The organism is Prosthecobacter fluviatilis, assembly GCF_042655725.1.
In the GTDB taxonomy this organism is placed as follows: Bacteria; Verrucomicrobiota; Verrucomicrobiia; order Verrucomicrobiales; family Verrucomicrobiaceae; genus Prosthecobacter; species Prosthecobacter fluviatilis.
Map to the genome: position 1 here is coordinate 1 of NZ_JBHSMQ010000008.1, position 56,590 is coordinate 56,590.

A 56,590-nucleotide genomic window follows, 5' to 3' on the forward strand; every position below is an offset into this window, starting at 1 on the left:
CGAACCCAGGGCCAAGAAACGACGCCCCAAAACCCATCAGCTGCTGACGCAGCCGCGCCGCGAGTTTCAGGAAATCCCCCACCGCGACAAGTATCGAAAGGCGGCTTAATCAAGTGCCATTCATGCCTGGCATCTTTTTCGAGAAGTGGATGCGCACTCAATATCAGGCATCCTTTAGTGAGCTTTCAGACTTCCTCAGCCTCCGGGAGGGAAGAATGCACGACAGATCCGGCGCAACCACCCAAAACTCCCGCAATCACTCTTCAATGCCTTTTGGTGCTTGAAATCGCGCATGGCCTCCGAGGCCATTTCTTGGATCAGCGGCCGCTGGGGACCACCCATCCCACCGGTCTCAAAGAGTTCAGTCGAGACGAGGTAGTCCTGGATGAAATCTGGCCCGATGATTGGCAAAAGGGCTGCGGCGGCAGAAGCGACCGCAAAGTCATTCACACCTTTCATTGCCTGAACGAGCGAAGCCATGTCGTCTCGTTTGAAATGGCCGGCTGCCGCCAGAGCCAATCCCATTTGAAGATCACTGCTGCTCAGCTTCAAACCTTCCGCGATTCTTTGGCGCAGCGCATCGGCGATTGAGGTCAGGACGGAGGCCTTGATAGGGCGGTTCTTGGCTGCGGTCAGAAACGCCTCGATCCGGAAAGCCGCCACTCCATGGTCTCCGTACTCCAATGAGAGATATTGATCCAGCAATTCGGAAGAGAAGACCGTCGTCTCGGCTGCTTCGTCGAAGCTCAGTCCGACTCTGCGGTTCGAAGCCTTGATTTGCTCTCGTAGTTCGTCGGCGTCCATGTGCCGGGGACTCTAACACACCAATGAACCGGACCCGACACCTATATATTTTACATTACATTGATTGTTGGTAGTTAATAATTGAGTCTCTGGAGGGCTTCCGAACTGGCTCCCAGCCAGGCAAAAGCCCTGTGGTGGGCGCTCCCTGCTCCGCTCCTACCCCACCAGCTTCAGCGTCCGTTTCTCCTGGGCGCTCCGGAACGCGGTATCGACGATCTGCTGGCCGATGCGGGAGATGTCGAGGCGGAGCGGGCCGATCAAGGGGGCGCCGGTTTCCAGGTGGTGGATGACGTTTTCGATGGGGTTGCGGTTCGGCGACTGGACGGGATCGACCGGGATTTCGTAGCCCTCGGGCCGGGCGCGGGTCTGCACGCGGACGGTGGGTTCGTAGTCGTAGCAAGAAATCGTGCCGTCGGTGCCTTTGAGGACGAAGCCGCACTTGGGCTGGGGCTGGTGGGTCCAGGGATCGGTAAAGGTGCCCCAGCGGGTTTCGCTTTTGCTGAGGCCGAGGCTGTAACGGATGATGGCCACGGCGTGCTCGTCCACCTCCAGGCCCTCGGGCTGGTTCCAGGCGCAGGTGACTTCCAGTGGGACCTGCCCGCCCAGGTGCCAGGTGCCGAGCGTGGTGCCGTAGCCCATGTAGTCGAGCAGCGAGCCCCCTCCCTGCGCCTGGCTGTAAAACCAGCTCGCGGCTTTTTCGGCGGCGCTGGGCTCTTTTTCGATCTTGTCGGCGCCGTGGTACAGCGGGCCGCGATTGCCGCCGTGGTGGTGGAATTCGCGCACTTCACCGATGAGGCCTTCCTGAATGAGCCGGTGCGCGGTCTGCTGCCCTGCATCCCACACCAGCGGCCAGTTCACGGCGAGCAGCTTGCCGTGCGGCTGCATGGCGGCGATCATGGCATCGGCCTCGGCCAGCGATCCGGCAAAGGGTTTCTCCATGATGATGTGGGTGCCGTAGGGCGCGATCTTGGCAACCCAGTCGCCATGGCAGGAGGCGGCGGGACACAGCACGACGATGTCCGGCTTGGTCTGCTCCATGCAGGCGCGGTGGTCGGTGAAGACCTGCGCGGGCGTGAGGCTGAAATTGCGCGTGGCATCGACGAGGCGCTCGGGCTTTTCATCGCAGATGCCCACGATCTCGGCGTTCGGATGCTCGGAGGTCTGGCGCAGGAGGTCGCCCATGTGGAAGTGATCGAAATTGATGCCGGCGATGCGCCATTTTTTGCTCATAGGAGGGGTCGGGAAAAGGAACGGGCCATCGAAGCCGAGAGGGGCGCCGATGACAAGCCCGAGAGTACGGCCGGCGGCGTGGGATTCATGCAGCGGGCCGGGCGGTGCATGGCGGCGTCAGGGTCGGAGTTTAACACCGCAGAGATTGGAAAAACGCAGAGAAAACATTCAAAACCAATGATTTTTATCTCAAAAGAGAGTCTTCTTTAAACGCGACTGAAGAGGAATATTCGCGAATAGCCGCGAATCAGAATCCGCCCGGTGCCATGGGTGGTCATTCGTGGATATTCGCGTTGGGATTGAGGCGGTTGCAGCACAGATTTATCCCTTTTCACCGGGGGCTTTTCCGGCTTTGATGCCTGCCCATGGCCGCCAATGAAATCCGCGACACCCCCGGGCGAATGCTGCTCGGCTGGGCGGTGCTGCTGGCGTCGCTGGTGGTGCTGAGCTGGCGCATCCACCTGCACCCGGCGGCTTATGAGTGGACGGAGTACCCGACCGCACTGGGAGACACGAAGTACTACACCCGCCCGCTGGGCAAGGACGACCGCTACGAGCCCAATCTGCGCTACGCCGGTCAGGAAGAGGGGCTGTACCGCCGCAGCGAGGAGGCCGTGGAACGGGATGATGCGACGATGATGAAACTGGGTCTGGATGCGACGGGCCAGCACTTCATCTACCAGCCCGAGGGGGCTGCGGACAAGGGTCCCCTGCCCGTCTATCTGAAGTCCGGCGAAAACCGTTACATGGAGTTTGGAGCGCGGAAGTTTTACCCGCCGTTTGTGCCGAAGGCGGGGCCGCAGTGAGGGAGCGAGCTCAAAGGAAGGTCCGTGGTTGGCACGGCTAGACCAGCAGCTCAATAAAGCTGTGCGGCAGGGCAAAGCAGATCAGCCACGCATAGATGGCGTCAAACCATACTACGGAGAGTCCGGCACCGACATAGATGATGAGCACAACGGGAAAGCCCACGAGCTTAAGATGCCAAGGGGTGCGATCTTCTTTCATGGCCGCCCAGAGGCTGGAGGCGTCCCCGGTGCTGGGAAAGGCATGCATTCCCACGGAGACACCCAGCCACCCGAGCAGAAAATCCACCGGCTCCAAGCTGGCCCCGGCGGCCAGTGCCAGCGCCACAGGCAGGCAGATGAGACAGCCGATGACCGAGTTGATGAGAAACGGCGCGACGGCGATGAAGAAATGCCGCCATCCCGAGGAGGGTTTGTCATGTACCACAAACCCAGCCGGGGTGCCCGTCTGGAAGTAGCACACGTTCAGCACCGGTGTGTTGGTCAGGCGGCACATGAGCTGATGCGCCGCCTCGTGCACGATGACACCAGGAAAGGTGAGCAGCGAGATGATGAATCCGGGAATGATGATCATAGGAGCTGGGCGGCACGGAGCTACTCTGGCCGGTAAGGAATTTTGGGTTTGCCATCCGGCGTCATGCGCCGCTCATGCTCCTGCGCCAGACGGTCGAGATCGTCCACCACGACAGTGGCACGGTGATGCAGGTACTCGGGGATGTATTTGCCGGTGAGGCTGCTTACGGCCTCGGCGGCTTCCTGGTAGTGATGGCTGCCCATGGCGGACTCCGCATAGAGGACCGTGGTTTCAGCGTCTTGGTGGGTCTTGAAAAGCCTGCCATAACTCTGAAAGGCATCCTCCCAGCGCTGCAGTGCCACCATTTTCTCCGCCCGCACAGTGTCGTAGGCGTCGGTGAAACGCTCCTGTGAGACTGCCAGCGACACCACGACCATCAGCGTCACAAAGGCGGCGGCCAGCTTGACCCACATCGGGAATGGAAACCGCACCAGCGCCAGGCGGCAGGACTCGCAGACGGGCAGCTGCGTCAGGGTGCTGAGATGAGCGGAGCCACACTGGGCACAGGAGGTCGGCCGAGGCTTTGCTGATGCATCATCAGACACGACCGCCATCTGATACGGTGCCGGAGGAGATTGGGGTCTGACTCTGGGAGCGGCAGGGGGAATGATCGGTGGCGGCAGCGGCTTTTCGCTCATGGTTTAAATCAATGGATTAGATCTTTTCAGGAGGCAGCTAAAACCACAAGCAATTTCCGCTACGAGAAAAAACCCATGAACACGGCACAAGAACGGCTCGTGAATTGCGCTTGGCACCCCCGGATTTCTCCCTTTACTCCTTGGCCCCGAACTTACTTCCCAAGACACAAACACATGCCCATCGCACGCGCTCTGCTCTCTGTTTCCGACAAAACCGGCCTTCTCGACTTCGCCAAAGGACTGGCGGCGCTCGGGGTGGAGCTGCTCTCCACCGGCGGCACCTCGAAGCATCTGAAGGACGGCGGCCTCACGGTCACGGATGTGTCTGACCACACCGGCTTTCCCGAAATGTTTGACGGCCGCGTGAAGACCCTGCACCCCAAGGTCCACGGCGGCCTGCTGCAGCGCCGCGACAACGAGGAGGACAAGAAGAACGCCCAGAAGCACGACATCCCCTGCATCGACCTCGTCGTGGTCAATCTCTACCCCTTTGAGCAGACCATCGCCAAGAAGGACGTGACACTGGAGGAGGCCATCGAAAACATCGACATCGGCGGCCCGTCCATGCTGCGCTCCGCCGCCAAAAACCACCGCTGGGTCACGGTGATCACCGACCCCGCCGACTACGCCGTGGTGCTGGCTGAAATGAAGGAGCACGACGGAGACACCACCCTGGGCACCCGCGAGCGCCTGGCCTGCAAGGTCTTCCAGCGCACGGGCGCGTATGACACCGCCATCGCCGCCTACCTGAACAAGGAGCAGACCACGCAGAAGACCTTCAACCTCAGCCTGCCCCTCTACTCGGAGCTGCGCTACGGTGACAACCCGCACCAGAAGACCTCGCTCTACGGCAACTTTGGCGACTACTTTGTGAAGCTGCACGGCAAGGACCTCAGCTACACCAACGTGCTCGACATCCAGGCCGCCGCCGAGATCGCCCTGGAGTTCCGCCGCCCCACCGTGGCCATCCTCAAGCACACCAACCCCTGCGGCGTGGGCTGCGCGGATGAAGATCTGCGCGAGGCCTGGCAGAAGGCCTTTGAAACCGACAAGCAGGCACCCTTTGGTGGCGTGATCGTGGTGAACCGCAGCATGACGCTCGGTCTGGCCCGCATCATCTCGGAGATCTTCACCGATGTCATCATCGCCCCGGACTTCGATGCCGACGCCCGCGCGCTGCTGCAGAAGAAAAAGAACCTGCGCCTCATCCAGATGCTGCCCGGCGTGGCCGAGGCTCTGGCAGAGCCCATCATCCGCTCCGCCCCTGGCGGCGTGATGGTGATGGACAGCGACTCCCGCGCCTTGGGTCTGGACGACCTGGAAACGAAGGTGAAAACCGTGCGCCCACCGACCCGCGACGAGCTGGAGGCCATGCGCTTCGGCTGGCGTGTGGTGAAGCACGTGAAGTCCAACGCCATCGTCTTCGCCTCCCACGACCGCACACTCGCCATCGGCGCGGGCCAGATGAGCCGTGTGGACTCCTGCCGCATCGCGGTGTGGAAGGCAGGCGAGGCCGGCCTGAGCCTCAAAGGCAGCATCGTCGCCTCAGACGCCATGTTCCCCTTCCCTGACGGCCTGATCGCTGCTGCGGATGCCGGTGCCACCGCCGCTATCCAGCCCGGCGGCTCCGTCAAGGACGCCGAGGTCATCGCCGCTGCGGACGAGCGCAAAATGGCCATGTGCTTCACCGGTGTGCGCCACTTCCTGCACTAAGAGCTGCGCGTGAAATGAGGTGTTAGAGCCCTCAGGCTCTGCATGTTAACGGCTGTTGATCGTTAGGATTTCCTGACAATCAGCAGCCTTTTCTTTTGTGACGGGTCTCCTGAAAGCGTCGGCCGCAGCTTTCCCCATTCGGATGAGGAAAGAGACGCGCACCGGGGGGGGAGACCGCCATTTTCTTCCCCATTTGCCTCTTGAGTCCACGCCACTCCCGCTCAATGCCTAGCGCATGCTTCTAGGCTACTACATGCACGACCTCGGCCCGTTTGTGTTTCACACGCCCATACGCTGGTATGGCCTTGCGTATGTGCTGGGCTTTTACCTGACCTATCGCGTGATGCACTACCTCGGCAGGCGCGGGCTTTCTGAGATCAAGCCGGAGGCGGTGGCCGATTTCATCACCCTGGTGGCGGTCTTCGGGCTCGTCCTGGGTGGCCGGCTGGGCTTCATGCTGCTGTATAATTTCGACGAGTTCATCCATGCCCCGTGGACGCTCTTCATGCTCTGGCAGGGCGGCATGGCCAGCCACGGAGGCATCGCGGGCGTCACCCTCTTCTGCGGCTGGTATGCCTGGAAGCACAAGATCTCGTGGGCGGGCATCGGCGACTCCATCGTCTGCGGTGCGCCGCTGGGGGTGTTTTTGGGACGCATCGCCAATTTCATCAATGGCGAGCTCTTTGGCCGCGTGACCACGCACAAATGGGCGATGAAGTTTCCCACGGAGCTGCTGCATGAGGATTTCGTCAAGCAGGGCGGAGATCCGGCCTTGAGGGACGAGGTCTGGCAGAACGGCCTGCAGCACAGCCCGGACATCATCGCCTACTTCAAGCAGCACAGCGACCGCCTCCCCCCCCTGGAGGACATCCTGCACCCGCGCCATCCCTCCCAGCTCTATGAGGCGCTGGGCGAAGGCCTGCTGCTCAGCGCCATCCTGATCTTCCTGCGTCTGCGCTTTCCACGGCTGCGCCAGGGCATCATTGCCGGGCTGTTCTTCATCCTGTATGCCATCGCCCGCATCGCGCTGGAGTATGTGCGGCAGCCGGACAGCGGCTCCGACATGATCATGGGGCTGACCAAGGGGCAGTTTTACTCCACCTTCATGTTCATCGTCGGCGGGCTGTTCATCGGCTACGGCCTGATCTGGGGCAAAAGCCCGCCCGGGCGTGCCGAGGCCAAGGCCTGATTTTTTCGCGGGTTCTGCATACAAAAGCCGGGCCTTGAGGCGTTAGGCAGGGTGTATATTGTGTGATATACCCCCCTGCCCCCGCATGGAAGCCTCTTTTGACTGGAAACAAACCTTTGACCAACTGGCCCCGCAGCTGGTGATGTACGCACGTCAGCTCGTGGACGCCAAGGCCGACGCTGAAGACGTCGTCCAGCAGGCGTTTGTGCGCTGGTGGCGGCGGTTTCCAGAGGGAGATGCCGCCCACATTCCGCTGCTTTACGCAGCCGTGCGCACCATCGCGCTGGACCAGCGCCGCTCCGACCACCGCAGGGTCAACCGTGAAGCCAAGTCAGACCTCGCCGTGGCCGGTGAAAACGCCCCCGTCTTTGACCCCCGCCCCGAGCAGAAGGAGACGGCGGCCATCGTCGAAAAAGCCCTGCAGTCCCTGCCCGAAGACCAGCGCGAAGTCGTCACGCTCAAGCTCTGGGGCGATCTCACCTTCAATGAAATCGCCGCGCTGACCGGCGGCTCGATCAACACCATCGCAGGCCGTTACCGCTACGCGCTGCAGGCGCTGCACAAGAAGCTCGGCCACCTGCGTGCCGACCTCCTCGGCGAATCCGCATCTCCCGCCATCAACATCCTACCCTTCCCATCAACCAGAGAGGCTATGTCATGAACAACGACCCAAACGACACCCAACTCGAAAACCTGCTGCGCGGCCTTGCCCCGGCACCCGCCTCCCGCTCCCTGGCGCAGCGGGTCGATGAAGAACTGAAACTGGACATGAGCTGGCTCAGCACCAGCCGCCGCAAACCGCAGGCCCTGCCACGCTGGATCATGTCTGCCGGCTGGGCCGCCATGGGGGCCGCGGCCGCCATCGCCGTGATGAGCCACCTGCCCCAGCAGCCGGGCGCCCAGGCGCTGGCCGCTGTCACTCCCACCAAGCCCGTCGTGCTCACCGGCACCACCATCCGTGAATGGGATGACTCCGCAGCCGGTGCCTCACGCGCTGACCATGACCGTGCGTCCGAGAAACACGCCCTCGTCGTCTCCCGCGAGCTCGGCACGTGGGTCGATCCCCGCTACGGCACGCAGCTGACCATGGAGATCCCCAGCCAGCGGCAGCTCCTGCCCGTCTCCTACAAATAGGAGGCTTAGGGCCCGGGAGTCTTTCAAACCTTGCCTGAAAACGAAAGCGGCGCCGGCTGATGAAGCCAGCGCCGTTTTTGTTTGAGCAGGGATGTCTCGACGAATTACTTCGCAGCCAGAGCTTCCTTGATCGCCGTCATGACCTCCGGGGAGTCCGGCTGCACCTTGGGCTCGAAGCGCTTGAGGATCTTGCCATCCTTGCCGACGAGGAATTTGCCGAAGTTCCATTTCACATCGCCTGGGAAAGGAGAGGCCGGTCCGCTGAGCACCTGGTAGAGCTCGCACTTGTTGGGACCCTTAACGGCCACCTTGTCAAACATCGGGAAGGTCACCTTGTACTTGAGCGAGCAGAACTGCTTGATGTCCTCATTGGTGCCGGGCTCCTGCCCGCCGAAGTCATTGCAGGGGAAACCAAGCACGGCCAGGCCGTCCTTCTTGAACTCCTGGTTCAGGGCCTCGAGCTGCTTATACTGCGGTGTGTTGCCGCACTTGGATGCGACGTTGACGATCAGCATCACCTTGCCCTGGTAGGTTTTCAGGGAGGTGTCTTTGCCGTCGATGTCCTTCAGCGGCACATCATAGACGGATTTCGGGGCGTCAGCAGCACAGAGTGCGGCAGCGAAAAGAAGGGAGGAGGCAAGCGTGAGCAGTTTCATGGGACGACAACCAACGCGCCAACCCGCGCACCTCTTTGCAACAATCGCTTCCCACCGACCGGCTGCCGCGCCCTTACCTGCCCAGCACGAGCGTGGCGAGCGGGGGGAGATCGACGACGATGCTCCACGGCTGCCCCTGCCAGGGCACCTGCTGCGCCTGGAAGCCTGCGCCAGCGCTGACGCCGGAGCCGGCATAGGCGGGGGCGTCGCTGTTGAGGAGCTCGCGGTAGCTGCCCGCTTCGGAGACGCCCACGCGGTAGTCTTTGCGGCACACGGGGGTGGCATTCACCAGGACGGTCACCCTGTCGCCATCGGCTGCTGAGCGCACAAAGGCAAAAATGCTGTTGTCCGCATCATTGGCATCCAGCCAGTGGAAGCCGCCGGGCTCGTGGTCTTTTTCATGCAGCGCAGGACGGCTGGTGTAGAGGTGGTTGAGGTCCTTGACGAGCTGCTGCAGACCGCTGTGCTCCTCGCCAAGGAAGAGGTGCCAGTCCAGGCTGCCGTCATGCCGCCACTCGTTCCACTGGCCAAATTCGCCGCCCATGAAGAGCAGCTTTTTGCCGGGGTGCGCCCACATCCAGGAGAAGAACATGCGCAGATTGGCAAACTTCTGCCAGCGGTCTCCGGGCATCTTGTTGATCAGGGAGCCCTTGCCATGCACCACCTCATCGTGGCTGAGCACGAGGATGAAGTTTTCATCAAAGGCGTAGATCATGGCAAAGGTGGCCTCGCCATGGTGGTACTTCCGGTGCACGGGATCCTCGGCCATGTAGCGCAGGCTGTCGTTCATCCAGCCCATGTTCCACTTGAAGCCAAAGCCGAGGCCGCCGCCGCTGACGGGCTTGGAGACTCCGGGCCATGCGGTGCTCTCCTCGGCGATGATGGTGGTGCCAGGATGCTTGGCATAGCACACGCTGTTCAGCTCGCGCATGAAGGCGATGGCCTCCAGGTTTTCACGCCCGCCCAGGTGGTTGGGGATCCACTCACCCGCATTGCGTGAGTAGTCCAGGTAAAGCATCGATGCCACGGCATCCACGCGCAGTCCATCGATGTGGAACTGCTCCAGCCAGTAGAGGGCGTTTGAGATGAGGAAGTTTTTCACCTCGTGGCGGCCGTAATTGAAGATCAGCGTGCCCCAGTCCTGATGCTCGCCGAGGCGCGGATCTGCATGCTCATACAAGGCGGTGCCGTCAAACCTGGCCAGGCCGTGCGAGTCCTTGGGGAAGTGCCCCGGCACCCAGTCGAGAATGACCCCAATGCCGGCCTGATGGCAGCGGTCCACGAATTCACGGAACTCATCCGGATTCCCAAAGCGGCTGGTCGGCGCGAAGTAGCCGGTGACCTGGTAGCCCCAGGAGCCGTCAAACGGATGCTCCGCGATGCCCATGATCTCCAGGTGCGTGAAGCCGAGGTTTTTGACATAGGGGATAAGATCGTCCGCCAGCTCCTTGTAGGACAGCCAGCGGTTCCCCTGCTCCGCCTTGCGCTTCCATGAGCCGAGATGCACCTCATAGGCGCTCATGGGTGAGTGATACAGATCGCGCTTCGCCCGCACCTGCATCCACTCGCTGTCAGACCAGCGGTAGCGGTCCATGTCAAAGACCAGGCTGGAGGTCTGGGTGCCATGCTGGGCAAAGACAGCAAAGGGATCGCTCTTGAGGCACATGTGGCCGTGGGTATCCACCACCTCAAACTTGTAGTGCGTGAGCTCGGTGACGCCCGGGATGAAAATTTCCCAGATGCCGGCCTCGATGCGCTTGCGCATGACGTGCATGCGGCCATCCCAGCGGTTCCAGTCGCCAACCACGGAAACGCGCTGCGCATTCGGCGCCCACACGGCAAACTGGCAGCCGGCGACCCCGTGCAGTGTTTTCAGGCTTGCGCCAAGCACATCCCACAGGCGCTGGTGCGTCCCCTCACGGAAATAGTACATGTCCTGGTCTCCGAGCAGAAGGCCGAAGGAATAGGGATCGCTCAGGCGCGTGGTCTCACCCTCAGAGGAGGTGATCTCCAGTTCGTAGAGTCCCCGTGGCGTCATGGCTTCAAAGTAGCCGTCCTTGTGCACTTTTTCCGCCACCACACGCTCCGTCCCGACGATGACAGCCACCTCCCTGGCGTAAGGCTGCATGGTGCGCACCACCTGCCGGCCCTCCCCTGCTTCATGCGCGCCGAGAAAGGCGAACACATTTGGATGTCTGGCAGCCAGCACGGCTTCGATCTCGGCTTTGGGGGAGTATTGGCTCATCAATGCCACTCATGGAGCCTTTCGCCCAGAAAGCAACGGCTCTAGCATCTCCTTCACAATTCGTGTCCAGGCGAGCCTCACCATCATGCTGCGCCGTGCCTGCCGCGCCTGCATAGCGGCGTTTGACTTGATCTTGCGTGCCAGGGTTTTGGGAGAGGTGGTAAGCTTAAAGAAAGCAGCAGCCACCGCCACTTCACGATGAGCCGGAATGGAGGAGCAAAACACGGGCACGCCATGCAGCGCACCTTCGATCAAAGGAAGACCATAGCCCTCCTGAGTACTCGGCAAAAACAGCAGATCTGCCATTTGGTACAAACTCCGCACGTCATTGTCTGTCAGCGGGGCTTTTTCACCCATGAAGCACACCCGTTTGATCACACCGAGGTCTTTGGCCAGCTTCTTCAGCTCACGGAAATACTTTGCACCGTCGGACTGGTGCGGATCCGGAGCTGCGGTGACGATGTACAAAGCCCCGGGCAGCTCCGCCAGCACCTGCAGGCCCAGCTCGATGTTCTTCCGCCGCACAAAGCGTGTGGGCTGCAGCAGCACGAGCGACTCGTGCTCCAGATTCAGTTCACGCACGCGATCAGTGAGCCCCAGAACAGCCGCCGAATCACAGCCGTTGGGGATGACATGAACGGGCTCCTGTGTCACCGTCGCATAATCCTGACGCCTGAACTCGGAAACGGCCACATGGATGGCCTGCGGGACTTCGGCCCACCAGCGGACATCATGCACCCAGTTGATCCAGCGGATGTCGGGGCGTGAACGTGTCAGCGCGATGAGCTGCTTCGTCCACGCGAGATCAAAGGGCATGGTGAAGACATTGTGGACGATGACGGCGTCCCACGGGGCCATGTGCCATTCCGCCCGCGTCAGGATTTCCACCTCATGGCCTAGCTGGCGTAAAGCGGCAGCTTGTTCGCCAATGACGCGTTCCACTCCACCGATGACAGGAGGTTTTGAGTAGTGAAGAATGGCGATCAGCATGAAGAGGAAGCAGGCGGACGAGCCATGGATATTATAGCCCGCTTAATAGACGAGCATTATTTCAGCTTTGATGGGTTTGGTTGTGACAAACCCAGTCAAAGCACTCCATCAACTCTTGCGAAATAAAACAAAACCTCACACTAAGGCGTTTCTAAGCAAGAGTCTCGGACCAAAGAAGCCGCCGCGCTTAATATCGCTGATGCGAACCATTGGCTCGCAATGTGTCATGCATCTCCGAATCGGGTTAAGACGGCTCTGCTTGGGCTCCATAATTCGCCCTGATCATAAGATGAAAATCCCACCAAACACAATGGCATACCTAAAATATTACATGCATAACACTTGACGAATTTCAGCATTAAAGCCTATAAATCCACCGCTATGAAAATGACTAACCGCGCTTTTTGGATTGTGCTTTTCACTGTCTGGGGAAATTTCATGCTGGCAAACGCCAAGGACGAGGTTCGCCTCTCCTACCCCTCCAAGGTCGAGTCCTCGAAGGGCAAGGAACGCGAGAAACTTTTCACCCCGTGGATGTCCTACGACGCCCTGCGGGACCAGGTCGATGAGCGACGCGGCAAAGGGGAGCAGATCATTTACTTTGAGTACAACGGAGCCGCCTCACAGGCGCGCGCCATCTTTCTGACCAAGTTCAAGCTGAACGGCCCCTACTCCCGCTGGTACATGGTTACCGAGCAGGCCATGGAGGACAAGCTCAACAGCGAGGTCAAAAACGGCCTGCAGCCCGCATTCGTTGTCCGCAACACCAGCGGCGGCTTCACCATGCTGTTTGTCTCGCCCCCCGACCTGGAAGCCGTGCGTGCCCAGCTCAAGGAACTGGGCATCGGCGAGCCGAGGCTGAAAAAGTAAATCAGCCCCGGCTGACGCAAGAAGTTGTGGCTCACACCACGATGTTCACCAGCTTGCCGGGCACGACGATGATCTTCTTCGGCGGCTTGCCTTCCATGAACTCCTGCACGCGGGCGCTGGCCAGGGCGATCTTTTCGATCTCCTCCTTGGTGGCCTGAACGAGCACGCGGGCTTTGTCGCGCAGTTTGCCATTCACCTGGAAGACGATCTCCACCTCGTCCTCAATGAGGGCGGCGGGATCGTACTTCGGCCATTCGGCATCGCTGAGCAGGCCGTCCACGGCCAAAGCCGGGAACTTGCTGGCGATGCGCGCATTCAGCTCCTCCGCCAGATGCGGCGCGAAGGGGCTCAGCACCTTGAGGAAGGTCACGATGGCAGCGGCAGGTTTCACTTCTGCGCCGGTGAAGGCATTGGTGCACACCATCATCTGGCTGATGGCGGTGTTGAAGCTGAGCTTCTCGATGTCCTCGCCGCACTTCTTGATGGTCTCATGCAGCGCTTTGGTGAGTTGCTTGTTGGCTGGCACATCCTGCAGCGCGGCAGACATGCTCCACACGCCCTCGTCATCCACTTCCATGACCAGACGCCACACGCGGGCCAGGAAGCGGTACACGCCCTCCACGCCCTTCATGCTCCAGGGCTTCACCTGCTCCAGAGGGCCCATGAACATCTCATACAGGCGCAGCGCATCGGCGCCGTAATCGCGTACAACGTCATCGGGATTCACCACGTTGCCGCGGGACTTGGACATCTTCTGCCCGTCTTCGCCCAGAATGAGTCCCTGGTTCACCAGACGCTGGAAGGGTTCCGGCGTGCTGACATAGCCCAGATCAAACAGCACCTTGTGCCAGAAGCGCGCATACAGCAGGTGCAGCACGGCGTGCTCGGTGCCACCCACATAGAGATCCACGCCGCCGGGCTTGCCGCCGCCCATCCAGTACTTCTCGGCGGCTTCGCCGACAAAGCGCTCGCTGTTTTTGGCATCGCAGTAGCGCAGGTAGTACCAGCAGGAGCCCGCCCACTGCGGCATGGTGTTCAGCTCGCGCGTGGCGGTGGCGGAGTACTGCACCCATTCCTTGGCTTTGGAGAGAGGCGGCTCGGGTGTGCCAGTGGGCTTGAAGTCTTCCAGATCCGGCGGCATCAGCGGGAGTTCGCTTTCTGGAATGCTGCGGTGGTTGCCATCTTCCCAAACGATCGGGAAGGGCTCGCCCCAGTAACGCTGGCGGCTGAAAAGCCAGTCGCGCAGCTTGAAGTTCACCGTGCCTTTGCCCAGGCCCTTTTCTTCCAGCCAGGCGGCTATTTTCTTTTTCGCTTCGGGGGTGGTCAGGCCATCGAGAAAGCCGCTGTTCACGGCAGTTCCATGCTCAGTGAAGCCCTGCCAGTCCTTGCCTTCCGGCGGCTGCACCACCTGCTTGATCGGCAGTTCAAACTTCTGCGCGAACTCAAAGTCGCGCTCGTCATGCGCGGGCACGGCCATGATGGCTCCGGTGCCGTAGCCCATGAGCACGTAGTCGGCGATCCAGATGGGGATCTGCTCGCCATTGACGGGATTGATGGCATACGCGCCAGTGAAGACGCCGCTCTTTTCCTTGGCCAGTTCCGTGCGCTCCAGGTCGCTCTTGCGGCTGGCCTTCTCACGGTACTGCTCGACAGCCGTCCCCTGCTCTTCTGAGACCAGTTGATCCACCAGACGATGCTCCGGTGCCAGCACCATGTAGGTGGCTCCAAACAGGGTGTCCGGGCGGGTGGTGAAAACGGTGATCGTCTCTTCGCTGCCCGCCACTTTGAATTTCACTTCGGCTCCTTCGCTGCGGCCGATCCAGTTTCGCTGCAGCAGCTTGATGCTCTCCGGCCAGTCCAGGCCGTCCAGTTCATCGATCAGGCGCTGGGCATACGCGGTGATGCGCAGCATCCACTGGCGCATGGGGCGGCGCTCCACGGGGAAGCCGCCGACCTCGCTCTTGCCGTCCACCACTTCTTCATTGGCCAGCACCGTGCCCAGCTCCGGGCACCAGTTCACGGGGGCGGAGGACACATAAGCCAGACGACGGGAGTCAATCTCCTCGCGGCTCAGCCCCTTGGCTTCCAGTTCGGAAATCGGACGCGCTTTGCCGTCATCACCCACATAGGAATTGTACAGCTTCAGGAAGATCCACTGTGTCCACTTGAAGTAGCCGGGGTCGGTGGTGTTCACCTCGCGGTCCCAGTCATAGGCAAAGCCCAGGCTCTTGAGCTGCTTGGTGAAGTTGGCCACGTTCTTCTCGGTGGTCACACGCGGGTGCGTGCCGGTCTTGATGGCATACTGCTCGGCGGGCAGGCCAAAAGCGTCCCAGCCCATGGGGTGCAGCACGTTGTAGCCGGACATCTTCTTGAAACGGCCGATGATGTCCGTGGCGGTGTAGCCCTCCGGGTGCCCCACATGCAGGCCCGCGCCGCTGGGATACGGGAACATGTCGAGCACGAAGTACTTCGGCTTCGAGGCGTCGAAATCGGCATCGCCGGGGTTCGGCGTGCGGAAGGCCTTCTTGGCCTCCCACACGTCCTGCCACTTCGGTTCAAACTCGGAAAATGGAAACGCTTTGCGCTGTTCGCTGCTCATAGGGGGCGCGAAAGAAGGCGAGGAGCGGTGAGCGGTCAAATAAAGTACTTATGAGCTTTAGCTCATTCTGGGAACGCTCCCCCCCCGAGTCCCGAGTGAGCTGAAGCTCACGAGTACTGTCTTCCCTCTTACTTAAAAAGCTTCGATCCCGCCTTCAGATGCTCCGCATGCTCCTGCAGGCGCAGTTCCACGCGTTCGCGGATGGTGCGCTCGCCGATGCCGTCGTGCTTGGTGGCGACGAGGGCTTTGAGGAGGTCGATCAGCGACTTCAAATCGTCCATCATCACATACTCCGGCGCGATCTGGCGGGAGTCGTTCAGGTTGTGGTAGTTGCCCAGCGGGATGGAGATGCCCGCGCTGCGGACGCCTGCCGCCTGGGTGGCAGTGGCTTCGCAGGCACCGGCATCCAGCAGGCAGCGCTGCACGCGGATGCCCTGCTCCTTGGCGGTGGTCATCAGCACGGCCACGGCCTCGCTGTCAAAAATGGAAACACGGTCTCCCACACGCAGGATCGGGCCGCCGCCCATCACCGCGCCGTTGACAGGGCGGCTGGTTTCCAGGGAAAGGAAGACGCTGTCTTCGCCAAAGGGCCAGTTCTGGGCGAGATGCCAGGCTCCGAGCCAGCCCACCTCCTCCGCACGGGTGAATGCCGCATGCACCGTGGTCTGGATGTTCAGGCGCGCCAGTTCGAGAAAGGTCATCACGATGGCCGCACAGCCGATGATGTCATCACAGGCGGTGGCTTCAATGCGGGTGTTGGTGATGTTCACCGGAAAGTTCCATGTGGCGATCTGGCCTTTGACCTTGCGCAGGCCGCGCTTCACGCCGGCCTCGACTTCGAGCTTGCCCACACCGCCGAGGAAATCCCACTCGTCACGCTTCTTGCTGCCCGGGGGCTTGATGAAGGCAGGATGATCCATGTGCGCACCGAGCACCCAGGTGGGCTTGCTCTTGGATTTGCCGTTTTTGTAGGTGGCCAGCAGGTTGCCAAACTTGTCGTGCTTCAGCTTCACATTCGGGCAGTCTTTGAGCAGGGCTTCGATTTCCGCACGCACATGGTATTCGTGAAACGGAGCCGTCGGCTGCTTGAGGAGTCGCTTGAGAATGTTGTTGAGGCTGTTGGATGGCATGAGCCATCGTAACGCGAAAATACGCAAACACCAAATGCCACGTGACGATGCTTTGATATTTATTCAAATCCGCCGCCATCACCCACCCTGGCCGTGTAGCTGCAGCCGCGACAGAGCAGCTATTCAGGTTGAACGCGGCGATGCACCGTCGTAACACGGAGGGCCTCCTTTTAAATTCATGGTGAAGAAACTTCGATATTCCCTTGAGATCAAGCTGCTGGACCTCGCCGTCTGGCTGCTGCCCCAGGTGCCGCGCCACGTGCTCATGGTGCTCTCCCGCGTGCTCGGCACGCTGGCCTTCTGGCTGGACCAGCGAGGGCGTGCCACAGCGCTGGACAATCTGCGCTGCGCCTTTGGCGCTCAGTACACCCCGGTCGAGAGGTGGCGCATCGCCTGTGGCTCCTACCAGATCTTTGCACGCACGTTTGTGGACCTGTTCTGGTCCCCGCAGCTCACAGCAGGCAACTGGCAGAAGCATTTCGACATCATCACCGACACGGCCTCCGAATTAAAGGCGCGCAAGACCGGCGGCGTCTGGGTCACGCCGCACTACGGCAACTTTGAGCTCGTCAGCCAGGTCTGGGGCTTTCGCGGATTCCCCTTCACCGTCGTGGCACAGGACTTTAAAAATCCGGCCATCACGCACCTGTTTAAAAGACTGCGCGAGCAGTCCGGCCACACCTTCATCTCGCAGGAAAATGCCATGATCAAGCTGATCAAGGCTCTCAAGCGCCAGGGCCACGCGGGGCTGCTCACGGACCTGAGCATCCCTCCCGGCAGGGCCGCCGCGGCGATCCAGTGCTACGGCATGTGGACTTCGGTGCCCACACTGCACGTGGAACTCGCCAAACGGCTCGGCCTTCCCATCATCACCGGCGTGTGCCGCCCGCTGCCAGACGGCCGCTACGAGGCACGCCTCTGTGAAGCCCTTGAGCCAAAGCCCGAAGATGACACCCGGGAGCTGACGCAGCGCATCTGGAACCGCTTTGAGGAGGAAATCCGCAAACATCCGGAATGCTGGCTGTGGATGTACAAGCAGTGGCGCTACCGGCCGGTAGGCGAGCATGGCGTGCCACACCCGGACTACCCTTTCTACTCCAATTTTTCCGAGGCCCTGGTCAGCATGATCCCCCCGGAGCTACTGGGACAGAAAGCAGCGCCTGCCACCACACACGCAGTCGGCTGAAAGACTTGGCCCTGCGCGCCAGTTTTTTCCATTGCCCTGCGTGATCGGTGCTCGTAATCCTCACGTCTTCCAAAAAAACAACCGCCAATGTCCATCCCCCATCTTCCTGCTCTCCGCAAAGGCCGCCCTTATGAGTCGCTCGACAAGGTTCAGGTCAAAGACCACAAAACCGGCGAAGTCTGCGCCGAAGTCAGCCAGGTGAATGCCGGCATCGTGCGCAAAGACCTCGCCAAAATCGGCGAAGCGCGCGCTGCTTTGAAAAAATTCACGGTCGAGCAGCTCATCGAGATCACCGCCAAGGCCGGCGAACTCTTTCTCAACGGCACCCTGCCCCTGGGAGACAAAGGCCACACGCAGACACCGCAGGAGTACATTGCCACCCTTTCCCGCACCAGCGGCCTGCCGCACATCATGGTGAAGCGCAACATGACGAAGATCCACTTCGCCATGACGAACATGAAGATGATCCTCAACGGCCTCACCCGCGGGCTGGACCTGAGCGTGATCGACCGTGGCTTTGGCACCCAGTCCGGCTGCCCCGTGTCCTACTTCCCCACCACCAAATCCCTCGGCCTCGTCATGCCGAGCAACTCCCCGGCGGTGAACTCCCTCTGGCTGCCCTCCATCGCGCTCAAAATCCCCGTGGTCATCAAGCCCGGCCGTGAGGAGCCATGGACCCCCTTCCGCCTCATCCAGGCCTTCATTGCCGCCGGTGCTCCTGCGGAAGCCTTTGGCTTCTACCCCACCGACCACGAAGGCAGCGGCGAAGTCGTCAAGCTCAGCGGCCGCAACCTCGTCTTTGGCGACGTGAACATCGCCAAGATGTACGAAAACAACCCCGCCGTGCAGGTCCACGGCCCCGGCTGGAGCAAGATCATCATCGGCGAGGACAAGATCGAAAACTGGAAGGAATACATCGACGTCATCGTCAGCTCCATCAGCGACAACGGCGGCCGCTCCTGCATCAATGCCTCCGCCGTCATCGTGCCGAAGTATGGCAAGGAAATCGCTACGGCCATCGCCGAGCGTCTGGGCCCCGTGAAGCCCACGGCCGCAGATGACGACAATGCCCGCCTCTCCGGCTTTGCCAATGTGAAGATGGCCGACTACATCGACAGCGCCATCGACAGCGACCTGCAGACCCCGGGCGCTGAAGACGTGACCGCGCAGTTCCGCGACGGCCCGCGCAAGGTGGAGTTTGAAGGCGGCACATTCCTGCGCCCCACCATCATCTGGTGCTCGGACAACAAGCACCCACTCGCCAACCGCGAGTTCCTCTGTCCTTACGCCAGCGTGCTTGAAGTGCCGCAGGGCGAAGTGCTCGGCCGCATCGGCTACTCCCTCATCGTCACCGCCATCACACAGGACCCGGCGTTCATCAACGACCTCCTTGAGTGCGGCGACATCGACCGCCTCAACATCGGGCCGATCAGCACCATGAAGATCAGCTGGGACCAGCCGCACGAAGGCAACATGTTCGAGTTCCTGTACAAACGCCGGTCGATTGACTGTGCTTGAGTTCCGAAGCCATCCTCATGGAATCGGTCCCTCAACCTTCTCCGCAAACCAAGCCGAAGCTATTTTGCTTCGTTCTCATGCCGTTTTCATCTGATTTTGATGATATTTATCAATTCGGAATCAAAGATGCGTGTCAAGCTGCTGGCGCTTACTGTGAACGTGTTGATGAACAGCACTACAACGAAAGAATGCTGGATCGAATTTATAATCAGATTGCCAAAGCAGATCTGATTATAGCTGACATGACCGGGAAAAATGCGAACGTATTTTACGAGGTTGGCTACGCGCACGCTCTTGGAAAACCAACGGTGTTGCTTACTCAGAACGCGGCCGATATACCATTCGACCTGACGCAGTTCCTTCATATCGTTTATGAAAAGAAGCTGAAAGTTCTTCAAGAAAAATTAACCGCTCGCGTGTTGTGGCATATCGAGCATCCAACCGCCACCCCACAGGACACGTCATTCCCGTTGGATTTGCTTATAAATGGAATATCTCCATTGCGGAGCGAGATTGTTTTGTGTTGCGATGAATCAAGGTATTGGATCGATATTCCTGTGACAATTCACAATCGTAGTTCACATCACTTTGGATCAGATGCATTCAAATTGGGGGTGATTTTAGAAAAAGCAGTCGATAATGTCGGAACTGGATTTCGTGAAAACGTCTCATCTGCAGTCCTCGAGAATGGGCTTGTTCAATATATTTTGCCCAGCAGGAAGAGTCTTATGCCTGGTGAGGTGCAAGCTATAAAGATCGGCTTCAGCTTTAATCCGTCTTTAGTAATTGGAAAGCGAGCAGCAACTTTACGACTATTTACGCCCAATACATATCGTGATTTCCCTTTTCAATGGGCCTCCAACAGTAGTGAGCAATAACTAGAAATGTCCCTCGCCCCCTTCGACTACCAGCCGCGCACGCGCCTCATCTACGGCAACGGCACGCTCGCGCGTGTGGGTGAACTCGCGCAGGCTCTCGGCGGCACGCGCGCACTGGTGGTGAGCGATCCCGGGATTGTCAAAGCGGGCTACGTCACCCGTGCCGTCAGCTTTCTGGTGGAGGCAGGCCTGCAGGCGCGTGTGTTTGGCGACGTGCGGGAAAACCCCAGCACGGAAGATGTGGACGCCTGCGTGGAGATTGCCCGTGAGTTCAAGGCCGACCTCATCATCGGCCTCGGCGGCGGCAGCAGCATGGACACCGCCAAGGGCTGCAACTTCATCCTCACCAACGGTGGGCGTATTCACGACTACTGGGGCGTGGGCAAGGCCACCAAGCCCATGCTGCCGCTCATCGCCATCCCCACCACCTCAGGCACGGGCAGCGAGTGCCAGAGCTTTGCGCTCATCTCCGATGCCGAGACGCATGTGAAGATGGCGTGCGGCGATCCCAAGGCTGCCGCCAAGGTGGCCATTCTCGATTCCGAACTCACCATTTCCCAACCGCATCGCGTGACCGTTTGCACCGGCATCGATGCGCTGACGCACACGCTGGAAACCGCCGTCACGAACAAGCGGAATGCGTTTTCCTCCCTCTACTCCCGTGAAGGCTTCCGCCTATGCCACAGCGGCTTCAGCCGGGTGCTGCGCGATCCGAAAGACCTGGAAGCCCGCGGCATGATGCAACTGGGTGCAGCCTATGCAGGCATCGCCATTGAAAACAGCATGCTCGGCGCCGCGCACTCCTGCGCCAATCCCCTCACCGCCAAGTTTCACGTCGTCCATGGCGAAGCCGTGGGCGTGATGATGCCGCACGTCATCCGCTTCAATTCCCAGGACCCGGAGATCGCCGCCATCTACAAAAGCTACTTTGATGGCGACCTCGCCGACCGTGTGAGCGAACTCCTCTGGGAGGCCAAAATGCCTCGCAACATCGCCGAATACGGCGTGAAGGAGGAGCACCTGCAGGACCTCGCCGAAATGGCCGCCAAACAGTGGACCGCGCAGTTCAATCCACGCCTGCCCAGCGTGGCGGACTTTGTGGAGCTGTACCGCGCAGCCATGTGACACGGCGAATCTGATTTGCCTCTCCGCCCCGGCGCGCTTTTCTGTCGGCTCATGTGCGGCCGTCTCAATCAATTTGCCAAACTGCGCGGGCTTTCCCTGGCCGGCAAGAAGCTGCGCATCGAGCGGCGAAAGCCAAAGAAGGACGAAGACCGGAAGTCCGAAACGGAAACGGTCAACAACATCTGCCCGACGGACTACGCCGATGTGCTCACGATGCAGGGCGGCAGCGTGGAGATGGAGCGCATGCGGTTCGGCCTGGTGCCGTCCTGGGCCAAGGGGAGCAAGAAGGAGGTCGCAAAGAAGTTCGGCCACACCTTCAACGCCCGCTGTGAAAGCATCTTTGACCTGGCCTCCTACCGTAGGCCAGTCCTGAGCCAGCGCTGCCTCGTCCCTGTGCGTGGCTGGCATGAGTGGCCGGACCGTACCACCCCTTACTTCATCCACCGCAAAGACGATGAGCCCGTGCTGCTGGCCGCTGTCTGGGACGTCTGGAAAAGCACCTGCCCGGAAGACTTTGAGAGCGGGCGCATCATCACCTCCATGAGCGTGGTCACCACACCGCCGGGGCGTTACATGGCGAAGTTCCACGACCGCAGTCCGCTGATCCTTGAAGAGGAGGCCGCACTCTCCTGGCTCCAGCTTGGCCTGAAGCCCGATGATCTCCGCAGTTTTTTCAGCCCCTACGAGAGCGAGCTGCTGGAAGCCTACCGCGTCTCCACCACAGCGAATCAGGCGCGCAATAAAAGCGACGAGACCCTGCGCCCCATCGCACCGCCTGTGCCGCAGGCTGGAGATGAACCGGTGAAAGCCGATGAAGATCCCGGTCCGCAACTGCTGCTTTTCAGCGCTTGAGCAAGACCGCCGCCGTCGCTGTTTTTCCGTGAACATCAGCGCATCCGTGTTTAAGAGGCTGCTGTGACTCCCACCCAACATCTGGAAACCCTGCTGGCACGGCCTGAGCCTTTGCTGGCACTGGCCCCGATGCAGGATGTCACGGACCTGGAGTTTTGGCGGCTCATGGCGCGCTATGGCGGCGCGGACGTGTATTATACCGAGTACTTCCGTGTGCACCCGGACTCGCACCTGGACAAGCCGATCCTCGCCTCCCTCATTCATAATCCCACGGGCAGGCCGGCCATCGCGCAGATGATCGGCAACGACATCCCGGCGCTGGTGCGCAGCGCCAAGGAGCTGCAGCATTACAACATCGCGGCGGTGGACCTGAACCTCGGCTGCCCTGCGCCGGTGGTTTATAAGAAGTGCGCGGGCGGCGGGCTGCTGCGCGATGTGCCGCGCATCGAGGGCATCCTCGGGGCCTTGCGCGAGGCGGTATCCATCAAGTTCACGGTGAAGACGCGCCTGGGCTTTGATGACACCGAAACTATCGACGCCCTGGTGCCGCTGTTTGCCAAGCATGGCGTGGACCTTCTCACCATCCATGGCCGCACGGTGCTGCAAATGTACCGCGACGGGGTCCGGTATGATCTCATCGGCGCCGCCACCGCCAATCTCCCCTGCCCCGTGCTGGCCAATGGCAACATCAACTCCCATGTGGATGCCGCCGAGGTGACACAGCAGACCGGCGTGCGCGGCCTCATGCTCGGGCGCGGCGCCATCCGCAATCCATGGATGTTTGACCAGATCCGCCAGCACGTGCGAGGCCAGCCCGTCTTTGAGCCCACCCCGGAAGACCGGATGCGCTATGTGGAGGAGCTCTACGAGTGTGTGACGACACCCAACACCCGTGAGCTGGACATGGTAAACCGCATCAAAAAGCACCTCAATTTCTTCGCCTGGGGCCTGCCAGACGCCGAAGGCTTTCTCAACACCATGCGCCGCTGCACCACCCGCGCGGGCATCATGGAGGTTTGTCGCAGGGCCTTCGCGGCCTGACTCCCCCGCAATTTTCACAGCTTTTGCTCGTATTGGACAACCCCCCAAGCCTATGCTATCGCCCCGCCCCATGTTTTTATCCCGACCTCTCCTTTCTGCCCTGGTCCTGACTCCCGCGCTTCTTGGCGCTGCGGAGAAGGTAGATTTCAACAAGCAGATCAAGCCCCTTCTCGAAGGTGCCTGCACTCACTGCCACGGTGAAAAAGAGGACAAGGGCGACTTCCGCATGCACACGCTGGAAGATATCAAGAAAGGCAACGAAAACGGCCCCGGCCTGACCCCCGGAGACCCGAAGAAGAGCGCCATCTACACCACGCTGCTCCTTGCCGCCGATGAAGACATGGCCATGCCGCCGAAGAAGGAAGGCTCGCTGGAGAAGTCCCAGATCGAAGTGATCAAGACCTGGATCGAGCAAGGTGCCGAATGGCCCGCCGGCGTGGTGCTGGAGCAGACGCCGCGCATCAAGTTTGAAAAGCACATCCAGCCCATCCTGGAGCAGAACTGCGTCTCCTGCCACAATGCCGACAAGGCCAAGGGAGACTGGATCATCACCACCAAGAAGGAAGCCTTCAGCACAGGTGAAAATGCGCCAAACATCACCCCCTTTGATCTGAAGAGCCCCATTTACCACCTCACCACCCTCGCGGCGGACGAAGATGATCTCATGCCACCGAAGAAAAGCGGCGGCCCGTTGAGCAAGGAGGACATCAACTACCTCAAGCTCTGGATCGAACAAGGCGCCCCCTGGCCGGACGACCTCAAGCTGACCGCCAAGGAGAAGAAAGGCCCGGCCACCTCCAACCCGGACAACATGGAGCTGGTGAAGAAGATCCACGCATTCATCGTGCAGACCTCCAAGGAGAAGAAAGAGGCCGAAATGAAGCCCTACGACTCCAAGGTGCCGAAGACCGGAGTTCCCTTCAGCATGGTCGTGATCAAGAGCGGCGAATTCATCATGGGCAGCCCAGAGAGCGAGGCTGACCGCGGCGAAGACGAAGGCCCGCAGGTGAAGAAGACCATGAAGCCTTTCTGGATGGGCAAGTATGAAGTGACCTGGGATGAGTATGAGCCCTTCCAGCTCACCAGCATCGGTCGCAACAAGGATGGCTCCCGCCAGGTGTGGAAGCCTACCGACAAGCCTGAAGACCTCATCTCCCAGCCCACGCCGCCCTACCAGCCGATGGACTTCGGCATGGGCCGTGACCGCTACCCGGCCATCTGCATGACTCAGCACGCCGCCAACAAGTACTGCCAGTGGCTCAGCGCCCAGACCGGGCAGTTCTACCGCCTGCCGACCGAGGCCGAATGGGAGTACGCCGCCCGTGCCGGCACCAAGACCGCCTACTTCTTTGGTGACGACAAGGCACAGCTCAAAGACTACGCCTGGTATTTCGACAACGCCCCGAACTTCCAATACGCCAAGGTGGGCCTCAAAAAGCCCAACCCCTGGGGCCTCCACGACATCTACGGCAACGTCTGCGAATGGTGCCTTGACCAGTACACCCCCACGACACCGGGCACCGCCATCCTGGGCAATGACTGGGTGCGCTCCAAGACCCCCTACCCGCAGGTCGCCCGCGGCGGCACCTATGACGACGATCCCGATGCGCTCCGCAGCGCCGCCCGCAAGGCCTCCGATCCGCTCTGGAAGCAACAGGATCCACAGCTGCCAAAGAGCATCTGGTACCTCACCGACGCCACCTGGCTGGGCTTCCGCATCGTGCGCCCGCTGGAAATCCCCACGGTGGAGGAGATGTTCGCCGCCTGGAACAATGGGGTCGCCAAAGAATAACCCCCGACCTGACCTTGCCCTTCAACAGGCCGCTGCCACCCAGCGGCCTGTTTTTTTTGATTGCCCTTCGCTTCCCGCTACGTTCAAGCTCTCCCCTTTCACTCCCTTATCCGCTTATCTCATGACCCAGCCCAAATCTTCCAACAATGGCGCCATGGCCGCCCTGATCGCAGCCTTTCTCGGCTGGCTCTTCGACGGTTTTGAAATGGGTCTGTTCCCGCTGATCGGCAAACCGGCGCTGCAAGACCTGCTGCCAAAGGCAAATGCCGTTGTGCAGGGGCAGTGGTTCACCGTCATCATTTCCGTCTTCCTGGTCGGTGCTGCCACCGGCGGCGTGCTGTTCGGCTGGCTGGGCGACAAGCTGGGCCGAGTGAAGGCCATGACGCTGGCCATTTTCACCTATGCCATCTTCAGCGGCCTGTGCGCTTTCGTGACCGAGGCCTGGCACTTCGCCGGCCTGCGCTTCATCGCCTCCCTTGGCATGGGCGGCGAGTGGGCGCTTGGGGTGGCGCTGGTCAATGAAATCTGGGGCGGCAAAAACCGCGCTTGGATCGCCGGAATGATCGGCGCAGCTTCCAACATCGGCTTCCTCCTCACCGGCCTCATCAGCTGGCAGCTCAATGCCAGCCTCGAAATCGTCACCGGCTGGATTCATGCGATGGGCCTTTCTCCTGAAAACACCGAATACCTGCTGCACAACCGCGCCTGGCGCTTCATCGCCGTGAGCAGCGCGCTGCCTGCGCTGATCAATTTCTTCATCCTCGTCTTCGTCCCTGAGTCCCACAAGTGGGAGGAGGAAAAGAAGTCCGGCAGCACCTCGCACTGGGCTACCATGGATCTCATCGGAGTTCTCATCGCCTGCCTGGCGGCCATCGGCATCATCTATGTGTGGTCTCCCATGACGGACATGGGCAACCTCGCCGCCGGCTGCGTGACCTTGGTCGGGCTCGGCATCGCCCTCTGGGGGTACCTGCACCCCATGCGCCAGTACATGGCGCGCTCCGTCGCGGCAGGCAGCACCCAGATTGCTGAGCGCAGCACCATCATGAGCAACCTGCTGCTCGGAGCCGGACTGGCAGCCGTGGCACTCCTGGGCACCTGGGGCTCCGCCCAGCAGGCTGCCCGCTGGGCGTCAGGCCTGGCCCCTCAAGGCTCCAAGCTGCCAATCATCGACTACATCGTCATCTCCACCGCGCTGGGCGCCATTCTTGTCACCCTGATCACGCCTTTCATCGCGGACAAGCTCGGCCGTCGCATCACCTACACCTTGCTCTGCGCCACAGCGCTCGCCTCGGCCCTGGCGTTTTTCCAGTTCAACAAGCCCTTCACCGGAGACACCACACCGCTGTCCCTCATCATCACCGCCTTCCTGCTGGGCGGCATCACGGCCTCGTTCTACGGCTTCTTCCCGCTCTACTTCCCCGAGCTCTTCCCCACCAGCGTACGTGCCACGGGCCAGGGCTTCTGTTTCAACTTCGGTCGCCTCATCGCCGCCGTGGGAGCTCTGCAGCTGGGAAATCTCACCAAGTACTTCGGTGGCGATGCAGGAGGTCTGCACGCCGAAGCCCACGCGTTCTCCGTACTGTCCTGCATTTACCTGCTGGGCATGGTGCTGGTCTGGTTTGCCCCGGAAACCAAGGGGCGCTCTCTACAATAGCCCCCAATTGAGGACATTGACCTGCATGGCAGACTGAAAGAGTGTTTGCCAAACTTCCTTTCATAGATAATAATAAGCGTACATTAACCTCTCACAAATAAGAAGTTATTATCCCCACTGAGTAAAAACTTATGGATTCTATGATTTTACCTTGATCCTACCAATAGAACTTGTTACATTAGTCATAATTCAAGATTTTCTCGGAAACCATAGCTCTAAGGACACCCTCCATGATTAACGGAACCAAAAACCCAGCCAAAGACCACGCCAAACTGGCAGATTTCATCCTGTTCAGTCAGCGCGAGTTTTTGCTTAATCTCTCCCGAGAGCTGAACCGAGATAACATCTCTTTTGCTCAGTTCTTCCTGCTCGGCTACCTCGCGACCTCGAAGGAGCTGACCATGACGGACATCGCCCGCAAAATGGGGCACTCCACAGCTGCCGCCACCGGCCTCGTGGACCGTCTGGAAAAGCTCGGTCTCATGGAGCGCACCCACGCTGTGGATGACCGCCGCAAGGTGCTCGTCCGCATCACCTCCCGTGGCATCGAGCTGGTCAGCCGCCTGCGTGACGAACTGCAAAATCAGATCGCCGACGCGATGAGCGAAACCTCCTCCGCAGATGCCGACAGCTTCATGAATTCCTACCGTGCGCTGGACACGACCGCAACGGCCCGCTAAGCGTTCCCGCCCACCACAATTTGCAAAGGCGCCCGGTTTCTCCGTGCGCCTTTGTTTTTTTCATGGCAAGAAAGCTTCACGATGAATCAAGACCCGCCGTGGATGACCTTTCCAGCCCTCGAAGCCCTGCCGGGTTTTGAGCATCGCTTCACACTCCGCCATCCAAGCATCGATGTGGACGAAGAGCGCGCTGTGGTGGTGAGCCGGCTCTGGGACTGGCACCGCTCCCAGGCTGAGGAAATCGGCTTCAGCAGCACGGCCCTGTGCATCGCCGAGCAGGTGCATGGCCGTGAGGTGGCGGTGCTGACCTCTCCTGCAAGTGAAGCCATTCCCGGCACCGACGGCCTCATCTCCAATGTCCCAGGCCTGCTGATCGGCATCTACGTGGCGGACTGCTGCGCGGTGTATCTCGCCGATCCTCGCAGCGGAGCCTTTGGCGTGGTCCATTCAGGAAAAAAAGGCTCGGAAATGGGCATCACTGCGCATGCAATCGACAAAATGCAGCAGCACTTCGGCACGCGTCCGGAGGACCTCTGCATTCAGCTGAGCCCCTGCATACGCCCTCCGGCCTATGAGGTGGATTTCGCAGCGCAGATCCGCCAGCAGGCTCTGCAAGCAGGCGTTCCGCCGGAGCAGATTCACGACACCGGCCTCTGCACCTCTTTGGATTTGCACCGCTTTTATTCCTACCGCATGGAGAAAGGCCGCACAGGGCGCATGCTGGCGCTGCTCGGGCGCACTGTTTGACGACCATGACATTTCTTTCACCCGCCAAAATCAACCTCTGGCTGCGCATTCTCGGCAAACGGCCGGATGGTTTTCACGAGGTTCAAACCCGCCTGTGCCGTCTGGCCCTGGGAGACACGGTCGAGATTGAGCTGCTGGGCAAGGGCTCGGATGTGACCCTCTCCTGCTCCGACCCCACAGTGCCGCTGGATGAAAGCAACCTGGCCATGAAGGCTCTGCGGGCCTTTGAAAACAGCACTGGCACAAAGTCATCCTGGCGCATTCACCTGGAGAAAAAAATTCCTGCAGGCGCTGGCCTTGGCGGAGGCAGCAGCAATGCCGCCACGGTGCTCATGGGAGCCAACGAACTGGCGGGCTCGCCCCTGACTCAGCAACAGCTGATCGAGCTGGGGGCCCAGATCGGTTCAGACATCCCGTGCTTCATTCTCGACAGTCCCGCCGCCGACGGAGCAGGGCGTGGAGAGCTGGTCACCGAAGTGGATTTCCCCTGGCAGCTGCCGCTGGTCCTGATCAAGCCCCCCTTCCCCATCCCCACCCCCTGGGCCTACAAGCGCTGGGCAGACTCCAAGGAAATGCCCGGCATCCTCTACGCCCCGCAGATCTGCCCCTGGGGAGCCATGTCCAATGATCTGGAGCGGCCCGTGTTTGAGAAACACCTGCTGCTGCCCACGCTGAAAACCTGGCTGCTGGAGCAAAGCGAGGTCCGTGTAGCTCTGATGTCCGGCTCCGGCAGCACCATGTTTGCCATCACGGAAAGCCCCACCCAGGCTGCGGAACTGGCGGCAAAAGCCCGCGAATGGTGCGGTGAAACATCCTGGATTCAGCACACACAGACCGCCGCCATTTGAGGTGAGCCGCCTCGGCGCCGAAAAAATTGAGGCCGGGCGGCTCCCGATTCCGCCCGGCCTCTGGTTTGATCAACCTCAACTTGGACCTGCGGTTAGGCAGGGGGTTTAAGTCAACAACCAATCACTCTCAAGACCCAGTCTATGGAGGGCTGAAACCCCGCATATCCTGTTAATCGTGTTAGTATGGGGTGGCCGCGGAGTGTTTGAAAAAAGATGAAATTATTTTTGCGCGACACATCCAGCCGCTTCGTTCTCACATGCTCCTATGCCTGAACTCCCCATGCTAACCGACTCTGAACGTGCCATCTACGAATGGCAGATGTGGGTGCCCGGAGTCGGCGAGGAAGGCCAGCAAAAGCTCAAGGCAGCCTCGGTGCTGATCTCCCGTGTTGGTGGTCTGGGAGGCCTGGTGGCCCTGGAACTCGCGGCTGCAGGCGTGGGCAGGCTGGTGCTCGCCCATGGGGGTGACTTGCAGCCTTCGGATTTGAACCGCCAGCTTCTGCAAACCCACGACCACATCGGCAAACCACGCATGGACTCCATCGTGCGCCGGCTGCAGGAGCTCAATCCCCGCTGTGAAATCGTGGGCAAGGCGGAAAACGTCTCCGAGGGCAACGCGGAGGCGCTGGTGGCCCAGGCTGACATTGTGGTGGACGCAGCTCCGCTGTTCCAGGAGCGGCTGGCGCTGAACGCCGCCGCCATGCGTGCAGGCAAACCCATGGTCGAGTGCGCCATGCACACGCTGGAGGCCAGCGTGACGACATTTGTTCCCGGCAAATCCGGGTGCCTCGCCTGCTATGTACCCGAAGTGCCGCCCAGCTGGAAACGCCAGTTTCCCGTCTTCGGCGCCGTCTCAGGCACAGCAGCCTGCATTGGGGCGATGGAGGTGATCAAACTCATCACCGGCATCGGTACGACACTTTGCGGTGAACTGCTGTCCATGGATCTCTCCACGCTTCAGTTCCGCAAAGTTCGTCTTCCAAAACGGGGCGACTGCGCAGTGTGCGGCTAGCAAGCTTCACTTCGCCACAAAGTCCACCACACAGACTTTGTCCAGCAGCGGCTTGAGCTTGGAGACAAAGGCTGCATGCTCCGGGTGGGGAAGATAGACGTCCAGGCCGGCCTTGTCCTTGAAGGTGACGAGGAAGCAGTGGGTGAAGCCATCATTGAGGCCTTCGGGGCTCACGTTGGTGCCCCATTCAAAGGCAGTCACGGTGTTCACTTTCTTGGCCAGCTCGATGAAGGCATTTTCAATCCCCTGAACCTCTGCAGGTGTGGCGCTGTCCTTGAACTTGAAGAACACGACGTGGCGGTAGGGGGCGTCTGCAGCAGTGGCGAGGGTGGTCATGGCGGAGAGAAGAATGGCGAGCGCAAAAAGGGCGGCTTTCATGGTGCGTGAGGATGCCGCAGGGTGCTCTTTGCGTCAATGGCGCAAAGAGGTTGCACCGTGGCATCGCGCATGCTCCTTAACACCACTTATGAGCCACTGGGACCGCTTTCAGAAATACTTTGTCCGCTACTCGAACCTTGGATTTTCCATCGACATCAGCCGCATGGCTTTCGAGGATGATCTGTTCAGCAAGATGGCAGGTCGCATCGAGTCCGCTTACAAGGCGATGACCGAGCTGGAGGCAGGAGCGATTGCCAATCCTGACGAGCAGCGCATGGTCGGCCACTACTGGCTGCGCAACGCCCGTCTGGCCCCGAACGATGCGCTGCAGCAGGAGATCAGCGAAACGCTGGCTGCCACCCTGAAATTCGCCGCAGACATTCATGCCGGCACCGTGACCGCCGCGAATGGCAAAAAGTTCACCCGCGTGCTCGTCGTCGGCATCGGCGGCTCGGCACTTGGTCCTCAGCTTGTCGCAAATGCGATCACCCCGGCCAACCCGCCGCTGAGCATTTCCTTCCTCGACAACACAGACCCGGACGGCATCGATCGCGTGGTGGCCCAGATCGGCGATGAGCTGGCCACGACCATCACTCTCGTGATCTCAAAATCCGGCGGCACCAAGGAAACACGCAACGGCATGCTGGAAGCCGAGGCAGCGTACAAAGCGGCAGGGCTGGATTTTGCCAAGCATGCCGTCGCAGTGACAGGTGCGGGCAGTGAGCTGGACAAGCACTCCACCGCACAGGGCTGGCTGGCCCGCTTCCCCATGTGGGACTGGGTGGGCGGACGCACGAGCCTGATGAGCGCCGTGGGCACGCTGGCCGCCGCTCTCCAGGGAGTGGATGTCCTGCAATTTCTGGCCGGTGCAGCGGCCATGGACGTGGAAACACGCCAGCGTCCCGCCAGCGAAAATGCCGCGATGCTGCTGGCGCTGATGTGGCACCACGCAGGCAAAGGCCAGGGCCTCAAGGACATGGTCGTTCTTCCCTACAAGGACAGGCTGGTTCTTTTCAGCAAATACCTCCAGCAGCTTGTCATGGAAAGCCTGGGCAAGGAGCATGATCTGGATGGCAAGGTGGTGAATCAGGGCATCGCCGTGTATGGCAACAAAGGCAGCACCGACCAGCATGCCTATGTGCAGCAGCTCCGTGACGGCGTGAACAATTTCTTCGTCACCTTTATCGAGGTGGGCAAAGCGCGCGACACCGCTTCCATTGAGGTCGATCCGGGCTTCACCACGGGCGACTACCTCCAGGGCTTCCTGCGTGGTACCCGCAAGGCCCTGGCGGAAAAGGGCCGTGAGTCCATCACCCTGAACATTTCAGAGCTCAATGCCTTCAATCTTGGCATGCTGATCGCCCTGTTTGAGCGCGCCGTCAGCTTCTACGCCAGCTTGGTGAACATCAATGCCTACCACCAGCCCGGTGTCGAGGCCGGCAAGAAGGCCGCCACAGATTTCCTTGCTCAGCTGGCCAAGGTGCGCGCAGAGCTCACTGTCACGGGACGCACGGCGGATGAAGTGGCTGCAAAACTGGGCATCGACCCCGAAGACGCCTATCACATGCTGAACCACCTGGCGGCCAATGCCCAGGCGAAAATGGTTTTGACTGGTGACAGCCCGGCTTTGGATCAATTCGCTGCTCCGTGACAAATCGCCGTTTGCACACATATCGTGGGCCACCTATAAATCGCAGCCCAGAGAAGCCAGCCATCTTCCGGCGATAACGACATGCGTGACATCCCCATCCACTACCAAATCGCCTGCGTCATTCTGACCGCCCTTTTCATCTGGTCGTTCAGCATTGCACGCGAGCCACGCGGTTGGCGGCGGCTGTTTCAGTCCATGTTCTCCAAATCGGAGCACTTCTCAGTCAACAAGAACAAGGTCATCGACGAAGCCCTCAAACGCTACGGCATCGTTGTGGCCATGGCCATTCTGGTGGTGGACGTTTCCTGCTTTGTGCTCGGGGTGACGGATCGCTACCGGGACAAAATGCGTGATCTGACCCCTGCACAGCGCGAACGCATGCAGGAGATCAACAAATACCAGAACAGCGGCAAGCCGGGTGGCCTGGTTCAGTAATCACCTGTTCAGCTTGACCACCAGAGTGTCAGCCACCAGATCATGCAGGCAGCGCTGATCCTTGCGGAAGATCATGAATGAGTCCGCAAACAGAAGCATCAGCCCCATGGCCCCAAAGTAGGCAAAGCTGGTAAAGATCAGAATAAAAAAGATGACGGACCTTAGCATCAGGGCCTTGATGAAACCGGCCTTGCTTCCCTCAGGCCAGCGCACCACCTGAATGCCCAGGCATAGCTTGCCGATGGTCTGCCCCCGCAGGGTTAACAGCACAGCGTTGATGATCAGCGCCGCATCAAACACCAGACTGGCCAGCGGCAGCTTCATGCCGCCGGATTGCTGAAGTTTTTCCGCACGTTGCTGCATGGCATTCATCATCGCCGTCGGATCATTCTGCAGTTTTTGGGTCTCCTCCACAAAGGCAGGATCAAAGAACAGAGTCAGAACGACCCACAGAGGCACAAAAATGAGGGTGAAATCGATCATTTTGGCCACGAACCGCTGCCCACGCGACGCCAGCTCCAGACGCCTTGCCTTATCGTGCCTGACTTCGGCACGCAGGGCGGTCATGGAGGGCGTTTCGGCGGTTCCAGGCGGCTCCGCTTCCTCAGGGTTTAATTCCTGCAGGTGAGCCCCCAGAGTCTCCCATTCCTTCATGCCCTCCGTCCAGCAAAGGTCCGTGCGTTTGAACCGGCCGTCCCGCAGGCCGGCGCTCACATCCAGATCGCTGAATGTGCCTAGCTGTTCTTCGCCGCGTGCCAGATGGTATTTCATGGAGATGACTGTTGCTGTGTGTCGTATGCTAGATAGCTGCTAAGCAGCCCGCATCAAGCTCCCATCCTCTCCCGATTGAAAACCATCCTCCGCGTCTTTTCCTACCTGCGTCGTTACCCCTGGCTGGGCTCTGCCCAGATCGCCTGCGCCATCACAGGCACGCTCATGGTCATCGTCTTTCCACACATCACGCGGGAGGTGCTGGATGTGGTGGTGCCCGGAAAACAGTGGGACCGCATCACCCCGCTGGCTCTGTGGGCTCTCGCGGCCTACTTTGCCCAGCATCTCTTCAACTCCCTGCGCATCCAGCTCAACAACACCTTTGAGCAGAAGGTGATCTACGACCTGCGCAGCGACATCTACCAGCGTCTGCAGACGCTGCCTCTGCGGTGGTTCGACAACCGCCCCTCCGGGGACATCATGACCACGGTCTCCGAGGACATCCCCAGCGTGGAGCGCGTGCTGATCGACGGCATCGAGCAGGGGCTCGTGTCGGTGCTGCAGATCATCGTGGTGGGGGCCTTCATGCTGCAGGCAGATGTGAAACTGACGCTGTATGCGCTGATCCCCCTGCCCTTTCTGGTGGCCGGTGCGCTGACCTACACACGCACTTCCCGCGACCGCCACCGCAAGGTGCGCAAGGCCAGCAGCGCGATGAACAGCCTGCTTCAGGACAACGTGTCAGGCATGCGCCAGATCAAGGCCTACGCGATGGAGCGCGAGGAGCACGACCGCTTTAACCGCGCCAGCGACGCTCTGCGCAGCGCCACGCTGCATGTGATGCGGATCTGGGCCATCTACCGCCCCGGCATGCACTTTCTGACCAGCATCGGCATGGTCATTGTACTGTGGGTAGGCGCACGGGAGCTGATGGGCGGCAAGATTCAGGCGGGTGACCTGACTGCCTTCCTGCTGCTGCTGAAATTTTTCTACGACCCGATCGAGAGCCTGCACCAGCTCAACCAGATTCTTCAGTCTGGCCGCGCTGCGGGTGAGCGTGTGTTTGACATCCTGGATGCGGAGCCCGAGGCCGACACCGTAGGCGGACGCGAGATGGCGGGCATCAAGGGGCAGGTGCGCTATGAAAACGTGGGCTTCAGCTATGCAGGCAAGACGCCCACAGTGCACGGCGTCTCGCTGGAGGCGCTGCCGGGGCAGACCATCGCGCTGGTGGGCCCCACGGGCGCGGGTAAATCCACGCTGATCAACCTTCTGACGCGCTTCTATGAATACGATGAGGGCATGATCACCATCGACGGTGTACCGGTGCATGAACTCAACAAGGCCTGGCTGCGCCGAAACATCGGCTACGTGACCCAGGAAAGCTTTCTCTTTAACGGAACGGTGCGTGAGAACCTCGTCATCGGCCGCCGCGATGCCACCGACGAGCAGCTCTGGCAGGCGCTGCAGAGCGCGAATGCAGATGGCTTTGTCAAACGCCTGCCCGACCTGCTGGACACCCATGTGGGCGAGCGCGGCGTGAAGCTCAGCGTGGGGGAAAAGCAGCGCATCAGCATCGCCCGCGCCCTGCTGCGCAATCCGCCCATCCTCCTGCTGGACGAGGCCACCGCCAGCGTGGACACGGAGACGGAGCGGCAGATCCAGGAGGCGCTGGAGCACCTCATGGCAAACCGTACCAGCTTTGTGATCGCCCACCGTCTGAGCACCGTCCGCAACGCCGACTGCATCTACGTGCTGGAGCACGGCCGCATCATCGAGAAAGGCACGCACGATGAGCTGATCGCGCAGGATGGGATGTATGCCAAGCTGTGCCGGACGTCATTGATCGCGGCGGAGACTGCGGCTGAGGAATGAACCCCTCCGCACATCTCCCAAGCAAAAAACTTAAACTAAATACAAAAGAACTGGAAACCCGGCCGCAGATTACATAAAAGCACGCCATGAGCGTTGCATCCTCTTTTCCCAAAGTTTATCAACGCACCGGAGCGCGGCAGTGCAAAAAGCTCGTGATCGCGGTGCACGGGATGGGAGACCAAAGCCGCAACGACATGGTGCGCTGTGTGGCGGGCTTGTTTGCGCAGGTCTTTGCGGACAAAACCAAAATCGGCACCCAGGCCATCCACCTGCCGCAGGGACTGTGGGAGGGAAAGGATACGAAGAACCCTGTCGAGGATGACATGATCAGCTTTGCGCCAGCCGCAGAGCATGCGGAAAAACTCAAGGATCTGTCGGACATGGCCTTTGCGGAGATCTACTGGGCGGACATCCCGCGCGAGATCGAATATGCCCACAGGCTGGAGCCATCCCCCCAGTGGGCATGCAGCGTGGTGGATCGACTGCGGCAGAGAAACGACCTGCTGCGCAGCTATTCCGGCAGTGATGTAACCACGGGCGCAACGGTGGTGGAGGAAGTCGCTGAGACGATCAACATTCTCAATCGCGTCCTCATTCCCCTGGAGAAAGCCGGCTCATTCACCTTTGACCTCGGCCGTGTGCTGAACCAATACCTGGGAGATGTCCAGCAGGTGGCGGACTATGTGCATGTGCGTGAGAGCATTCTCCGCAGGTTCCGTGAGCGCATCGACTACCTCGCGCGGATAAGCGAAGCCAAGGAGATCCATTTCGTAGCCCATAGCGAGGGCACTGTGCTGACGCTGCGCGCGCTGCTGCGGGCGATGAACACGCGTGTGAAAGAAAGCCCCGAGACCCCCCAATGGCTGGACCGTGTGCGCAGCCTGACCACGCTCGGCTCGCCCATCGACAAGCATCTCTTTCTCTGGCCTGAGATGTGGGGCTGGCTGGCAGAGGGTGAGGAGGAGGTGAGCAGCGTGACGGGTGAAGAGCGGGAGAGACTGCTCGTGGAGCGCCGCTCCCACTGGTACTGCGTGCAGGAGAAAATCCGCTGGCGGAACTACTACGACTACGCGGACCCGGTGGGCTATGACCTCGATACGGTGCGGGAGAAGCTGGCGCTGTGGGGATGCGAAAATTTTGCGTTCAAAAGCGAAGACGACTACGGCTTCCGCCGCTATCCGCTCGCAGGCATGGCGCACATTGCATACTTCAATGACCCCAACCTGTTCCGGCACATCTACGATCATGCAATTGATCCCGTGGCAGACATCACAAAGCCAGGCGACACCAAGTGGGGCAAGCTGAGCCCCGTCATTCCCTTTGTCATCGTGGTGGCCATCCATGTGGCGGCCATCGTTGTTTTGCATCATTCCATGGAGAAAGAGCAGATGCAGAAAGTGCTGGATCTGCTGACAGACACCCCCGAAAACGTGTCCCACATGGTCACCTGGCTGCGGAGCTGGCAGGGCATGGCAGCCTGCGGCCTCGTGCTTTCCGGCACCACCTTCTGGAGCCGGGCGGGAGTCATCGGCGGCTGGCGTATGAGCAAGACTTTCTGGCCCATGCTCTACTACTTTGGCACGGTGGATCTTCTCTTCTGGCTTGCCAAGGCTGCAGAAAAGCCCCCGTCTTTGCTGATGCTGGCGCTCCACATCGCGCTGCCTTCCTTCCTGCTGGTGGCCCTTGGCCTGATCATTGATTGCTGGAACCGCAGCACCGGGCGCTCTCCGCTGTGGGCGCTGCGCTGGCAGATGATCATAGGAGGAGCAGCCGTGGGCATAGCCTCCCTGTTTCAGGTCAAAGATCCCAATGCCTCGCTGCTCACCGCCGTGCTCGGCTCCGTGACCTTCATGTATGTCTGGTGGCTCGGAGTGCTGCTGTATGACCTCTGCTACGTGTGGAAGCGCTACATCAACACCACCGGCGAAACCTTTGTGCAAAAGCTGCGCAAAAACACGAGCCTGCATCACCTGGAAATGCAGGGGGCAAAAGCGAAGGCCGCCAACCCCTAGCACAGGCCCGGTGCAAGCTACGAGACCAGGCAGCGGCGGAGGAAGTCCACCGTCATGCCCAGCGCCTGACGGGCCAGCTCGGGGTCGTAGCGCAGCCCTTCATCGCGCAGGAAGGCATGGGCGGCATTGAATTCATGCCAGGTGAATTTCACGCCTGCCGCTGTGAGCGTCTGGTAGATCATGGCACGGCCTTCGGCGGGCACATGCGGATCCTGGCGGCCAAAGACGAGCATCATCTCCCCCTTGATGTCGGCGGCACGGGCCAGAGAGTCGTCGTTCATGCCAGCGCCGAGGCTGCGTTTGTGAAGATCGGTGGGGTAAAAGCACACGGATGCCGACACATCCGGCTGCAAAGCTGCACGGTAGGTCAGATGCCCGCCGATGCAGGGACCAAAGGAGCCCAGCCTGCCCGTGCAATCTGGGTGCTCTTTCAGGTAGTCCAGCACCGCACGATTGTCCGAATCATACGCCGCCACCGGCTTTTCAATCTTGAGCTTGTTGCCCACGTCGGAGCCCGCCTGATCGTAGACCAGCACAGTGCCCGCAGGCAGGTACTCGTGGTAGATCTCCGGCAGCACCACGATGAAGCCATGCCCGGCCAGGAAGGCGGCGGTGCGGCAGATGGGGCCGGTGTTTTGGAAAATTTCAGAATGGAACAGCAGCCCAGGAAAGCGGCCCTCGCCTGCGGGACGCAGCACCAGCGCACGCATGGGGCCGGTGGGGGTGGAGAGCTCGATGGTTTCGGGTTCGCGGAGAGTCATGGGGGATTGATATATGGATTACAGAGCGCCCGGCACCCACGCGACAATGCGCAGGGGGCCGCCGCTGCCTTCTTTGATCTTCATGGGCAGCGCGATGATGTGAGCACCTGTGGCGGGGAGCAGGCTCATGTCTCCCACGTTTTCAAAGGCGGGGATGTTTTGCTCCAGCAGGATACGGTGACTTTCAAACAGCGAGGACTGACCGCGATCAATGCTGGCGGTGTCGAGGCCGATGGCCTTGATGCTGCGCTGCGCCACCAGCCAGCGTGCAGCATCTGGATGCAGGCCGGGGAAATGAAGCTGCGGCACGGCCTCTGCGCCGCGCTGCTCGGTGCCCAGGTAGGTCTTCGGGTCTGGCCAGCGTTTTGCATAGCCGGTGCGCAGCAGGACGATGATGCCTTGGGGCAGCAGGCCATGAGCTTTTTCCCAGGCCTCAAAATCTGCCACGTTCACCTGATAATCCGCATCAGCAGCGGCCTGCGCCGAGACATCCACCACCACCGCCGGACCCATGAGTTGATCGACCGGCAGTTGATCCACGGTCTTTCCTTTCTCTGCAAAATGGATGGGCGCGTCGATGTGCGTGCCGCCATGCTCGGAGGCACGGTAGCGGTTGGCGGCGTAGAAATAGCCCTTCGGCGTCATGGCGCGTGACTCCACCTCCAGCTGAAAGCGTTGCGCCGTGGGCCAGTAGAGCGTGTCTGCGGCAAACTCATGCGTGAGATCGATCCATCTGCCGCCTGCGAAGGGAGATGTGGATGCGGCAGGAGGTTCGGCCTCGGCCAGGCTGAGAAGCCTGCCCAGGGCGATAAGGCCTAGCAGACCAAGGGGAAAGAGGAGCGCCTTCATGCGATGCAGTTCTAGCCAATGTAAAGACACTTTCCAACAGGGTTTTGCCTGCATGGAGGATCGGGAGCGGGACCGGCTCTTGCCAGCCCGCGTTTCAAACGCTAGTGGGCTCATCATGACTCCTGACTTTTCCTCCCGTCTCGCCGGCATGCTGCAGGGCAGCTTCATCGCGGAATCCGTCTCGCTCGGAGTGCACTGGATTTATGACCCAAGCCTCATCGTGCAACGGCATGGCCGGGTGACGGGTTACATGGCTCCGGGTGCCAGCTCCTACCATCCGCACAAGCAGGCCGGTGAGCAGGGCCATGCGGGAGATCAGGCGCTGCGGCTGCTGACTTTCCTCCAACGCGAAAAGCACTGGGATGCCGCCGCCTTCCTCACCGACTGGCAGGCCATGTGGCCGAGCTACAACGACTACGTGGACAAGGCCACCAAAGCCACGCTGGCCAATCTCCAGGCCGGAGCCACGGCGGCCACGAGTGGTGCGGCATCCGATGAACTTGCCGGCCCGGCGCGCATCGCACCCCTGATGGCCTTCTTCGCCGACAAGCCCGAGTCTGATGCCGTGGCCGCCGCCATCGAGCAGACGGTGATCACGCACCGCCCGCCGGAGACGATCGAATGCGCTGAGTTTCTCGCCCGTGCCACGCACCGCCTGCTGCATGGTGGTGAGCTGCAGGACGTCATTTCTGAAACAGCTCCCGCATGGGCGCTGAAAGCCGCAGACTCAGCCACGGGCGCCGACGCCATCGGCCAGCTCGGCCGCGCCTGCCCCATCCCGCAGGCCCTGCCCGCCGTGCTCTGGCTGCTGCGCCATCATGGCAACGATTTTGCACAGGCCACCATCGAAAACGCCATGGCCGGCGGCGACAACTGCGCCCGCGCCCTCGCACTCGGCATGCTCCTCGGCGCCGCCCATGGCATTGAAGCGATCCCCACCGCATGGCGCGAGGGGCTGCTGGCGAAGCCTCAACTGGAGCGCGGACTTTAGTCCGCAGCACTCCGCCGAACCCCCAAGTTCTTAACCTCACACCAGCTCCCTTAAAACCGAGCATCAGCGTGCCTGCGGCGTTTCATGTGAAATAACACCCGCCATGCCGAACAACCTGCTGCGGAATGAATTCCGCGCTCCGATTCCATTTGCGCGTCACTGTGGCTTTCGTTTGTTTGTGCCATGAGCGAAGCACCTCACTCTCGTCGCACAGGTGTACCGTTTCGACCTGAGATGAGGCGGGTGATCGAGCAACAGCGTGAAACATCACCCAAACTTACGCGCGAGGAGAAGATCCAGGGGTTCTACGGCTGGCATGAGCGTGGCTACCTTCCCCATCGCGATGAGCCGGGACTGACTCAATTTGTCACTTTCCGTCTGGCTGACAGCTTTCCTGCTGCATTGCAAGACGAGTGGGAAAAGCTTCTGAAAATCGAAGACGACCGAGAACGTCGCATTCAGCTTGAGGACTGGCTCGACCTTGGCCATGGCTCATGTCATCTGAGAGACGAACGCCTGGCACAAATGGTTGCAGATGCCCTGCACCGGTTCGATGGGACCCGCTATCATCTCCTCGCATGGACCATCATGCCAAACCATGTGCATGTGCTGTTTGAAGTCAGTGACATCCCCATGCGAAAGATCCTGCACCAATGGAAAGGAGCGACGGCTCGCGCAGCCAATGCCTCACGGGGGCTTCATTCACCGTTCTGGCAGAAAGACTACTGGGACACCTACATGCGAGATCCCGATCATCAGGACCGGACGATCCGTTACATCCGCAACAATCCCGTGAAGGCAGGTTTGGTATCCGATTGGAAAGCATGGCCATGGACCTACGTGTGCGAAGAAACATAAGCCCTCAGGAGCGCGGAATTTCTTCCGCAGCACTCCGCCGGAGCCCCACGTTCTTAACCTCACACCAGCTCCCTTAAAACCGAGCATCAGCGTGCCTGCGGCGTTTCAGGTGAAACAACAGCCGCCATGCGCGAACGACCTGCTGCGGAATAAATTCCGCGCTCCTTTACCACTCACTAAACGGCACCGCGCAAAGATTGGAGTTGGTGTAGCGCATGTCGTGGCTGACTTCCTCGCCAATCCATTCAGGCAACGCGAAGGCGGTGTCTTCACTGGGCAGCTCGATCTCTGCCACGATGAGCCCGTCATTGGCTCCATGGAAAACATCCACCTCCCACAGCATGCCATCATGCAGCACTTCATACCGCGTTTTGTCGATCAGCGGCTGGTGGCAGAGCAGCAGCAGATCCCGCGCATGCTCCAACGGGATGGCAAATTCGATCTCCGTGCGTGAGATGCCGCGGCGGCGGCTCTTCACGGTCATGAAGGCGTCGTCGCCCACCACACGCACGCGGACGGTGCGGTCAGGATCGCGGGAGAGGTAGCCCTGCGCCATGCGGCGGCCCGGACCGGTGGGCTGCCACAGGCCGGGCTTGAGCAGGAATTTACGTTCAATCTCCGTGGCCATCCGTGCTCTCAGGCCTCCTTGGAGGAATACAGCGCCACGAGCGCGGCTCCGATGGACTGGGAAAGCTCGCCCAAAGTGGCGGGCACGATCTGGAGTTCTTCGCGCTGTTTCGGGAAAAGGTAGGGCAGAGCAGCGGCACGGATGCCACCGAGGTAGCGCTCGCGGAATTCCGGTGTGGTGCTCTCAGGGTCCACCAATCCACCGCCGATCACCACGATGCCGGGGTCCAGCGCCATCGAAAGATTGGCCACATGGATGCCAAGGGCACGTGCCTGGATGTCAAAGATCTTCAGCGCAAGCTCATCGCCCTTCTGCGCACGTCCGCGCAGGGAAAAGCCTTTGCTCCTCAGCGTCTCGTCGCTTTTGGCGAGTTCGTGATCAGGATACTTGGGCAGAAAGAACTCCAGGAACTGCGACAGGCCGGAGATGGTGGAGTAGGCCTCGATGCAGCCCCAGTCACGACCGCAGCCGCAGCGGAAGGCAGGCACCTCATCCAGACCATGGCCCAGCAGGTGACGCGGGATGGGCATGTGTCCGCCCTCCATGCCTGCGAGATGATCGCCGCTCAGCGGCAGGCCATTGGCATCGATGTAAGCCGCGCCCAGACCGGAGCCGGGGGCCAGCAGGAGCACGGTGGATTTGGTGGCGCCACGCACGCGGGCGGCCTCGCCCACGCCGCCAAAGTCACCGTCATTGCCCACATACAGCGGGATCTCGCGGCCTGCGGCCTTGGCGATGGCGGCGGAGTAGTCCGCGTGGAAATTCCAGCCGATGAAGCTGTCCGGCAGGTTGGAGGATTTCTCCAGCACACCGTAGCGCTGATAAGGCCCTGGCAGCGCCAGCCCCGCAGCCGCCACGCGGTCCCAGGAGAGGCCGTTGTCCTTCAGAAAGCCTTCAGCTCCCTCCACCCAACCCGCCACCACGGCAGCGGTGCCCGCCTGGGAATTCGTCGAGCTCTGGCGCAGATGCGTGGAGACAGGCTCGCCATTGGCGAACACGCCGCCGGTCTTGGAAGTGGTGGCCCCGGAGTCGGTGCCGAGATAGATGTCGCGGGTAACAGTAGGCATATCAGGGCCGCGAATGTGGAGAGCGAATGGCAGGTGGTCGAGCAGAATGCGCGTCGATGAGTTGGTAAATGGATAGGGAAAGAATTGGTTAAGCCTGGAGCTCCACTTTTACCTCTGCGCGCTTCAAAACGAAGTAAAAGCGACTGACGTTTATTTGAATGACAGTCAGCACTAGGATTGCGGCATTCAAACAATAGGCAGCATTGCCAGTTCACACGAGCGAGCACTTTGATGAGACAAAATGCGATTTCCCTTGTAAGAGACTCAGGTTTTCCTGCAAATTAATAAATTGAGACGTACAAATCCACCCCCCTACGTTTATGCGCAACCATCCCAGCAAAAACACTTTTGAAGACAGCCTCTTCACCCTTCGTTTTATGGGACGAGAAATGGATGTCCGAGGTGTTAGTATTTATGATTTGGGATTAACGTTCGTAGCTTTTCAAAGAATAGTTAATAAAACCTTTCTTTTAACCCGAAGTCGCTTGGACAAGGGAGCTTTTCCCAATTGGGATGAGCGTCAAATGCTTGCACTGCAAATAGGACAACGGAAAAAAGCTTCTGATGGTTATGGCTTAATTCCCATTTTATCCGACCCGTCTACTGTACAGATCCTAAAGTTCGTGGGAGAGCAATTAATGTCAGGACTAATGGGATATTATGTTCAGGATATCATGCAGCGTTTAAAGAAGGAACCAGACGATGACAAGAGATATTACATTGGCTCAATACATGCTGAAGTCGTGAATTTCGTCGGAAGGATAGATGCCGCTGGAGGCATTGGCACCGTTGAAATAGGAGCGCCCGGAATTGATCCAAATATGAGGGTTCAATTTTCTGAAACGACGAAAAATTACGTTAACAAGCTATCGAAAGAGCATTTCTTGGGACCGAAAGAAATAATTCGAGGGAAACTCCTCAAGATGATACCAGCCTCTGGGGTGATAGAAATTCGGCGAGCTGGAGGAGGCGTTGTTAAAGTTCACGTCGACACGGAAATTTTCGAAAAGGTAAGATTTGATAAATCACGGTCAGACATTTTGGAATTTATCGGGAGGCCAATTTTTCCATTGGGAGCTAAATCGCAAAAAGTCCATGAGTTACAGGCAACCGATGTACATATCATAGCATCCGAAGAAGACGATGATAAAGAAGGTTTTTAAAACTTACTTTTGCCACATTTCATATAGATATACATTGTATAATCAGGCCGCCTCTTAGATGCATAAGGTTGATCCAAATATCTCAATCTACCGCCTTCACACACCGCCCCAGATCGCCGGGCACTCGACGCTGACTCCCACATCCGGCAGATATTTCCAGCACCGGTCCCATTTGCAGCAAGATGCCTCATGGACGGCGATGGAAAGGTCGCGGTCGCGAGTGTGATTTTGAAGTCACTGGGAATGAGAAATTTGTGAAGGTTAGCAGGCTCGTTGAAAACGGGTTAAATATCGGCACATTTTCTCTAACGTCGCTACCCTTACTTGACATTACGTCCCTAACGAAAAGCATAAAAAATGGAGTTTTCACGCCGAATTGTTATTACAGATGTCGTTATCGACGAAAAGTCTGTCGTAGACCTTATCGAGATTTGCCTCGAACAGCGCCCCACCCGCCGTGAAAACAAATGGGAACATCGCTTTAGTTGCGAAATAAGCTATTATGGCGGCTCAGAAGTTCGTTTTGATGAAAGCCCTCGAAAATTCACAGATTACTTTGATAAACCTGTGCAGGGATTGAGCCTTACAATCCAATCGCAGCTCAAGTCAGGTTCCCGTTTCATTTCTCTAGCCTTAAATCACGGCGAAGCCGGCTACAAAACAACAGCTATTAGCATCACTGGTGAAGATGAAAATTGGGTGAACAGCACATACACCCAACTTTCTGACTGGCTCAAACACACACCTTCGCAGTTTACTTGGATTAGCAAGAAGAGGTTTTGGCTTATTCAAGTATTAGCCCCGCCGTTTGGCTACATAATTTTCACGAAATTTTATTGGCTCACAAAATCCCTCGAAGGAGCGACTGTTTCAGCAGCTAAAGTAGCAGATGCTTCTTGGACCCCGGGGAGAATCACGATGCTGATCGCGACCATCTGGATAACAGGCATAGTGCCTGCCGCCATATTGTTGGATCAACTCAAAAGCTTATGGCCCAGTGTAGAGCTGAATCTCGGACCACGTCACTTACTCAAGCATATTTACGAACGAAAAAAGTGGGAGCTAATATCAGCCATGATTGTTCTTCCAGTGCTCGGTGGGTTCGTCTATGATATAGTTAAGTTAGCATTCGGCCTCTGAAAAAAATTAGACGTATAATGCTAAAATATTAATATATCACCCCACCGCTTCCACACACCTTCCGCACAGCGTCGGGTGTTCGGCATTCGCTCCCACGTCAGGGAGATACTTCCAGCAGCGGCCGCATTTGCAGTGGGAGGATTCCTGCACAGCGGCTGCGAGATCGCCGCCGCGGGTGATCTTGAGTTCGCTGAGGATGAGGAATTCGTGGAGGGTGGCGGGGTCATTGAAGACGGGGTGGTCGAAGCCTTCGGCTGGCAGGGTGAGGGCGACGGTGGCTTCAAGGTTGGAGCCGATCTTCTTTTCCTGGCGGGCTTTTTCGATGGCCTGCTGAATGACGCCACGGACTTTGAGCAGCTCGTTCACCGCGAGGGTGGCATCGCTGCCGGGGAAGGCGGGATTGGGCTGCGGGAAGGACTGCAGGTGCACGCTGTCGGTATGGCCGAGGTGCTCCCAGGCTTCGTCTGCGGTAAAGGCCAGGATGGGGGCCAGCAGGCGGCAGAGGGTCTCGGTGATCTCGCGGATGGCGGCCTGCGTGGCGATGCGGCGCGGGCTGCTGGCGGCGTCGCAGTACATGCGGTCCTTGGTGATGTCGATGTAGAGGGAGCTGAGGTCTCCGGTGATGAAGTTGTTGATGGTGCTGAAGACTTTGCGGAAGTCGTAGTGCGCGTAGGCGTCCACGCATTCCTTGGTCACGGCGTGCAGGCGCTCAAGGATCCATTTGTCCACGAGGGTGTAGGCGGGCGCAGCGGCTGTGGCGGCGGTGTTTTCGCCGCTGAGGTTGCCCAGCAGCACGCGCAGGGTGTTGCGGATGCGGCGGTAGTTTTCGCCGTTCTGCTTGAAGAGGTCTTCGGAGAAAGGCACCTCATTTTGGTAGTCCACACTGGCCACCCAGAGGCGCACCATGTCGGCGCCGTAGGTGTTGTAGTAGTGGTCGGCGGTCATGGGCTTGGCGTTTTTACCAGCGTTACCCTGGTCGCTCTTGCTGATCTTCTTGCCGCTGGTGTCCACGACGAAGCCGTGGGTGATCACCGCCTTGTACGGCGCGTGACCACGGGCGATGATGCTCATCATGAGGCTGCTCTGGAACCAGCCGCGATGCTGGTCGGTGGCCTCGATGTACATGTCTGCAGGGGCGTGCAGTTCGGGGTGCTGGTCCAGCACGGAGACGTGGGAGCAGCCGGAGTCGATCCAGACGTCGAGCGTGTCGTTACCACGCTTGGTGCCTGCGGGCAGGCCCACCTCCTCCGCCCACCAGGCGTCGTCTTTTTCAAACCAGAGATTGCTGCCGTGCAGGGCGATGATGACGGACACCTTGTTGATGATCTCGGGGTCCATGATGATCTCGCCACTGGCGGAGTAGAAGACGGGAAGCGGCACGCCCCAGGTGCGCTGGCGGCTGATGCACCAGTCCGGGCGGCTCTCCACCGTGCCGTAGATGCGGTTGCGTCCCCAGGCGGGCAGCCAGTGGACTTTGTCGATCTCGTAAAGAGCCTTGGCGCGAATGTCGTCCACCTTGATGAAGAACTGCTCCACCGCGCGGAAGATGATGGGGGTCTTGGAGCGCCAGCAGTGCGGGTACTGATGCACGTATTTTTCGTTGCCGAGGATCGCGCCCTTGGCGGTGAGGATTTCGATAATTCCCTCATTGCTCTGGAAGACGTGCTTGCCCACAAAGTCGGGCAGGCCGCACTCGGCTGTGTATTTGCCGTCGCCGTCCACAGGAGAAAGGATCTCCAGCCCGTGCTCGCGTCCGGCGTGGTAGTCGTCCGCACCATGGCCGGGGGCGATGTGCACGGCACCGGTGCCGGTGTCGTCGGTGACGAAGAGGGTGTTGATGACCTTCGACGTGCGCGGCAGGAAGGGGTGCTGGGCCTCGCAGCCATTGAGCGCGGTGCCTTTGAGCTCTTCATTGGCGTGCTCGGTGTTCAGCTTGAAGCCGGTGGCAGCACCGAAGGCCTCCACGCGCGACTTGGCGATGACGAGCTTTTCCACACGGCCATCCGCATGCGCGAAGGTGCCGCTGACGTAGTCAAAGGTGGGATGCAGCGCGATGGCGAGGTTGGCCGGGAGCGTCCAGGGTGTGGTGGTCCAGATGACGAGGGATGCACCGTCGCAGCCAGGAGGCGGATTGACGAGGGCAAACTTCACATACACCGCCGGAGAGGTCTTTTCCTTGTACTCCACCTCGGCTTCGGCCAAGGCGGTTTGTGCGCCGTAGCTCCAGAGCACAGGGCGCTTCATGCGGTACACAAGGCCCTGCTCCACGGCCTTGCCAAAGGTGCGCAGGATGCCGGCCTCATAGTCCGGATTGAGCGTGAGGTAGGGATTGTCCCAGTCGCCAAAAACGCCGAGGCGCTTGAAGCTGTTGCGCTGGATGTCGATGTACTTGCGGGCCTCGGCCTCGGAGCGCTGGCGCACCTCCACGGGAGTGAGACCGGCGGCGGATTTCACCACTTTGAACTCGATGGGCAGGCCGTGGCAGTCCCAGCCGGGCACAAAGGGCACGTGGAACCCGGCCATGTTCTTGGACTTCACGATGAGGTCCTTGAGGATTTTGTTCAGCGCGGTGCCCATGTGCACGTCGCCATTCGCAAAGGGGGGGCCGTCGTGCAGGATGTAGGTGGGGCGGCCTTTGGACTGCGCCACGATGCGCTGGTAGAGCTTTCCTTCCTGCCATTTGGCCAGGCGCTGCGGCTCCCGCGTGACGAGATCCGCCTTCATAGGGAAGTCGGTCTTCGGCAGGAGGACGGTGTCTTTGTAGTTCTTGGCAGTGTCAGGGGCGCTCATGGTCAGGGAAAAGGAGCGCGGAGCCTAGCGAGATGGGGGCGCGTGGCAAGGGGGGACACAAAGGTTGCAAGTTTCAGGTTTAAAGTTTCAAGTTGAACCCGGGAAACGGTTCAACGGCCATTTGCCCTCGTGCGCATGCGGCGTATCGCTTGGCACCACCATGTTTCCGACCCGTTTCCTGCTTCTCGCTGCCGCCGCCACACTGACCACCGCCCAGGCCCTGGAGGTGCGCGTGTCCCCTGCCCTCTCGCTTTCCCAGGCGCTGGAGCAGGTTCGCGCCGCGCGCAAAGCAGGTGACAGCTCACCCGCGACGATCCTGCTGCCTGCGGGCACGACGGAGCTGACGCAGCCGGTGCAGTTGGAGGCGCAGGATTCCAACCTGACCATCACGGGCAGCAAGAGCACGCTCATCGGCGCGCCGCTCGTCACCACCTGGGGGCCCGCCGCAGGCAATATTTTCAAGGCAGATGTCTCCAAGCTGGTGCCGAAAGGCTTCATCCCAAAGCAGCTCCTCTGCAACGGCGAGCGGCAGATCCTGGCGCGCCACCCGAACTTCGATGCTGCGGACCCTCTCTACGGCGGCTGGGCCTTTGTGGCGGAGTTTCCCCCCGCAGGCGCACCAGAGGGGCACCTGTGGAAACGCACCCTGTATGTGAAGCCCGAGGACGTGCGCAAGTGGGCGCACCCTGAGGACGTGGAGCTCGACATCTTCGCGCAATACGGCTGGTGGAATTTCGTCGAGCCGGTGGCCTCGCTGGATCCGCAGACACGCAAGCTCACGCTGAAAAAGGACTGCAGCTACGACCTGCACCCACACAACCGCTACCACTTCCAAAACGCCCTCGAAGAACTGGATGCGCCCGGCGAGTGGTACTACGATAAGCGCGAAGGCAGCCTCTACTTCATGCCGCCCGCAGGCAAGGATGTTTCCGATGTACGCCTGCCGGTGCTGGAGAGCTTTTTCAAAGTGAAGGCCGGGGCGAAAAACATCGCCATCCGAGGCCTCACACTCACCGGCTGCCACGGCAGCGCCATCATCTTTGAGCGCGCGGAGGACTGCGTGGTGGAGCGCTGCGTGATCACGCAGGTGGGCGCTTTCAACGGCAGCGGCGTGGGCGTGAGCGATGGCAAAAACGTGCGCGTGTCGCACTGTGAGATCAGCCACACCGGCAGCAACGGCATCAGCCTGAGCGGCGGCGACCGCAAGACACTCACCGGCCCCGGCCACGTGGCGGCGGACAATCACATCCACCACATGGGCGTCTTCAATAAAAACGCCTGCGGCATTTCCCTCTACGGCGTGGACAACACCGCCACGCACAACCACATCCACGACGGCCCGCGCATGGGCGTGCAGATGAGCGGCAACAATCTCGTGGTGGAGTACAACCACCTGCACCACCTCTGCCTCGAAACCCAGGACGGCGGCGCCATCTACACCGGCGGGCGGGATTGGATCAGCAGCCGCGGCAGCAAATGGCGCTACAATTTGATCCACGACGTCATCGGCTGCGGCCAGGAGTCCGGCGGGCTCAAGCACCCGTGGTTCACCTTTGGCCTCTACCCGGACGACAACAGCGGCGGCATCGACATCATCGGCAACATCGTCTATCGCGTGGCCCACACGCCCATCCACATGCACAACTCGCGCGACTGCATCGTGGAAAACAACATCTTCGCCCTCGGCGGCAAGTTCCAGTTTGACCTCCACGGCTGGACCAAGGACCAGCGCTTCTACACCGGCCACATCGAAACGATGATCAAGGGCTACGAATCCGTGATCGGCCAGCCCGCCTGGAAGCACATGCGCAACATGGACCTGCACCCGAAGGACGCCATCCGCGAAGACGGCACCATGATGAGCGGCAACAGCTTTCAGCATAACATCATGTTCAGCAACACCCCCGGCGTGAAGTATGGCGACATCCGCAATGCCTCGCCGAAGTACAACACTCTCGACTACAACCTCGCGTGGAATGGTGGAAACCCCATCGTCACCGGCATCAACCAGGTGGGGCCGGACAAAGGCGCGCCGCTGGTCACGGAGACCTTTGACAGCACCGAGCCCGGCAAAACACCCAAGGGCTGGGGCTTCAATCACAAACCAAACAAGGACGTGCAACTCGTCGTGGCCGATGGTGCGCTACGCGTGGACTGCGCCCTCGGCACACCGCCCAATCCCAAGAGCGTCTTTCACGGCCCTGATGTGCCCATCAAGCCCGGCGCAGCCTACCGCGTGCGGCTGCGCGTGAAGAGCACCGAGCCCACCGCCAAGATCGGCCTCGCCCTCGCCTCCTTCAAAAACGGAGAGGGCTACTGGCAGACCAGCAGCACCAGCATCACCGCCACGAATGAATGGAAGGAAGTCGAAGCCACCGGCCGCATGCTGCGCGAAAACGAAACCGGCTGGAAACCCTGGATGACCGCCTTCTGGCTGCGCGTGGATTGCCACGAGCCCCAAGGCCAGGTCTTCATCGACGACGTCCGCATCTTCGAAGCCGAGCCCCTGGACGAATGGTCCGCCTGGCAGAACGCCGGATGGGACAAACACAGCCTCGTGGCAGACCCGCTGTTTGAGGACTGGGAGAAGGATGACTTCCGTCTGAAGCCTGAGTCACCAGCGTTCAAGCTCGGCTTCAAGAAGATCCCGGTGGAGGAGATTGGGATTCGAGCGAAGTAAACCAATGAGCCTGGAAAGCATAACAGCGGCAGGAAATGTCGAGGTGCCTGCATATCTCGCCTTGCAGGAATTGGGGTTCGCCATTGATCGACGCTTTCTAGAAAACGGCACTGAAATGTGGGTCGCCACAAGCGACGCCTTCTTATTCTCTGCTCCATCTCCATTGGAACTCCTAGGCCTGTGTTTAATGAGACAAACTCGTGGACCTAATTGGAAAGCCGACAACAACCAGATAAACGGCTACTTATCTACATATTACCCCGCAGCGTTGGATGAATCTCAAGATGCTAATTCTTGACATCAAAATGTCCAGTCCTGTGCCTTTGGGCTTATTCTTCCTCGCTCCTGTATTTGCCACATCTCCACTCCGCTTCACTGTGAAGAAGCAAACGCCCCAATCCTCTTCCCCCACGTAATCTCGCATACCATGTCCCACTTCCTCCAATTCGACCGCACCGGAAATCCTGCCGAGGTTTTGCAGCTTCAGGAACGTGAGCTCACGCCGCCGACGGGGCATGAGGTGCGGGTGCGGATGAGGTATGCGCCGGTGAATCCGGCGGACCTGAATTTCATCGAGGGCACCTATGGCCGCCCGGCGCATCCGCCCAGCATTCCGGGGCACGAGGGCTGTGGCGAGGTGGAGGCGGTGGGAGACAAAGTCACCTCGCTGGAAAAAGGAGATGTCGTCATTCCGCTGCTAGGCACGGGCTGCTGGACGCAGCATCTCACCGCGCCGGAGCACCACTTTGCCAAGCTGCCGCCGCAGATCGACCAGGTGCAGGCCAGCATGCTGCGCATCAATCCGGTCACCGCCTGGGCACTGCTCAAGCACTACACCGACCTGCCCAAGGGCGCATGGGTGGCACAAAACGCGGCCAATTCAGGCGTCGGCCGCGCCTTCATCCAGCTCGCGAAGCACTTCGGCCTGCGCACTATCAACTTCGTCCGCCGTGCCGAGCTTTTCGATGAATTGAAATCGCTGGGCGCAGATGCCGTGCTGCTGGACACCGACGAGGGAGTGGCGGAGGCAAAGAAGATCGTGGGCTCCGAACCCGTGATGCTGGCCACCAATGCCGTGGGCGGCGACAGCGCGATTCATCTGATGGATCTTCTGAGTCCCGAGGGCATCCTCGTCACCTACGGGGCCATGAGCCGCCGCAGCATGAAGGTGCCAAACAAATTCCTCATCTTCAAAAACCTCCAGCTTCACGGGCTGTGGATCACCAAATGGTTTGAGAAGGCGAGCACGCCGGAGCTCTATGAGGTGCTCGAACCTCTCGCCACTCTCATCCAGTCCGGCGAACTCGTCACCGCCATCGATGAAATCGTGCCTCTGGCAGAGTTCGGTCGCGCCATCAAACGCGCCCAGGAAGGTGCGCGCGGCGGCAAGGTCATCCTCGATCTCGCATAACACGATGAACGTCCTCCTCACCAACGACGACGGCATCTCCGCCCCCGGACTGCAGGCTTTGGAAAATGCGATGCAGCAGCTTGGCTGGAACTATACCATCGTGGCTCCGGCCACGGAGCAGAGCCAGTGCGGGCACCGGGTGACGACACACCAGCCGCTGCAGGTGGAGTCACGCGGCGAGAACCGCCATGCCGTGCACGGCACGCCCGCCGACTGTGTGCGGCTGGCCTTGTTTGCACTGGACGTGAAGCCGGATCTCGTGCTTTCCGGCGTGAATGCCGGCGGCAACATGGGGCAGGACATCGTCATCTCCGGCACCGTGGCGGCCGCGCGTGAGGCTGCCTACCACGGCATCCGCTCCATGGCGCTGTCCCACTACATGATACGGGAGCTCAAAGTGGACTGGCAGCGCACCGCTGCGTGGATGGCTGAGATCGTGCGGGAGACGCACGCGCAGGAGCACCCGCAAAAAACGTTTTGGAACATCAACCTGCCACACCTCGCGGAAGACCAGCGCGAGCTGCCCCCACGCACGCTCTGCCACCCGGCACGCTCGCCGCTCAATGTCAGCTATCGCAAGGAGGCGCAGGGCTACGCCTACTCCGCGTCCTATGCCTCACGCCCGCGCGATCCGGGTTCAGACGTGGAGGCCTGCTTCAGCGGCAGAGTGTCCGTGTCGCTGCTGCATGTCTGATGCTTCCTATTTGGGGGTGTTTTGCATGCTCGTGACGAGCTGCTGCAGCTCTTTGGTGTTGGGGTGGTCTTCCCCCAGCTTGTTCTTCGCAGCAGCCAGCCCCTGCTCGGCCTCCTTTTTGGCCTCGGCGTATTTTTTCTGCATCGTCAGGCAGATGGCAAAGTGATAGCGGAAAGTCAGCGTGTCCGGGTGGTCCTCCCCGGGATTGCCGTCCATGAAGAGCAGCACTTTGCGGAATTCCTGCTCCGCCTCCGCCAGCTTGCCCTCCTCACGCAGGGTCATGGCCAGGGCACCCCGGGCCATGAGAGTCGGCTGCTTGTCCACACCGAGTATCCGCATGTCGATCTCCAGCACCTCCTTCAGCTCCTTTTCGGCCTCGGCGTATTTTTGTTCGTCTCCCAGCACCACGGCCAGATTGGTGCGGTTCAGCAGGGTGGCCGGGTGCTCGGCGCCGTACACCTTTTGCATTTCCTTCACCACAGCCCGGGTCTCCTGCTCCGCCTCCTTGTATTTGCGCAGCTGGTGCAGGGTCTCGGCCAGCGCGTTGTGCATGCGCAGAGTCTCCGGCTTTTCAGCGCCTGAGTACTTCACATGCCCCTCCCATGAAGCCCTAAACTCCGGCTCCGCCTCGGCCAGCTTTCCCTGCGCGCGCAGGCAGGTTCCCAGCGCCCCCTGGCACTCCGGCAGCAGTGCATTGCCAGGCCCAAAGTAGCTCTTGAACTCCTCAATGAGCGTGCGCAGCACTTTCTCCGCCTCCTCGTATTTGCCCGCCTGCATGTGCTCACGCACTGCGGCCTGCTGCTTCTTGAACTCCTCCGCTTTCTGCTTGAGCTCAGGCGGCAGCTTTTCGGGCAGCTTCGGTTCGGCCGGCGGCGTCTGCGCGGAGGCCTGGGGAACTGAGGCCGAAAGGAGTGCAGCTAAGAGGAAGACGATGATGGTTGACTTCATGGCAGGCCGCAAGAAAACGCCAAGTGCGCCGGATGTCTTGTGTTTTCAGCACACCGCCACACGAAACGCCACCGCACCTCAGGCAAACTGGGCAATCACCTGCGCCACCACAATGCGCAGCAGCATGGTCAGGGGATACACCGTGGCATAGGCCACCGCCGGTGAGTCGCACCTGGCCATGGTGGTGGCAAAGGCGAGAGCAGGAGGGTCCGTCATGCCGCCTGAAAGCAGGCCGCACAGTGTCATGAAGTTCACACGATGAACTTTGCGCGCAAAGAAGCCCACCAGCAGCAGCGGCAGCATGGTGACCAGCACGCCCAGCAGCACCCACTGCAGGCCCTGCATCGAAAAGACGGTGGCTGCAAAACGCTCGCCGGAGAGCAGTCCCACACTGGCCAGAAAGAGGATGATGCCGAGCTCCCGCAGGGCGCGGTTCGCATTCAGCGGCATGTGCATCACCATGGGCCCCAGGCGTCCCAGATGGCTCATGAGGATGGCCACCACCAGAGGCCCCCCGGCCAGCCCAAGCCGCACCGGGGCGGGCAGCCCCTCAATGTGCAGCGGAAAGAGGCCGAGCAGCACACCGAGAAGGATGCCGGCAAAAATGGAGGCAAACTTCGTCTCCTGCAGCACATGCACCTCATTGCCCAGGGTGCAGGTGGCGGCGTTGAGCGCGTCCTCATCTCCCACGAGCTGGAGCACATCACCAAACTGCAGCCTCAGATCCGGCAGAGCGGTGAAGATGAGATCGCCACGGCTCACGCGGGTGACGGTGACGCCGTGAAAGTGGTCGAGCCCCAGTTCGCGCACTGTTTTGCCCAGCAGCTTCTTGCGCGTCAGCACCACACGGCGGTAGGTGATGCGCCCCGGCGCTTTCATGAGGTTTTCAGGGCTTACGCTGCCAATCACCAGGCGAAACTGGTCCAGGTGCGGCTGCGTACCGACGGCCATGATCACATCCCCGACATGCAGCTTCGTCTCCGGTGTCGCGGCTGCCACCTCCACGGCTGCTGCTGGCCTGTGCCGTGAGATCACCACGCTGGTTTCCTGAATTCCCGGCACACTGGCGATGCGAACGCCTTCGAGATTCGGATTCTCCACCCGCAGGTTCATGCGTTGCAGGGGCTCGATGCCTGCGCCCTGCTCCTGCCGGAAGAGCTCCGCCTCCTGCGCCACGTCCACCTTGAAGAAAACGCGCAGCACAATGAGTGAAAAAATGATGCCCACGATCGCCAGTGGATAAGCCGCCGCGTAGGAGAGCGCCGGAAGGGTGATCATGTCTGGCGCGGCATGCGCAGACGCGAGCGCCTGCTGCGCAGCACCGAGCGCCGGAGTGTTGGTGGTGGCGCCTGCAAAGAGACCCGCCACGGCAGGCAGCGGCATCCCAAGGAACCAGCCGCCCACCATTGCCACCGCGCCCCCCAGCAGCACCAGGATGAGAGCATAGGCATTGAGCAGGCGGCCCTGACGCCGCAGCGAGGCAAAGAAGCCCGGCCCCATCTGCATGCCCAGCGCAAACACAAACAGCACGAGACCAAACTCCTTCAAAAAATGCGCCACTTCCGCCTGCGGCCGCAATCCACAATGCGCTGCGGCCAGCCCCGCAAAAAGCACCCCCGCCGTCCCCAGCTTGACCCCACGGAAACGGATATTTCCCAGACCGATGCCGCCGAGAATGACCATGCTGAAAACGAGCAGGTCTCCGGCCACGGGATTGTCCTGATGCAGTTGCTGAAGAAATGACATGTCTTTCTTCATAGGCATGTTTGATGCCAGAGGTGCAATCGCTTTGTGCGTCATTTTTGCGTTCGCATCATGCACCTGCTGGCATTCGCTGTGCCAGATTTGCCCGGCGCCGTTTTGTCCCGGCATCGCGGTGCGGTTCGTGCTTTATCGTCTGGCATGAACCCCAACACGCCCTCCCTCTATGAACGTCTCGGCGGTGAAGAAATGATCACCGCACTCATTCCTGCCTTCTATGTCCGTGTACTGGCAGATCCGGAGCTCGGGCACTTCTTCAAAAATACCGAGCTCGAAAAGCTTCACGCCATGCAGCGCGAGTTTTTTGTCATGGCCACCGGCGGACCGATCCAGTACAGCGGCCGTCCGCTGGCCCACACCCACCATGGCCGCGGCATCACCCGGCAGCATTTTGCACGTTTCACCGGCCATCTGGTGGAGACGCTGCTGGACATGAATGTGACCCGCGAGGAGGCGGACGAAGTCATCGACCGCATCAACGCCATGACCAACGAGATCACCGGCGCTTCCTACTGATTCGGCCGATGCGCCTGCTGCTGCTATTCCTCGGCCTTCTTTCAACCCTGCCGGCACAAGCCGACGAGTGGTGGGCGTGGTCGAACGTGGACTATTACCGCAGCCCCCCCTGGACCGGCAGCGTGTTCATGGGCAACTTTGCCGATGAAGTGGACGGCTCCTACGCGCAGATGGTGAGCCCGCGCGTGAAGTTTGCCGCTGCCAAATGGCTGGATCTTGGGCTGGGGCTTTCAATGTTCAGGCTCGAAAACCTCGCCACGCACGACCACTATGACCAGCTCCGCACTGAGCTGGAAATCAATCCACATTACGAGTTCAAGCAGGTGCGCGTGGACTGGCGCAACCGCATGGAGTGGCGCGAAAACCAGGGTGCCGCCTCAACGGCAAACCGCACCCGGCACCGCATGCAGCTCGCCTGGACGCTGCCTCAGCCGCTGGGCCCGCTGACACGCCTCTTTGCCAGCGATGAGTGCCTGATGGACCTGCACCTTCGCCGCCCCACAGAGAACCGCTTCATCCCGCTGGGAATCACCTTCAAGCTCACCGACTCGATGGACCTCGACCTCTTTTACATGATCGACTCCAAGCGCACCAAGACGACCTGGAAAAGCGAATCCGTGCTGGGAACGTATCTGCGGGTGCGGTTTTGAGAGCAGCGGTGTCTGGGGTACTGCGGGCAATGCTGCCCGCGAAGAGCGCGCGGATTCGGGCAGGATTGCCCGAGCTACTGCCAGCACTCGCGAGGTGCGTTTGGGAATCAGCAGACGCGCATGTCTCACCCGGGGTGTGCTGACCACTCCGCATTGGGTGTATCAGAACCTGAGGCTTTGCGTTGCCCCTGTGCCTGTCTGAAGCGTAGGGAGAGACATGCCCCTGCATTCCAACGCGCGCCTCTTTGTCTGGTTTCGCATCCTCTTCAACTGTCGCTTTTACTACCCGGTCTTCACCATCCTGTTTCTCGACCTGGGGCTGAGCATCGGCGAATTCGCGGCGCTGAATGTGGTCTGGGCGCTCACCAGCGTGGTGCTGGAGGTGCCGTCCGGCGCGCTGGCAGACCGCTTTGGCCGCAGGCCGCTGGTGGTGGCGGCAGGCGTGCTGATGGTTCTGGAGATGACGATGCTCTGCCTGATGCAGCCGGGGCACCATGACCTCGTGCTTTGGCTTTTTGTCATCAATCGAGTGCTCAGCGGCGCGGCCGAGGCCTGCGCCAGCGGTGCGGACGAGGCTCTGGCCTACGACTCCCTGCCGGAGGCGGAGCGCAGCACGCTGTGGCCGCAGATCATGGCGCGGCTTTCCCGCGGCATGGCGCTGGGCTTTGTGGTGTCATCCATTGTGGGATCGGTGCTGTATGATGCGCACA

The 56,590-nt window shown here is 60.2% G+C and carries 51 protein-coding genes (1 of these 51 cut by a window edge); 33 read left to right on the forward strand and 18 right to left on the reverse strand.

Going from position 1 to position 56,590, the window contains the following annotated elements:
• Positions 1-195 precede the first annotated feature (195 nt).
• Together ACFQDI_RS18950 and ACFQDI_RS18955 are read right to left on the reverse strand one after the other, a co-directional pair.
• Positions 196-804, reverse strand: coding sequence for a hypothetical protein (locus tag ACFQDI_RS18950; protein WP_377169737.1), 609 nt, complete (start codon positions 802-804; stop codon positions 196-198).
• A 156-nt stretch (positions 805-960) separates the two neighbouring features.
• Positions 961-2,034 carry a Gfo/Idh/MocA family protein gene (locus tag ACFQDI_RS18955; RefSeq protein WP_377169739.1) on the reverse strand — a complete coding sequence of 358 codons (1,074 nt, stop codon included), beginning with the start codon at positions 2,032-2,034 and terminating at the stop codon, positions 961-963.
• Between the two features lie 365 nt (positions 2,035-2,399).
• Here ACFQDI_RS18955 and ACFQDI_RS18960 point away from each other — a divergent pair, with 365 nt between their 5' ends.
• A complete protein-coding gene (locus ACFQDI_RS18960) occupies positions 2,400-2,840 on the forward strand; it encodes a hypothetical protein (RefSeq protein WP_377169741.1) in 441 nt (146 codons plus the stop codon).
• 37 nt (positions 2,841-2,877) lie between these two features.
• Here the strand turns inward: ACFQDI_RS18960 and ACFQDI_RS18965 are convergent, their stop codons facing one another.
• Complete coding sequence (locus ACFQDI_RS18965) at positions 2,878-3,411, reverse strand: DUF3267 domain-containing protein (RefSeq protein WP_377169744.1); 534 nt, start codon at positions 3,409-3,411, stop codon at positions 2,878-2,880.
• 20 nt (positions 3,412-3,431) lie between these two features.
• Positions 3,432-4,049: a hypothetical protein gene (locus tag ACFQDI_RS18970; protein ID WP_377169746.1), complete on the reverse strand. Its 618-nt coding sequence runs from the start codon at positions 4,047-4,049 to the stop codon at positions 3,432-3,434.
• A 174-nt stretch (positions 4,050-4,223) separates the two neighbouring features.
• Here ACFQDI_RS18970 and purH point away from each other — a divergent pair, with 174 nt between their 5' ends.
• The 4 genes from purH (at position 4,224) to ACFQDI_RS18990 (ending at position 8,085) form a co-directional block, all read left to right on the forward strand.
• On the forward strand, positions 4,224-5,762 hold the full coding sequence (gene purH, locus ACFQDI_RS18975; protein ID WP_377169748.1) for a bifunctional phosphoribosylaminoimidazolecarboxamide formyltransferase/IMP cyclohydrolase: 1,539 nt from the start codon (positions 4,224-4,226) through the stop codon (positions 5,760-5,762).
• Between the two features lie 235 nt (positions 5,763-5,997).
• On the forward strand, positions 5,998-6,951 hold the full coding sequence (gene lgt / locus ACFQDI_RS18980; protein WP_377169750.1) for a prolipoprotein diacylglyceryl transferase: 954 nt from the start codon (positions 5,998-6,000) through the stop codon (positions 6,949-6,951).
• A gap of 85 nt (positions 6,952-7,036) precedes the next feature.
• Positions 7,037-7,612 (forward strand): RNA polymerase sigma factor, encoded by a 576-nt coding sequence (locus tag ACFQDI_RS18985; RefSeq protein ID WP_377169752.1) that lies wholly within the window; start codon positions 7,037-7,039, stop codon positions 7,610-7,612.
• Positions 7,609-8,085: a hypothetical protein gene (locus tag ACFQDI_RS18990; protein ID WP_377169754.1), complete on the forward strand. Its 477-nt coding sequence runs from the start codon at positions 7,609-7,611 to the stop codon at positions 8,083-8,085. Before ACFQDI_RS18985 ends, ACFQDI_RS18990 begins: the two co-directional genes overlap by 4 nt.
• A 104-nt stretch (positions 8,086-8,189) precedes the next feature.
• On the opposite strand, the gene ACFQDI_RS18995 is transcribed toward ACFQDI_RS18990, so the two are convergent.
• From ACFQDI_RS18995 to ACFQDI_RS19005, 3 genes are all read right to left on the reverse strand, one after another.
• Positions 8,190-8,741: a glutathione peroxidase gene (locus tag ACFQDI_RS18995; RefSeq protein WP_377169756.1), complete on the reverse strand. Its 552-nt coding sequence runs from the start codon at positions 8,739-8,741 to the stop codon at positions 8,190-8,192.
• A gap of 73 nt (positions 8,742-8,814) precedes the next feature.
• A complete protein-coding gene (glgB, locus tag ACFQDI_RS19000) occupies positions 8,815-10,986 on the reverse strand; it encodes a 1,4-alpha-glucan branching protein GlgB (RefSeq protein WP_377169758.1) in 2,172 nt (723 codons plus the stop codon).
• Between the two features lie 9 nt (positions 10,987-10,995).
• Positions 10,996-11,976: a glycosyltransferase family 4 protein gene (locus ACFQDI_RS19005; RefSeq protein ID WP_377169760.1), complete on the reverse strand. Its 981-nt coding sequence runs from the start codon at positions 11,974-11,976 to the stop codon at positions 10,996-10,998.
• A gap of 381 nt (positions 11,977-12,357) precedes the next feature.
• Here ACFQDI_RS19005 and ACFQDI_RS19010 point away from each other — a divergent pair, with 381 nt between their 5' ends.
• Positions 12,358-12,846 (forward strand): hypothetical protein, encoded by a 489-nt coding sequence (locus ACFQDI_RS19010; RefSeq protein WP_377169762.1) that lies wholly within the window; start codon positions 12,358-12,360, stop codon positions 12,844-12,846.
• Positions 12,847-12,877: 31 nt separating this feature from the next.
• Here the strand turns inward: ACFQDI_RS19010 and leuS are convergent, their stop codons facing one another.
• The gene (leuS, locus tag ACFQDI_RS19015; protein ID WP_377169765.1) at positions 12,878-15,445 is read right to left on the reverse strand and encodes a leucine--tRNA ligase; all 2,568 of its coding nucleotides are present in this window, start codon (positions 15,443-15,445) and stop codon (positions 12,878-12,880) included.
• A 128-nt stretch (positions 15,446-15,573) separates the two neighbouring features.
• The gene (locus ACFQDI_RS19020; protein WP_377169767.1) at positions 15,574-16,575 is read right to left on the reverse strand and encodes a M20/M25/M40 family metallo-hydrolase; all 1,002 of its coding nucleotides are present in this window, start codon (positions 16,573-16,575) and stop codon (positions 15,574-15,576) included.
• A gap of 178 nt (positions 16,576-16,753) precedes the next feature.
• Here ACFQDI_RS19020 and ACFQDI_RS19025 point away from each other — a divergent pair, with 178 nt between their 5' ends.
• The 12 genes from ACFQDI_RS19025 (at position 16,754) to ACFQDI_RS19080 (ending at position 29,911) form a co-directional block, all read left to right on the forward strand.
• The gene (locus ACFQDI_RS19025; protein WP_377169769.1) at positions 16,754-17,761 is read left to right on the forward strand and encodes a lysophospholipid acyltransferase family protein; all 1,008 of its coding nucleotides are present in this window, start codon (positions 16,754-16,756) and stop codon (positions 17,759-17,761) included.
• 87 nt (positions 17,762-17,848) lie between these two features.
• Positions 17,849-19,279, forward strand: a complete 1,431-nt coding sequence (locus ACFQDI_RS19030) for an aldehyde dehydrogenase family protein (RefSeq protein ID WP_377169771.1) — start codon at positions 17,849-17,851, stop codon at positions 19,277-19,279.
• A gap of 17 nt (positions 19,280-19,296) precedes the next feature.
• A complete protein-coding gene (locus tag ACFQDI_RS19035; protein WP_377169773.1) occupies positions 19,297-20,157 on the forward strand; it encodes a nucleoside 2-deoxyribosyltransferase in 861 nt (286 codons plus the stop codon).
• A gap of 6 nt (positions 20,158-20,163) precedes the next feature.
• Positions 20,164-21,282: an iron-containing alcohol dehydrogenase gene (locus ACFQDI_RS19040; protein WP_377169775.1), complete on the forward strand. Its 1,119-nt coding sequence runs from the start codon at positions 20,164-20,166 to the stop codon at positions 21,280-21,282.
• Between the two features lie 51 nt (positions 21,283-21,333).
• Entirely contained in the window at positions 21,334-22,134 is an 801-nt protein-coding gene (locus ACFQDI_RS19045) for an SOS response-associated peptidase (protein ID WP_377169777.1), read from the forward strand.
• A gap of 63 nt (positions 22,135-22,197) precedes the next feature.
• Positions 22,198-23,175 (forward strand): tRNA dihydrouridine synthase, encoded by a 978-nt coding sequence (locus tag ACFQDI_RS19050; RefSeq protein ID WP_377169779.1) that lies wholly within the window; start codon positions 22,198-22,200, stop codon positions 23,173-23,175.
• A 70-nt stretch (positions 23,176-23,245) separates the two neighbouring features.
• Complete coding sequence (locus ACFQDI_RS19055; RefSeq protein WP_377169781.1) at positions 23,246-24,967, forward strand: SUMF1/EgtB/PvdO family nonheme iron enzyme; 1,722 nt, start codon at positions 23,246-23,248, stop codon at positions 24,965-24,967.
• 121 nt (positions 24,968-25,088) lie between these two features.
• The gene (locus ACFQDI_RS19060; protein ID WP_377169783.1) at positions 25,089-26,624 is read left to right on the forward strand and encodes an MFS transporter; all 1,536 of its coding nucleotides are present in this window, start codon (positions 25,089-25,091) and stop codon (positions 26,622-26,624) included.
• Positions 26,625-26,854: 230 nt separating this feature from the next.
• Complete coding sequence (locus tag ACFQDI_RS19065; RefSeq protein ID WP_377169785.1) at positions 26,855-27,304, forward strand: MarR family transcriptional regulator; 450 nt, start codon at positions 26,855-26,857, stop codon at positions 27,302-27,304.
• 102 nt (positions 27,305-27,406) lie between these two features.
• Positions 27,407-28,051 (forward strand): purine nucleoside phosphorylase YfiH/LACC1 family protein, encoded by a 645-nt coding sequence (locus ACFQDI_RS19070; protein WP_377169787.1) that lies wholly within the window; start codon positions 27,407-27,409, stop codon positions 28,049-28,051.
• A 5-nt stretch (positions 28,052-28,056) separates the two neighbouring features.
• The gene (gene ispE, locus ACFQDI_RS19075; protein ID WP_377169789.1) at positions 28,057-28,899 is read left to right on the forward strand and encodes a 4-(cytidine 5'-diphospho)-2-C-methyl-D-erythritol kinase; all 843 of its coding nucleotides are present in this window, start codon (positions 28,057-28,059) and stop codon (positions 28,897-28,899) included.
• Positions 28,900-29,179: 280 nt separating this feature from the next.
• Positions 29,180-29,911 (forward strand): HesA/MoeB/ThiF family protein, encoded by a 732-nt coding sequence (locus tag ACFQDI_RS19080; RefSeq protein ID WP_377169791.1) that lies wholly within the window; start codon positions 29,180-29,182, stop codon positions 29,909-29,911.
• Positions 29,912-29,917: 6 nt separating this feature from the next.
• Here ACFQDI_RS19080 and ACFQDI_RS19085 read toward each other — a convergent pair whose 3' ends face one another.
• Positions 29,918-30,289 (reverse strand): Dabb family protein, encoded by a 372-nt coding sequence (locus ACFQDI_RS19085; RefSeq protein ID WP_377169793.1) that lies wholly within the window; start codon positions 30,287-30,289, stop codon positions 29,918-29,920.
• Positions 30,290-30,377: 88 nt separating this feature from the next.
• Between ACFQDI_RS19085 and ACFQDI_RS19090 the strand changes: the two genes are divergently transcribed.
• Together ACFQDI_RS19090 and ACFQDI_RS19095 are read left to right on the forward strand one after the other, a co-directional pair.
• The gene (locus ACFQDI_RS19090) at positions 30,378-31,940 is read left to right on the forward strand and encodes a glucose-6-phosphate isomerase (protein ID WP_377169795.1); all 1,563 of its coding nucleotides are present in this window, start codon (positions 30,378-30,380) and stop codon (positions 31,938-31,940) included.
• A gap of 81 nt (positions 31,941-32,021) precedes the next feature.
• On the forward strand, positions 32,022-32,375 hold the full coding sequence (locus ACFQDI_RS19095; RefSeq protein WP_377169797.1) for a hypothetical protein: 354 nt from the start codon (positions 32,022-32,024) through the stop codon (positions 32,373-32,375).
• On the opposite strand, the gene ACFQDI_RS19100 is transcribed toward ACFQDI_RS19095, so the two are convergent.
• Complete coding sequence (locus ACFQDI_RS19100) at positions 32,376-33,146, reverse strand: RDD family protein (protein ID WP_377169799.1); 771 nt, start codon at positions 33,144-33,146, stop codon at positions 32,376-32,378.
• Between the two features lie 75 nt (positions 33,147-33,221).
• On the opposite strand from ACFQDI_RS19100, the gene ACFQDI_RS19105 reads away from it, so the two are divergent.
• Together ACFQDI_RS19105 and ACFQDI_RS19110 are read left to right on the forward strand one after the other, a co-directional pair.
• Positions 33,222-34,961 carry an ABC transporter ATP-binding protein gene (locus tag ACFQDI_RS19105; protein WP_377169802.1) on the forward strand — a complete coding sequence of 580 codons (1,740 nt, stop codon included), beginning with the start codon at positions 33,222-33,224 and terminating at the stop codon, positions 34,959-34,961.
• Between the two features lie 86 nt (positions 34,962-35,047).
• Complete coding sequence (locus ACFQDI_RS19110; protein ID WP_377169805.1) at positions 35,048-36,973, forward strand: lipase family protein; 1,926 nt, start codon at positions 35,048-35,050, stop codon at positions 36,971-36,973.
• 17 nt (positions 36,974-36,990) lie between these two features.
• Here the strand turns inward: ACFQDI_RS19110 and ACFQDI_RS19115 are convergent, their stop codons facing one another.
• A complete protein-coding gene (locus tag ACFQDI_RS19115) occupies positions 36,991-37,734 on the reverse strand; it encodes a dienelactone hydrolase family protein (RefSeq protein WP_377169807.1) in 744 nt (247 codons plus the stop codon).
• An 18-nt stretch (positions 37,735-37,752) separates the two neighbouring features.
• Entirely contained in the window at positions 37,753-38,583 is an 831-nt protein-coding gene (locus ACFQDI_RS19120) for a cyclase family protein (protein ID WP_377169809.1), read from the reverse strand.
• Between the two features lie 115 nt (positions 38,584-38,698).
• Between ACFQDI_RS19120 and ACFQDI_RS19125 the strand changes: the two genes are divergently transcribed.
• Both ACFQDI_RS19125 and ACFQDI_RS19130 read left to right on the forward strand, forming a co-directional pair.
• Complete coding sequence (locus ACFQDI_RS19125) at positions 38,699-39,574, forward strand: ADP-ribosylglycohydrolase family protein (protein ID WP_377169811.1); 876 nt, start codon at positions 38,699-38,701, stop codon at positions 39,572-39,574.
• Positions 39,575-39,757: 183 nt separating this feature from the next.
• Positions 39,758-40,432, forward strand: a complete 675-nt coding sequence (locus ACFQDI_RS19130; protein WP_377169813.1) for an REP-associated tyrosine transposase — start codon at positions 39,758-39,760, stop codon at positions 40,430-40,432.
• Positions 40,433-40,598: 166 nt separating this feature from the next.
• Here ACFQDI_RS19130 and ACFQDI_RS19135 read toward each other — a convergent pair whose 3' ends face one another.
• Both ACFQDI_RS19135 and ACFQDI_RS19140 read right to left on the reverse strand, forming a co-directional pair.
• Positions 40,599-41,060: a CYTH domain-containing protein gene (locus tag ACFQDI_RS19135; RefSeq protein WP_377169816.1), complete on the reverse strand. Its 462-nt coding sequence runs from the start codon at positions 41,058-41,060 to the stop codon at positions 40,599-40,601.
• An 8-nt stretch (positions 41,061-41,068) separates the two neighbouring features.
• Entirely contained in the window at positions 41,069-42,127 is a 1,059-nt protein-coding gene (locus ACFQDI_RS19140) for an ROK family protein (protein WP_377169818.1), read from the reverse strand.
• A gap of 320 nt (positions 42,128-42,447) precedes the next feature.
• Between ACFQDI_RS19140 and ACFQDI_RS19145 the strand changes: the two genes are divergently transcribed.
• Positions 42,448-43,290: a hypothetical protein gene (locus tag ACFQDI_RS19145; protein ID WP_377169820.1), complete on the forward strand. Its 843-nt coding sequence runs from the start codon at positions 42,448-42,450 to the stop codon at positions 43,288-43,290.
• A gap of 357 nt (positions 43,291-43,647) precedes the next feature.
• Entirely contained in the window at positions 43,648-44,430 is a 783-nt protein-coding gene (locus tag ACFQDI_RS19150; protein WP_377169822.1) for a hypothetical protein, read from the forward strand.
• Between the two features lie 36 nt (positions 44,431-44,466).
• Here ACFQDI_RS19150 and ileS read toward each other — a convergent pair whose 3' ends face one another.
• The gene (ileS, locus tag ACFQDI_RS19155; RefSeq protein ID WP_377169824.1) at positions 44,467-47,220 is read right to left on the reverse strand and encodes an isoleucine--tRNA ligase; all 2,754 of its coding nucleotides are present in this window, start codon (positions 47,218-47,220) and stop codon (positions 44,467-44,469) included.
• Positions 47,221-47,380: 160 nt separating this feature from the next.
• Here ileS and ACFQDI_RS19160 point away from each other — a divergent pair, with 160 nt between their 5' ends.
• The 4 genes from ACFQDI_RS19160 (at position 47,381) to surE (ending at position 52,005) form a co-directional block, all read left to right on the forward strand.
• On the forward strand, positions 47,381-49,900 hold the full coding sequence (locus ACFQDI_RS19160; RefSeq protein WP_377169826.1) for a right-handed parallel beta-helix repeat-containing protein: 2,520 nt from the start codon (positions 47,381-47,383) through the stop codon (positions 49,898-49,900).
• 4 nt (positions 49,901-49,904) lie between these two features.
• The gene (locus tag ACFQDI_RS19165; RefSeq protein ID WP_377169828.1) at positions 49,905-50,198 is read left to right on the forward strand and encodes a hypothetical protein; all 294 of its coding nucleotides are present in this window, start codon (positions 49,905-49,907) and stop codon (positions 50,196-50,198) included.
• 129 nt (positions 50,199-50,327) lie between these two features.
• The gene (locus tag ACFQDI_RS19170; RefSeq protein ID WP_377169831.1) at positions 50,328-51,311 is read left to right on the forward strand and encodes an MDR family NADPH-dependent oxidoreductase; all 984 of its coding nucleotides are present in this window, start codon (positions 50,328-50,330) and stop codon (positions 51,309-51,311) included.
• Positions 51,312-51,315: 4 nt separating this feature from the next.
• The gene (surE, locus tag ACFQDI_RS19175; RefSeq protein WP_377169833.1) at positions 51,316-52,005 is read left to right on the forward strand and encodes a 5'/3'-nucleotidase SurE; all 690 of its coding nucleotides are present in this window, start codon (positions 51,316-51,318) and stop codon (positions 52,003-52,005) included.
• Positions 52,006-52,011: 6 nt separating this feature from the next.
• Here surE and ACFQDI_RS19180 read toward each other — a convergent pair whose 3' ends face one another.
• Together ACFQDI_RS19180 and ACFQDI_RS19185 are read right to left on the reverse strand one after the other, a co-directional pair.
• Positions 52,012-52,953 (reverse strand): tetratricopeptide repeat protein, encoded by a 942-nt coding sequence (locus ACFQDI_RS19180; RefSeq protein ID WP_377169835.1) that lies wholly within the window; start codon positions 52,951-52,953, stop codon positions 52,012-52,014.
• Positions 52,954-53,031: 78 nt separating this feature from the next.
• A complete protein-coding gene (locus ACFQDI_RS19185; protein WP_377169837.1) occupies positions 53,032-54,699 on the reverse strand; it encodes a putative transporter in 1,668 nt (555 codons plus the stop codon).
• Positions 54,700-54,855: 156 nt separating this feature from the next.
• Here ACFQDI_RS19185 and ACFQDI_RS19190 point away from each other — a divergent pair, with 156 nt between their 5' ends.
• The 3 genes from ACFQDI_RS19190 to ACFQDI_RS19200 form a co-directional block, all read left to right on the forward strand.
• Positions 54,856-55,230, forward strand: coding sequence for a group I truncated hemoglobin (locus ACFQDI_RS19190; protein ID WP_377169839.1), 375 nt, complete (start codon positions 54,856-54,858; stop codon positions 55,228-55,230).
• An 8-nt stretch (positions 55,231-55,238) separates the two neighbouring features.
• Positions 55,239-55,880, forward strand: coding sequence for a DUF2490 domain-containing protein (locus ACFQDI_RS19195; RefSeq protein ID WP_377169841.1), 642 nt, complete (start codon positions 55,239-55,241; stop codon positions 55,878-55,880).
• Between the two features lie 217 nt (positions 55,881-56,097).
• Positions 56,098-56,590: the start of an MFS transporter gene (locus tag ACFQDI_RS19200; protein ID WP_377169843.1), read on the forward strand. It continues 836 nt past the right edge of the window; the window shows 493 of its 1,329 coding nt (coding positions 1-493); it begins with the start codon at positions 56,098-56,100; its stop codon lies off the right edge, out of view.

What these genes read in the sequence shown, in the direction of transcription:
- ACFQDI_RS18950 (WP_377169737.1), bottom strand. Translation starts at nt 804, where the DNA reads ATGGACGCCGACGAACTACGAGAGCAAATCAAGGCTTCGAACCGCAGA.
- ACFQDI_RS18955 (WP_377169739.1), bottom strand. Translation starts at nt 2,034, where the DNA reads ATGAGCAAAAAATGGCGCATCGCCGGCATCAATTTCGATCACTTCCAC.
- ACFQDI_RS18960 (WP_377169741.1), top strand. Translation starts at nt 2,400, where the DNA reads ATGGCCGCCAATGAAATCCGCGACACCCCCGGGCGAATGCTGCTCGGC.
- ACFQDI_RS18965 (WP_377169744.1), bottom strand. Translation starts at nt 3,411, where the DNA reads ATGATCATCATTCCCGGATTCATCATCTCGCTGCTCACCTTTCCTGGT.
- ACFQDI_RS18970 (WP_377169746.1), bottom strand. Translation starts at nt 4,049, where the DNA reads ATGAGCGAAAAGCCGCTGCCGCCACCGATCATTCCCCCTGCCGCTCCC.
- purH (WP_377169748.1), top strand. Translation starts at nt 4,224, where the DNA reads ATGCCCATCGCACGCGCTCTGCTCTCTGTTTCCGACAAAACCGGCCTT.
- lgt (WP_377169750.1), top strand. Translation starts at nt 5,998, where the DNA reads ATGCTTCTAGGCTACTACATGCACGACCTCGGCCCGTTTGTGTTTCAC.
- ACFQDI_RS18985 (WP_377169752.1), top strand. Translation starts at nt 7,037, where the DNA reads ATGGAAGCCTCTTTTGACTGGAAACAAACCTTTGACCAACTGGCCCCG.
- ACFQDI_RS18990 (WP_377169754.1), top strand. Translation starts at nt 7,609, where the DNA reads ATGAACAACGACCCAAACGACACCCAACTCGAAAACCTGCTGCGCGGC.
- ACFQDI_RS18995 (WP_377169756.1), bottom strand. Translation starts at nt 8,741, where the DNA reads ATGAAACTGCTCACGCTTGCCTCCTCCCTTCTTTTCGCTGCCGCACTC.
- glgB (WP_377169758.1), bottom strand. Translation starts at nt 10,986, where the DNA reads ATGAGCCAATACTCCCCCAAAGCCGAGATCGAAGCCGTGCTGGCTGCC.
- ACFQDI_RS19005 (WP_377169760.1), bottom strand. Translation starts at nt 11,976, where the DNA reads ATGCTGATCGCCATTCTTCACTACTCAAAACCTCCTGTCATCGGTGGA.
- ACFQDI_RS19010 (WP_377169762.1), top strand. Translation starts at nt 12,358, where the DNA reads ATGAAAATGACTAACCGCGCTTTTTGGATTGTGCTTTTCACTGTCTGG.
- leuS (WP_377169765.1), bottom strand. Translation starts at nt 15,445, where the DNA reads ATGAGCAGCGAACAGCGCAAAGCGTTTCCATTTTCCGAGTTTGAACCG.
- ACFQDI_RS19020 (WP_377169767.1), bottom strand. Translation starts at nt 16,575, where the DNA reads ATGCCATCCAACAGCCTCAACAACATTCTCAAGCGACTCCTCAAGCAG.
- ACFQDI_RS19025 (WP_377169769.1), top strand. Translation starts at nt 16,754, where the DNA reads ATGGTGAAGAAACTTCGATATTCCCTTGAGATCAAGCTGCTGGACCTC.
- ACFQDI_RS19030 (WP_377169771.1), top strand. Translation starts at nt 17,849, where the DNA reads ATGTCCATCCCCCATCTTCCTGCTCTCCGCAAAGGCCGCCCTTATGAG.
- ACFQDI_RS19035 (WP_377169773.1), top strand. Translation starts at nt 19,297, where the DNA reads ATGGAATCGGTCCCTCAACCTTCTCCGCAAACCAAGCCGAAGCTATTT.
- ACFQDI_RS19040 (WP_377169775.1), top strand. Translation starts at nt 20,164, where the DNA reads ATGTCCCTCGCCCCCTTCGACTACCAGCCGCGCACGCGCCTCATCTAC.
- ACFQDI_RS19045 (WP_377169777.1), top strand. Translation starts at nt 21,334, where the DNA reads ATGTGCGGCCGTCTCAATCAATTTGCCAAACTGCGCGGGCTTTCCCTG.
- ACFQDI_RS19055 (WP_377169781.1), top strand. Translation starts at nt 23,246, where the DNA reads ATGTTTTTATCCCGACCTCTCCTTTCTGCCCTGGTCCTGACTCCCGCG.
- ACFQDI_RS19060 (WP_377169783.1), top strand. Translation starts at nt 25,089, where the DNA reads ATGACCCAGCCCAAATCTTCCAACAATGGCGCCATGGCCGCCCTGATC.
- ACFQDI_RS19065 (WP_377169785.1), top strand. Translation starts at nt 26,855, where the DNA reads ATGATTAACGGAACCAAAAACCCAGCCAAAGACCACGCCAAACTGGCA.
- ACFQDI_RS19070 (WP_377169787.1), top strand. Translation starts at nt 27,407, where the DNA reads ATGACCTTTCCAGCCCTCGAAGCCCTGCCGGGTTTTGAGCATCGCTTC.
- ispE (WP_377169789.1), top strand. Translation starts at nt 28,057, where the DNA reads ATGACATTTCTTTCACCCGCCAAAATCAACCTCTGGCTGCGCATTCTC.
- ACFQDI_RS19080 (WP_377169791.1), top strand. Translation starts at nt 29,180, where the DNA reads ATGCTAACCGACTCTGAACGTGCCATCTACGAATGGCAGATGTGGGTG.
- ACFQDI_RS19085 (WP_377169793.1), bottom strand. Translation starts at nt 30,289, where the DNA reads ATGAAAGCCGCCCTTTTTGCGCTCGCCATTCTTCTCTCCGCCATGACC.
- ACFQDI_RS19090 (WP_377169795.1), top strand. Translation starts at nt 30,378, where the DNA reads ATGAGCCACTGGGACCGCTTTCAGAAATACTTTGTCCGCTACTCGAAC.
- ACFQDI_RS19095 (WP_377169797.1), top strand. Translation starts at nt 32,022, where the DNA reads ATGCGTGACATCCCCATCCACTACCAAATCGCCTGCGTCATTCTGACC.
- ACFQDI_RS19100 (WP_377169799.1), bottom strand. Translation starts at nt 33,146, where the DNA reads ATGAAATACCATCTGGCACGCGGCGAAGAACAGCTAGGCACATTCAGC.
- ACFQDI_RS19110 (WP_377169805.1), top strand. Translation starts at nt 35,048, where the DNA reads ATGAGCGTTGCATCCTCTTTTCCCAAAGTTTATCAACGCACCGGAGCG.
- ACFQDI_RS19115 (WP_377169807.1), bottom strand. Translation starts at nt 37,734, where the DNA reads ATGACTCTCCGCGAACCCGAAACCATCGAGCTCTCCACCCCCACCGGC.
- ACFQDI_RS19120 (WP_377169809.1), bottom strand. Translation starts at nt 38,583, where the DNA reads ATGAAGGCGCTCCTCTTTCCCCTTGGTCTGCTAGGCCTTATCGCCCTG.
- ACFQDI_RS19125 (WP_377169811.1), top strand. Translation starts at nt 38,699, where the DNA reads ATGACTCCTGACTTTTCCTCCCGTCTCGCCGGCATGCTGCAGGGCAGC.
- ACFQDI_RS19130 (WP_377169813.1), top strand. Translation starts at nt 39,758, where the DNA reads ATGAGCGAAGCACCTCACTCTCGTCGCACAGGTGTACCGTTTCGACCT.
- ACFQDI_RS19135 (WP_377169816.1), bottom strand. Translation starts at nt 41,060, where the DNA reads ATGGCCACGGAGATTGAACGTAAATTCCTGCTCAAGCCCGGCCTGTGG.
- ACFQDI_RS19140 (WP_377169818.1), bottom strand. Translation starts at nt 42,127, where the DNA reads ATGCCTACTGTTACCCGCGACATCTATCTCGGCACCGACTCCGGGGCC.
- ACFQDI_RS19145 (WP_377169820.1), top strand. Translation starts at nt 42,448, where the DNA reads ATGCGCAACCATCCCAGCAAAAACACTTTTGAAGACAGCCTCTTCACC.
- ACFQDI_RS19150 (WP_377169822.1), top strand. Translation starts at nt 43,648, where the DNA reads ATGGAGTTTTCACGCCGAATTGTTATTACAGATGTCGTTATCGACGAA.
- ileS (WP_377169824.1), bottom strand. Translation starts at nt 47,220, where the DNA reads ATGAGCGCCCCTGACACTGCCAAGAACTACAAAGACACCGTCCTCCTG.
- ACFQDI_RS19160 (WP_377169826.1), top strand. Translation starts at nt 47,381, where the DNA reads ATGTTTCCGACCCGTTTCCTGCTTCTCGCTGCCGCCGCCACACTGACC.
- ACFQDI_RS19165 (WP_377169828.1), top strand. Translation starts at nt 49,905, where the DNA reads ATGAGCCTGGAAAGCATAACAGCGGCAGGAAATGTCGAGGTGCCTGCA.
- ACFQDI_RS19170 (WP_377169831.1), top strand. Translation starts at nt 50,328, where the DNA reads ATGTCCCACTTCCTCCAATTCGACCGCACCGGAAATCCTGCCGAGGTT.
- surE (WP_377169833.1), top strand. Translation starts at nt 51,316, where the DNA reads ATGAACGTCCTCCTCACCAACGACGACGGCATCTCCGCCCCCGGACTG.
- ACFQDI_RS19180 (WP_377169835.1), bottom strand. Translation starts at nt 52,953, where the DNA reads ATGAAGTCAACCATCATCGTCTTCCTCTTAGCTGCACTCCTTTCGGCC.
- ACFQDI_RS19185 (WP_377169837.1), bottom strand. Translation starts at nt 54,699, where the DNA reads ATGTCATTTCTTCAGCAACTGCATCAGGACAATCCCGTGGCCGGAGAC.
- ACFQDI_RS19190 (WP_377169839.1), top strand. Translation starts at nt 54,856, where the DNA reads ATGAACCCCAACACGCCCTCCCTCTATGAACGTCTCGGCGGTGAAGAA.
- ACFQDI_RS19195 (WP_377169841.1), top strand. Translation starts at nt 55,239, where the DNA reads ATGCGCCTGCTGCTGCTATTCCTCGGCCTTCTTTCAACCCTGCCGGCA.